The organism is Stenotrophomonas sp. NPDC077659 (assembly GCF_050268705.1).
GTDB lineage: Bacteria > Pseudomonadota > Gammaproteobacteria > Xanthomonadales > Xanthomonadaceae > Stenotrophomonas.
On record NZ_JBNNHG010000015.1, the window covers coordinates 1 to 47,025 of the forward strand.

General features: G+C 66.5%; 41 protein-coding genes. All 41 read right to left on the bottom strand.

The window, feature by feature from the left end:
* Positions 1 to 1,872, bottom strand: a 1,872-nt coding sequence (gene flhA / locus ACQKDV_RS03970; protein WP_427782490.1) for a flagellar biosynthesis protein FlhA, incomplete at its 3' end; no start/stop codon positions are given.
* A complete protein-coding gene (gene flhB / locus ACQKDV_RS03975; RefSeq protein ID WP_427782491.1) occupies positions 1,869 to 2,999 on the bottom strand; it encodes a flagellar biosynthesis protein FlhB in 1,131 nt (376 codons plus the stop codon). The genes flhB and flhA, both read right to left, overlap by 4 nt.
* A gap of 154 nt (positions 3,000 to 3,153) precedes the next feature.
* Positions 3,154 to 4,503 (bottom strand): hypothetical protein, encoded by a 1,350-nt coding sequence (locus tag ACQKDV_RS03980; protein ID WP_427782492.1) that lies wholly within the window; start codon positions 4,501 to 4,503, stop codon positions 3,154 to 3,156.
* Complete coding sequence (locus ACQKDV_RS03985) at positions 4,500 to 10,829, bottom strand: AAA domain-containing protein (RefSeq protein ID WP_427782493.1); 6,330 nt, start codon at positions 10,827 to 10,829, stop codon at positions 4,500 to 4,502. The genes ACQKDV_RS03980 and ACQKDV_RS03985 overlap by 4 nt, the downstream gene beginning before the upstream one ends.
* A 4-nt stretch (positions 10,830 to 10,833) precedes the next feature.
* A complete protein-coding gene (locus ACQKDV_RS03990; RefSeq protein ID WP_427782494.1) occupies positions 10,834 to 11,487 on the bottom strand; it encodes a 4Fe-4S single cluster domain-containing protein in 654 nt (217 codons plus the stop codon).
* A 2-nt stretch (positions 11,488 to 11,489) separates the two neighbouring features.
* Complete coding sequence (locus tag ACQKDV_RS03995; protein ID WP_427782495.1) at positions 11,490 to 13,322, bottom strand: AAA family ATPase; 1,833 nt, start codon at positions 13,320 to 13,322, stop codon at positions 11,490 to 11,492.
* 107 nt (positions 13,323 to 13,429) lie between these two features.
* The gene (locus ACQKDV_RS04000) at positions 13,430 to 15,559 is read right to left on the bottom strand and encodes a putative bifunctional diguanylate cyclase/phosphodiesterase (RefSeq protein WP_427782496.1); all 2,130 of its coding nucleotides are present in this window, start codon (positions 15,557 to 15,559) and stop codon (positions 13,430 to 13,432) included.
* 216 nt (positions 15,560 to 15,775) lie between these two features.
* Positions 15,776 to 16,567 (bottom strand): flagellar biosynthetic protein FliR, encoded by a 792-nt coding sequence (gene fliR, locus ACQKDV_RS04005; RefSeq protein WP_427782497.1) that lies wholly within the window; start codon positions 16,565 to 16,567, stop codon positions 15,776 to 15,778.
* A 13-nt stretch (positions 16,568 to 16,580) separates the two neighbouring features.
* A complete protein-coding gene (locus ACQKDV_RS04010) occupies positions 16,581 to 16,850 on the bottom strand; it encodes a flagellar biosynthetic protein FliQ (protein ID WP_005413254.1) in 270 nt (89 codons plus the stop codon).
* An 80-nt stretch (positions 16,851 to 16,930) separates the two neighbouring features.
* Positions 16,931 to 17,707, bottom strand: a complete 777-nt coding sequence (gene fliP, locus ACQKDV_RS04015) for a flagellar type III secretion system pore protein FliP (RefSeq protein ID WP_427782498.1) — start codon at positions 17,705 to 17,707, stop codon at positions 16,931 to 16,933.
* A 1-nt stretch (position 17,708) separates the two neighbouring features.
* Entirely contained in the window at positions 17,709 to 18,116 is a 408-nt protein-coding gene (gene fliO, locus ACQKDV_RS04020; RefSeq protein WP_427782499.1) for a flagellar biosynthetic protein FliO, read from the bottom strand.
* Positions 18,113 to 18,448: a flagellar motor switch protein FliN gene (gene fliN, locus ACQKDV_RS04025; protein WP_427782500.1), complete on the bottom strand. Its 336-nt coding sequence runs from the start codon at positions 18,446 to 18,448 to the stop codon at positions 18,113 to 18,115. Before fliN ends, fliO begins: the two co-directional genes overlap by 4 nt.
* Positions 18,445 to 19,449 carry a flagellar motor switch protein FliM gene (gene fliM, locus ACQKDV_RS04030; protein WP_427782501.1) on the bottom strand — a complete coding sequence of 335 codons (1,005 nt, stop codon included), beginning with the start codon at positions 19,447 to 19,449 and terminating at the stop codon, positions 18,445 to 18,447. The genes fliN and fliM overlap by 4 nt, the downstream gene beginning before the upstream one ends.
* 12 nt (positions 19,450 to 19,461) lie before the next feature.
* Positions 19,462 to 19,977 (bottom strand): flagellar basal body-associated FliL family protein, encoded by a 516-nt coding sequence (locus tag ACQKDV_RS04035; RefSeq protein ID WP_427782502.1) that lies wholly within the window; start codon positions 19,975 to 19,977, stop codon positions 19,462 to 19,464.
* 123 nt (positions 19,978 to 20,100) lie between these two features.
* Positions 20,101 to 21,261, bottom strand: coding sequence for a flagellar hook-length control protein FliK (locus ACQKDV_RS04040; RefSeq protein ID WP_427782503.1), 1,161 nt, complete (start codon positions 21,259 to 21,261; stop codon positions 20,101 to 20,103).
* The gene (fliJ, locus tag ACQKDV_RS04045) at positions 21,261 to 21,740 is read right to left on the bottom strand and encodes a flagellar export protein FliJ (protein WP_427782504.1); all 480 of its coding nucleotides are present in this window, start codon (positions 21,738 to 21,740) and stop codon (positions 21,261 to 21,263) included. The genes ACQKDV_RS04040 and fliJ overlap by 1 nt, the downstream gene beginning before the upstream one ends.
* A gap of 12 nt (positions 21,741 to 21,752) precedes the next feature.
* On the bottom strand, positions 21,753 to 23,129 hold the full coding sequence (locus ACQKDV_RS04050) for a FliI/YscN family ATPase (protein ID WP_427782505.1): 1,377 nt from the start codon (positions 23,127 to 23,129) through the stop codon (positions 21,753 to 21,755).
* Positions 23,126 to 23,767 carry a FliH/SctL family protein gene (locus ACQKDV_RS04055; protein ID WP_427782506.1) on the bottom strand — a complete coding sequence of 214 codons (642 nt, stop codon included), beginning with the start codon at positions 23,765 to 23,767 and terminating at the stop codon, positions 23,126 to 23,128. The genes ACQKDV_RS04050 and ACQKDV_RS04055 overlap by 4 nt, the downstream gene beginning before the upstream one ends.
* Entirely contained in the window at positions 23,764 to 24,750 is a 987-nt protein-coding gene (gene fliG / locus ACQKDV_RS04060; RefSeq protein ID WP_079225218.1) for a flagellar motor switch protein FliG, read from the bottom strand. The genes ACQKDV_RS04055 and fliG overlap by 4 nt, the downstream gene beginning before the upstream one ends.
* Before the next feature lie 7 nt (positions 24,751 to 24,757).
* On the bottom strand, positions 24,758 to 26,404 hold the full coding sequence (gene fliF / locus ACQKDV_RS04065) for a flagellar basal-body MS-ring/collar protein FliF (protein WP_427782507.1): 1,647 nt from the start codon (positions 26,402 to 26,404) through the stop codon (positions 24,758 to 24,760).
* Positions 26,405 to 26,417: 13 nt separating this feature from the next.
* Complete coding sequence (gene fliE / locus ACQKDV_RS04070) at positions 26,418 to 26,786, bottom strand: flagellar hook-basal body complex protein FliE (RefSeq protein ID WP_427782508.1); 369 nt, start codon at positions 26,784 to 26,786, stop codon at positions 26,418 to 26,420.
* 77 nt (positions 26,787 to 26,863) lie between these two features.
* Positions 26,864 to 27,493 carry a hypothetical protein gene (locus ACQKDV_RS04075; RefSeq protein ID WP_427782509.1) on the bottom strand — a complete coding sequence of 210 codons (630 nt, stop codon included), beginning with the start codon at positions 27,491 to 27,493 and terminating at the stop codon, positions 26,864 to 26,866.
* A gap of 137 nt (positions 27,494 to 27,630) precedes the next feature.
* Positions 27,631 to 29,136, bottom strand: coding sequence for a sigma-54 dependent transcriptional regulator (locus ACQKDV_RS04080; RefSeq protein ID WP_427782510.1), 1,506 nt, complete (start codon positions 29,134 to 29,136; stop codon positions 27,631 to 27,633).
* 2 nt (positions 29,137 to 29,138) lie between these two features.
* Positions 29,139 to 29,510 carry a response regulator gene (locus ACQKDV_RS04085; RefSeq protein ID WP_427782511.1) on the bottom strand — a complete coding sequence of 124 codons (372 nt, stop codon included), beginning with the start codon at positions 29,508 to 29,510 and terminating at the stop codon, positions 29,139 to 29,141.
* A 13-nt stretch (positions 29,511 to 29,523) separates the two neighbouring features.
* On the bottom strand, positions 29,524 to 30,933 hold the full coding sequence (gene rpoN / locus ACQKDV_RS04090) for an RNA polymerase factor sigma-54 (RefSeq protein WP_427782512.1): 1,410 nt from the start codon (positions 30,931 to 30,933) through the stop codon (positions 29,524 to 29,526).
* A gap of 403 nt (positions 30,934 to 31,336) precedes the next feature.
* On the bottom strand, positions 31,337 to 31,969 hold the full coding sequence (locus ACQKDV_RS04095) for a response regulator (RefSeq protein ID WP_025879002.1): 633 nt from the start codon (positions 31,967 to 31,969) through the stop codon (positions 31,337 to 31,339).
* Positions 31,970 to 32,062: 93 nt separating this feature from the next.
* Positions 32,063 to 32,638: a PilZ domain-containing protein gene (locus ACQKDV_RS04100; protein ID WP_427782513.1), complete on the bottom strand. Its 576-nt coding sequence runs from the start codon at positions 32,636 to 32,638 to the stop codon at positions 32,063 to 32,065.
* Positions 32,635 to 32,928, bottom strand: a complete 294-nt coding sequence (locus ACQKDV_RS04105) for a hypothetical protein (RefSeq protein ID WP_427782515.1) — start codon at positions 32,926 to 32,928, stop codon at positions 32,635 to 32,637. Before ACQKDV_RS04105 ends, ACQKDV_RS04100 begins: the two co-directional genes overlap by 4 nt.
* Positions 32,925 to 33,341, bottom strand: a complete 417-nt coding sequence (gene fliS / locus ACQKDV_RS04110) for a flagellar export chaperone FliS (protein WP_427782516.1) — start codon at positions 33,339 to 33,341, stop codon at positions 32,925 to 32,927. Before fliS ends, ACQKDV_RS04105 begins: the two co-directional genes overlap by 4 nt.
* A 129-nt stretch (positions 33,342 to 33,470) precedes the next feature.
* A complete protein-coding gene (gene fliD, locus ACQKDV_RS04115; protein ID WP_427782517.1) occupies positions 33,471 to 34,886 on the bottom strand; it encodes a flagellar filament capping protein FliD in 1,416 nt (471 codons plus the stop codon).
* Positions 34,887 to 35,326: 440 nt separating this feature from the next.
* The gene (locus ACQKDV_RS04120) at positions 35,327 to 36,559 is read right to left on the bottom strand and encodes a flagellin (RefSeq protein ID WP_427782518.1); all 1,233 of its coding nucleotides are present in this window, start codon (positions 36,557 to 36,559) and stop codon (positions 35,327 to 35,329) included.
* A 414-nt stretch (positions 36,560 to 36,973) separates the two neighbouring features.
* Entirely contained in the window at positions 36,974 to 38,176 is a 1,203-nt protein-coding gene (gene flgL, locus ACQKDV_RS04125) for a flagellar hook-associated protein FlgL (RefSeq protein ID WP_427782519.1), read from the bottom strand.
* Positions 38,173 to 40,053 (bottom strand): flagellar hook-associated protein FlgK, encoded by a 1,881-nt coding sequence (flgK, locus tag ACQKDV_RS04130; RefSeq protein WP_427782520.1) that lies wholly within the window; start codon positions 40,051 to 40,053, stop codon positions 38,173 to 38,175. The genes flgL and flgK overlap by 4 nt, the downstream gene beginning before the upstream one ends.
* 8 nt (positions 40,054 to 40,061) lie before the next feature.
* Positions 40,062 to 41,273: a flagellar assembly peptidoglycan hydrolase FlgJ gene (flgJ, locus tag ACQKDV_RS04135; protein WP_427782521.1), complete on the bottom strand. Its 1,212-nt coding sequence runs from the start codon at positions 41,271 to 41,273 to the stop codon at positions 40,062 to 40,064.
* Between the two features lies 1 nt (position 41,274).
* A complete protein-coding gene (locus ACQKDV_RS04140; RefSeq protein ID WP_427782522.1) occupies positions 41,275 to 42,426 on the bottom strand; it encodes a flagellar basal body P-ring protein FlgI in 1,152 nt (383 codons plus the stop codon).
* A gap of 77 nt (positions 42,427 to 42,503) precedes the next feature.
* Positions 42,504 to 43,196 carry a flagellar basal body L-ring protein FlgH gene (flgH, locus tag ACQKDV_RS04145; RefSeq protein WP_427782523.1) on the bottom strand — a complete coding sequence of 231 codons (693 nt, stop codon included), beginning with the start codon at positions 43,194 to 43,196 and terminating at the stop codon, positions 42,504 to 42,506.
* Between the two features lie 22 nt (positions 43,197 to 43,218).
* Positions 43,219 to 44,004, bottom strand: a complete 786-nt coding sequence (gene flgG / locus ACQKDV_RS04150; protein ID WP_427782524.1) for a flagellar basal-body rod protein FlgG — start codon at positions 44,002 to 44,004, stop codon at positions 43,219 to 43,221.
* A gap of 103 nt (positions 44,005 to 44,107) precedes the next feature.
* Positions 44,108 to 44,857 carry a flagellar basal body rod protein FlgF gene (locus tag ACQKDV_RS04155; protein ID WP_427782525.1) on the bottom strand — a complete coding sequence of 250 codons (750 nt, stop codon included), beginning with the start codon at positions 44,855 to 44,857 and terminating at the stop codon, positions 44,108 to 44,110.
* A 32-nt stretch (positions 44,858 to 44,889) separates the two neighbouring features.
* A complete protein-coding gene (gene flgE / locus ACQKDV_RS04160; protein WP_427782526.1) occupies positions 44,890 to 46,113 on the bottom strand; it encodes a flagellar hook protein FlgE in 1,224 nt (407 codons plus the stop codon).
* Positions 46,114 to 46,145: 32 nt separating this feature from the next.
* Entirely contained in the window at positions 46,146 to 46,826 is a 681-nt protein-coding gene (locus ACQKDV_RS04165) for a flagellar hook capping FlgD N-terminal domain-containing protein (protein WP_427782527.1), read from the bottom strand.
* A gap of 23 nt (positions 46,827 to 46,849) precedes the next feature.
* The coding region (locus tag ACQKDV_RS04170) for a flagellar basal body rod C-terminal domain-containing protein (RefSeq protein WP_427782528.1) at positions 46,850 to 47,025 on the bottom strand (176 nt) is incomplete at its 5' end.

Here is a 47,025-nt window from a genome sequence, read left to right on the forward strand (position 1 = left end):
CCAGGCCGGGGCGGCCGGCTGCGTCGTGCACCAGGCGCACCACCAGTTCCACTGCTCCGCCGACATTCCGGCGATCTCCTGCACGATGAAGCGGCCCAGCGCGGTACGCACGGCAGCGGTCAGCGTCGCCGGGTCCTGGCTGATGGGGGCGTGCTCGACCAGTGCTTCGGCGATCTTGCGCAGTTGGCGGATCGGGATGCGCTCGACCAGCAGGTTCTGCAGCACGCGCACCACCGCCGACAGCGGCAGCGCCTTGGGCGTCAGGTCTTCGACGAGCTTGGGCGCGCTCTTGCCGAGGTTGGCCAGCAGATGCTGCACCTCCTCATGGCCCAGCAGTTCCGGCGCGTGTTCGCGGATCAGGTGGGAGAGATGGGTGGCGACCACGGTGGCCGGGTCGACCACGGTGTAGCCCATGGTCTCGGCCTGTGCACGCTGGTGCGGCTGGATCCAGGTGGCGTCCAGGCCGAACGCGGGATCCTTGCCGGCGATGCCTTCCAGCGGGCCCAGCGCACTGCCCGGGTCCAGGGCCAGCTCGCGGTCGGGATGGATGTCGGCGGTGGCCACCGGCACCCCATGCACCAGCACCCGGTAGCCGTTGGCCGGCAGTTCAAGGTTGTCGCGGATGTGCACCGAGGGAATCAGGAAGCCCACGTCCTGGGTCAGCTTGCGGCGAACGCCCTTGATGCGCGCCATCAGCTCGCCGCCCTGGCTGCTGTCCACCAGCGGGATCAGCCGGTAGCCTACTTCCAGGCCGAGCGGATCGACCGGGCGTAGTTCGTCCCAGCTCAGTTCCGCGGTGGGGGCCGGTGCGGCCGGGCGGCCCAGTGCGTTCACCGGCCCGTTCTCGCCGGCCTTGGCGGCTTCGTCGGCGGCCGGCGCCTGGGACTTGCGGTACAGCTTCCAGGCGATGAAGCCGAGGATCGCGGCCAGCGTCAGGAAAGCGACGTTCGGCATGCCCGGCACCAGGCCGACCAGGCCGATGATGCCGGCGGTGATGGCCAGGGCGCGGTACTGGCCGAACACCTGGCCGGTCATGGCCTGGGCCATGTCCTGCGAGCGCGAGGCGCGGGTGACCAGCATGGCCACGGCACTGGAGATCAGCAGGGCCGGCAGCTGCGCCACCAGGCCGTCACCGATGGACAGCAGGGTATAGGTCGCGGCCGCATCGCCGAACGGCATGCCATGCTGCAGCACGCCCACGGCCAGGCCGCCGAGCATGTTGATGAACAGGATCAGGATGCCGGCGATGGCATCACCGCGGATGAACTTGCTGGCACCGTCCATCGCACCGTAGAAGTCGGCTTCCTCGCGGACCTCCTCACGGCGGGCCTTGGCTTCCTCACGCGTCAGCAAACCGGCGTTCAGATCGGCGTCGATGGCCATCTGCTTGCCGGGCATGGCATCGAGGATGAAGCGGGCGGTCACTTCCGAGACGCGGCCGGCGCCCTTGGTGATGACCACGAAGTTGATGATGGTGAGGATGGCGAAGACCACGATGCCGACGGCGTAGTTGCCGCCGATGACGAACTCGCCGAACGCGGCGATGACCTTGCCGGCCGCGTCGTGGCCGTTCTGGCCGTTGAGCAGGATCACCCGGGTCGAGGCCACGTTCAGCGCCAGCCGCAACATGGTGGTGACCAGCAGCACGATCGGGAAGATGGTGAAATCCAGCGGGCGCTTCACGTAGACCACCGCCAGCAGCACCATCAGCGAGATGGCGATGTTGAACGTGAACAGCGCATCGAGCACCGGCGCGGCCAGTGGCACCACGACCATGGCCAGCAGGGCCAGGACGATCAGCGGCGCGCCAAGGCCCTGGCGGATCATTTCCAGGGCGCGACGGGTGTTGAAGCCGGATGCCTGGGCGCTCATGTGCGGTCTCCCTTGCCGAATTCATCCACGTCCACGTTCGGGGCGGGCGGCATCGGGCCGGTCCGCCAGTTGCGCAGCTGGTAGACGTAGGACAGCACCTGGGCGACGGCGGAATACAGTCTCACGGGAATTTCCTTTCCGAGTTGTCCTTCCCGATACAAGGCGCGTGCCAAAGGCGGGGCGGAGACGATCGCGACCTTGTTGCCGTCGGCCACCTCGCGGATGCGCAGGGCGGTTTCGTCCACGCCCAGGGCGACCACCGTGGGGGCGCCCATGCTGCTGCCCTCGTACTTCAGGGCCACGGCGTAGTGGGTGGGGTTGACCACCACCACGTCGGCGGTGGGCACCGCTTCCATCATCCGGCGGTTGGCCAGCTGCTGCTGCATATGCCGGATACGGCCCTTTACTTCAGGGCTGCCTTCGCTTTCCTTCATTTCCCGGCGCAGCTCTTCACGGGTCATCTTCAGCTTGCGCATCCAGTTCCAGCGCTGGTACGGGGCGTCGATGGCAGCCAGCACCAGCATCGCCCCGGCCGCGGCCAGCAGCAGCTTGAGGGTAAAGCCCAGGCCGTGGCCGATGGCCGATTCCAGCGGCTGGCTGAGCAGGCCGCGCAGGCTGTCGAAGCTGTTGGCGAACACCAGCGCCGCCGCCGCGCCGACAAAGCCCATGCGCAGCATCGACTTGGTGAGTTCAGCCAGGGCCTCCGGGCCCCACATGCGTTTCAGCCCGGACATGGGGCTGAGCCGCTTTGGATCGGGGACCAGCGACTTGTTCGACCAGCGCAGCCCGCCCATCACCACCGGGGCCAGGAAACTGGCCAGGACGCAGACCAGCAGCAGCGGCCAGCACGCCAGCAGCAGGCGCAGGAACAGCATGCCGAAGTGGCCGAACAACAGCTGCGGGTTCTGCCACAGGGCGGGATCGGGACTGAGTGCGGCGCGCATCCAGGCCCGGCCGTTGGCGCCCAGCGAGGCGCTGCTGGCCATGATGGCGATCACCCCCGCGCCGAACACCGCCACGGTGGCCAGTTCGCGCGAGCGGGGGATGTTGACCTGCTCGCGGGCTTCACGCAGTCGCTTTTCGGTTGGCTGTTCGGTCTTTTCGCCTGCGTCTTCGTTCTCGGACATCACGGGCACTGCGGCTGGGGTTGCCGGGGTGCGTGCAAGAAGTGTTCCGTGACGGCGGGGCGGATGCAGGTGCTTGGTAGCGCCGCGCCGGGCCCGGCGGGGGCGCTGGCGGGGAAGGGGGTGCCAACCAAGGTTGGCACCTACCAAGGCAGATTCAGGTGTCCCGGGAGCGCTCGGTGGCAGCGGAGACTGACCGGGCGGGCTCGGCAAGGCCCTCCACTTCCTTCAGCGGCACTTCCCCCACGCCGAGCGCGCGTTCGATCTGCAGGTCGCTGCCTTGCGCGCTCAGCTGTGCCTGCAGGCGTGAGAAGTCACCGCACCAGAGTGTCTCCACGTCGCGGTCGCGGCTGCGGTCACGCTGGGCGTCCATCGCCACCGCACGCACCTGCAGCCGACCGTTTCCGGCATTTCCGCCGAGTTCCACGCCATAGCCGGGGCTGGCGGGTCGACGCAGCACCACGCGCCCATGGTCGGACCAGGCCGTGGCCATGCCTTCGCGCACTTCGTAGCCCAGCTCGGCAAGCCCGGCCAACAGGGCGGCGCGACGCGAAGCGGCCGCCCGAACCTGATGGTGATCATCGATGGCGCGCTGGCAAGCATCGGCCAGGGCACGCAGGCGAGCAGCCGGTACGTCCGTATCGGCGGCGGCGACCTCGCGCAGCAGCTCGCCCTGGGTGACCGCATCAAGCGTACTGAGGATATGGGCCAGGTCCTGCAGGTGCGTCAGGTGCTCGCGCTGCTGGCGGAAGGCCGTGGCGGCGCTGGCAAGATCCAGCACCAGGCTGTCCAGGAGGAGGTTGCGCCGCTGCGCGTCGGTTTCTGCCTCGGCCGCACGCAGCGCTTCCTGGAATGCCGTGGCGAAGCCTTCTCCCTGCAGCAGCTGCAGTTCGGCGATGTGCCGATCAATACGCAGCAGCCGCGGGTCACGTTTGATGGGCGCCGCGTGCCAGGCAGTGGACAGTCCGGAGGCATCCTCACGCAGGGCGTTGGCAATATCGCGCTGTGCCTGGCTGAGTGCCTCGCCCTGTTCGCGCGGGGAAAGCGACAGCGTGGCCCGTGCCAGCAGCGTTTCGGCATCGGGTTCGGCACCGCCTTCAGCCAGCCGGGTCAGAGCCTGGGATAGTTCTACATCCACGGTTACGCCACCGTCATGCAACGCCTTGAGGACCGTAGCGGCATTCTGTTGCTGGCGCCGGACGCGCTGTCGCTGGGCGATGCGCTGTTCTATAGCGTGTTCCTCACGCTCAGCGAGGTCAGCGCGCAGCCAGGCCATCTCGGCCTTCACCTGGGAAGCGTAAAACGCATTGTCACTTTCGGCGGCTGCCGCGCGCAGGATATTACGGCGTGCCAGTACGGCAGTGAGCTGGGCCTGTTCCAGGCTCTGCAACTGCTGAGCACGTTGCTGCCAACGCTGCACCTCGCGTTCCAGCAGGCTCAGCATATGCTCGCGGAGGGCGCGGAGTTCGGCTTCGGACCGGATACGGACAACTTTCGGGCCGCTCATGCGGAGGCCTCCGGGACAGGAGCCTGCTTCCTGTCAGAGCCTGGCGCGGCGCGCTCCAATGCCTGCTCCACCGCCTGGCGCAGGCGTGCGCGTTCGCCATCACCGTCGTGGTACCAGCCCTGCGACGACACGCGATGCAGCCGTGGAATGGCGCGCCCCAGTACGGTCGGGCGCCAGATCTCGCGGGCGCGCGCCCGCTGCAGCAGGCCATGGCTCGGCGCATCGCATTCGATGCCGATGGCGTACAGGCCTGTGCGCGGGTCTTCGATGGCAAAATCCAGGCCGAAGGCATCACCTTCGCTGGCCGGATTGGCAACCCAGCCCAGTGAGCGCAGGTACTCCCCGACGATGGCGACGAAGCCGTCCTGTGCGCTACGTGCCGTGCTGCGCACCGTGCTGCGGTCGGTCTGCAGGCGGTTCAGCAGGCTCGTGCTGGCCTCGAACTCGCCCGCACACAGGGCACGTGCATATTCCAGGTAGCCTTGCAGATAGTCACGCGGGGTAGTGGGGGCGCGCTGGGTATTGAACATGTCCGACACATCGTTGATCGGCATCGAGGTGATCATCACCACCTTCTGCCGAGCGCGGGTGACGGCTACGTTCAGCCTCCGCTCGCCACCTGTCTGGCCGAGCACACCGAAGTTGCGCCGGAACGTGCCCTGGCCGTTGCGGCCGAAGGTGGTGGAGAAAACGATCACGTCGCGCTCGTCGCCCTGCACGTTTTCCACGTTCTTGATGAACACCGACATGTCTTCACCCTCCACGATGCGCTCACGTTCCTGCTGCAGGGCCACGCGGAACGACTCGTCCTCGCTGGCCCGCAGTTCCAGCTGGTCCTCGATCAGCTCGGCCTGCTTGCGGTTGAAGGTCACCACGCCCACCGAGGGGCGCTGTGCACGGGGTGCCTGCCAGAGAGCCTCGAGGTAGGCCACCACGCGTTCGGCCTCCAGCGCGTTGCTCTGGTTCTGGTACAGGCCATCCACCTGGATCAGCTGCAGCGGCTTGACCTGCTGGATGCGTGCCTGCGGGTGACGGACGGGTACGTTGAGACGGTTGCCATAGAAGGACGCGTTCGAGAAGCCGATGAGCTCGCGGTACGCCGAGCGGTAGTGAATCTGCAGGGTGGTGCTGGGCAGCACGGTGCGCGCCAACTGCAGCAGATCCGGGCAATCCTTGATCTCACGCCGGTTCCAATCGTCCTCGAATGCCTCGCGCTGCGCCTCGTCGGTTTCTGCGTCCGGTTCTTCGCCATCGAACACTTCGGCTTCATCACTTTCCACGCGGCTGGAAAAGAACGCAGTGGGCGGCATCTGCTTTTCGTCACCGCTGACGACCGTGACCTTGCCACGGAACAGGGTGGGGAGGGCGTACTCCACCGGCATCTGCGAAGCCTCGTCGTAGATCACGGTATCGAACAGGCCGGCCTGCAGTGGCAGCACCCGACTGGCCACATCCGGGTTCATCAGCCAGACCGGGCGTAGGTGCATGAGGCCCAGTGCGCTGCCCAGCTCGATGAACTCGCGCAGGCGCCGCGAGCGGCGTCCGGTCAGCCGGGTAACGTCTTCCCATTGCTTGCGGTTGCCCAGTGCGGCCATGTCCAGCTGGCTGCCAAGCAGGTCGCGGTTCAGGCGGCGCATCTGCCTGTCAGCCTCGGCCAGGGCGCTGATTTTCGCCTGTGCTTCGTCCTGGCTGAACTGCAGTTCGGGAAGCTCGTGCTCGAGACGATGTTTCCAGCCAAGCCGAGCTTCGCGGTTCAACAGCCGCCGTATGGCGCTTTCCAACTGGTCGGGCGGCACTGCATCCAACTGTGCCTCACGCTGGCGCAGCTGCCCCAGCAGCTGGAGAGCGGCGTCATCCAGCTGGCCTGCGCGGCCACGGAACCGCTGATAGGCCGGCAGGCTTGGCAGCGCGCCCTGCAGACGGTCCAGTGCAAGCTGGTTGTCCAGGTTGTGCAGGACGTTCCGCCGCAGTTGCTGGGCCAGCCGGTCGTCGAGCCAGTCCTGGAGTGAAGCAAGGTGGCGCAGGCTCGCCTTACGCGCGGCGTGCCTCAGCAGGGAGGCATCCAGGTCATCCAGCAGCATCTTCAGCTGGGCCTTGTCGCCGGTCAACATGGCGGTATCGGTCTGCTGGGCGCGTGGGGATTGGGCAAGTGCACGCGCCAGAGCCTGCACTTCCAGCAGCCCAGCAAGATCCTGTTGCAGCTGAGGCAGCAGGTCGGCACCGCCGTCTTCAGCAACGGCGGGCAGCCCCAGTGCCAAGCGGCCGCTGTTGTACTGGCTGCGCAATGGCGCCAACTGCAGCTCCAGGCGCACTGCGCCCAGCAGGGCCGGCAAGGCCCCATCGCGGGTGAGGCCGCCATGCTCGCGCAGCAGGCGATCAAGCCGTCCGCGCTGAACGATGTGGCGTGGATTCAGACGGGACCACCAGGTGGTTCGAGCGATCACGGTCGTGCAGTCCTGCTCATGCCGGCGCAATGTGGCTTCATCCAGCCTGGCCAGCGCGCTGGAGAGACCGGGTACCCCACTGCCGTGAGCGACCTGGCCAAGCTGCTGCTCGACCCGCCGCAGCTGGACGACAAGGCTGTCGCCCTTTACTGGATCGCCGCCGCTCGGGCTGCGGAAGAGTGGCAGCCAGCGGGCGAGACGCTGGCGCTGCTCGTCACGCAGGGCCAGCAGCGTGGTCACATGCTCGCTGATCCAGGCCCGATAGGGCGCCGCGTCATCGATCTCGAAGCTGGCAGGATGCTCGGCCAGTGCCTGCTGGCGTTGCCGTTCGGCCTGCACGAAGGCATGCAGGCTTTCGGCGAAGGCGTCCAGCGTGGCGCTGTCCGCGGCAAACGGCCGAAGATCCGCCAGAGGACTACCTTCGTAGCGCGCCGGCAGCCACCAGCGCACCAGCGGTGCACATTGCTCTTCAAGCGCCGTGAGCTGGGCCACGTCCAGTGTGCCCAGGCGTTGCCGCAGCGCGGGAAACTCCAGGGGCGGCAGGCCCGTCTCCAGTTCGATCAGCTCGCCCAGCAACTGCCGATAGCTGAGGTGGCTGAGAGGATCGATGCGATGCAGGCTGTGCTGGAAGCGGTCAAGTTCACCCTCAAGCGATTCGATGCGGGCGGCGGTGCGCTCGCGCGCTGCGCGCCCGTCCGGGTCACCACTACCCTCGGCGAACAAGCGATCCAGCTGCTCGCGTATCGCGCGGATGACGGGCTCGCGATCCTGGTTGACGTCGTTGACCATGACGATGCGCTGGCCCAGCCCTTCGGCAACCAGACGCTTGTGCACCACTTCAAGGGCAGCGTGCTTCTGGCACACGATGAGCAGGCTGCGACCGCGGCCGATGGCGTCGGCCACCATGTTGACGATGGTCTGGCTCTTGCCGGTGCCGGGTGGCCCCTCGATCAACAGGCCTGGGCCTTGCCGGGCCTGCAGCACCGCCGCTTCCTGTGAAGGATCGCTGGCGACAGTGAAGTAGCGATCCAATTCAGCTGGCGCGGCGGTCGCGGCCGCATTGTCCGCTGGCGGTGCCAGGCGCAGGGCGGTCTCCAGGCCGGTGCCATTGGGGGGGAGCACCTTCAATTGGCGAAGGTCCTCGCCAATCGCCTGGCCCATGAAGGTGACATGAAACAGGACAGCGGCACACTCCAGTTCGTCGCCAAGCGGATCCACCGCTACATCCGGGCCTGGCAGGGCAGTCAGGGTGCGCGAGCGGACACGGGCCAGCATGCCGAAGGCATCCATCACGTCGGACGCGCGCAGCGACGATCGACCCAGCAGTTCATCGGCCGATGTCTGCCAGCGGCGGAACATCTCAGGACCGAGGATGCTTTGCAGTGCTGGATTGATCCGTACTTCCTCGCGCTCGCCATCGAAGGCAAGGTTGGCCTGGTAGCGGTGGGCCAGTTCCATGTCCAGCTTTACCGGCCACAACAGCAGCGGAATGATGCGGGCTCGCGCGTTGCTGCGCGGATCGCGGCTGAGCAGGAAGGGAAATCCAAGGTACAGGCCATCGATGCCGGTATCGCGCTTGTAGAGGGTGCTTTGGCGCAGCAACGAGCGCAGCCGCTGCTCAACCGACGGGGTGCGCTGGAGAGCTTCCGGATCGACAGTGACGGCGCGTGCGTTGCGCTGCATCAGGTGGTCGAGCAGCGCGGCGGCGGGGCGTCGCACACAGTTCAGTTCGTGGATATCCACCCGCGCGGTGGTCTTGCCGATGCTCATCCGGACCAGCGGCCCGCGCATGACAGCGGTGACCACCTTCTTCTCGAAGAAGTCCAGGATCTGGGCCACGTACTGCTGCCGTTGCGGCTGCTGCCAGCGGCTGCCCGGAACGGCCAGCACCACGAGCGCGCGCGCCAGTGGCATGCGCCGTTCCAGGCGGAACTGTTCGGCCCAGCTGTCGATGACCGGCATGCCGGATCGGGCGAAACCGAGGATACGCTCGTCCATCGCGCGGTACAGTTCTGTTCGTGGGTGTTGCAGCAGCAGTGTGGCCGCATCGGCATCCCATTCGGCAAGACCTGCCTTGGCTGCCAGTGCAGTGGCGTCGGCGACGATGGCGTCTACCGAGCGGAACTGACCGATGGCGGCACTGAGCAGGACCATCAGGTCTTCTTCGGTGACAAGTCTGCGTTCGGCCAGGGCCGCCAGGCCGGGGTGCTCCGTATCGGGCAGCAACCGCTGACGCTCCTGCCACTGGCTGGCCAGGCGGGCTCGCGAGGTGGACAGCAGGTAGACCCGCAGCACTTCTTCGATGAGGTCGATCTGTTGGTGCAGCGCACGCTGCCGCACGTTCTGCGCACGCAGCTTCAATCTCGACAGCCACGCATCGGTCTGCAGTTGTTCGAGCAGGTCCGGTACCGATCCGCTGATCAGGCGGTAGCCTTCCAGTGGGTGATCAAGCAGCCAACCAGGCGTGACGATGCTGCCGCGGTGGATGAGTGGCATTTCCGGATTGAGGATCTTCAATGCCAGCATCAGCTTGAAGTCTTCTTCCACGCCTTCGTGCTGTACTACCTGGCGCAGCGCGGACACGGTAGAAGGAGCAAGCCCAGCCTGGTCCGCCCAGGTGACGATGACGCCGCGCAACAGGCTGTCACGTGCTTCGTCCCAGTGCTCGGCCTGTGCAGCCTCCAGGGCGAAGAACGCAGGACGATGGAAGCGACGCTCATCCAGGCGAAGGCTTGCCCCGTCGCCCTCATCGCGCTCCTGCGCAGGCGAGGGCGGGGCCGCCACCGTAATGCCGGCCAGCCAATCCGACACCTCCGGCCACTGCCAGCGCTGGTGGCGGTCACGCACCAGCAGGCCGCGCAGCAGCAGATTCAGGTCCGGATCGATATCGGGCGGAATGGGTACGCCATTGGCCAGCACGTGGATCAGGTAAGCGTTGGTATGGGTGCCCTCGAAGCAGCGGCCTTGGGTCAGCTGCTCCAGCAGGATCATGCCCAGGCTCCACCAGTCCGACGCGGCGGCCACGCCGCCGGCGATCGCTTCGGGAGCCATGTAGCGGCTGGTTTCCAGCGGCGAAACGATGTCCAGGTCGAACTCGGACAGACGGGCTGAGCCGAACCCACTGATGACCATGTCCAGAGGGTCGCGCGACCGGACCAGCAGGCTGGCCGGACGCAGGTCACGGTGGCGCAGGCCGGCTTCGTTGAAAGCGTGCAGGGCCTGTCCCAGCTCTCGCACCACATGACGTACCGCCTCACGATCGGCGATGACGCTGCCGAGGTCTGCCAGGCTGCCGCCGGCAAGCATTTCCACGACCTCATAGGCACGTTCATCCCAGCGCCCGGTCGCGATGATGTCCGGCACATGCTCACGTGGCAGCCGTCGGATGACATCGTAGACCGCAGGGTCGGGCTCAGCGCCGGCGCGGTACAGGGTGAGCACCGCCGCCTGTCCCGTCTGCGCATGCTCGGCGTGGTAACGCTCGCGGATGCCATCGGTGCTGCTGATCTGGCGCAACAGCCGCCACTGGTCGATGACCGTTTCGGCACGGCCTGCGTCGCCATCGTGCGGTGCTTCAGGGACGGGCCCGACGGCAGGCGGCATCGCCGGCGCGTCAACGGTTGCGGGCTCGGCGCCGCACTGCAGGCACATCAGGTCACCGGCTTCCAGTGGATGGCCGTTGCTGCAGAGGACATCGACGCGCACGTCGTGCGACGCCTCGGAGACCTGATCCTGGGTCCGCACGATCTGGGGGCGCCAACCATCGGCATGGATGGGCTCGCCAGCCAGGTCCCAACCGCAGGGATGCGCGCCGACCTCGCCTTCGCAGAACAGTTCATGCAGACCGCGTTCGGTATGGCAGTTCGGGCAGAATCGGATCATGCAGTTACTCCACGCCGTCGCCGCTGGGGGCGTGCGCGCTGGTCTGTAGGTGATGACCTTGCGCGCGCAGCATTCCGCGCAGGCGCAGCAGATCGTTGTGTCGGGGGATTCCGGCCATCCACAGGCTGCCATCCTCGTCAAACATGATGTCCAGCGCGTTGTCTGAGGGCGCATGCAGGCGATCAAGCCCTGCAAGCCGGTCGCGGCCAAGGTCGGTAAGCAGGCTCAGCCGCTGGTTGTCGCTTCCGCGCAGTGCCCGGGTCTGCCCGGCAGCGGCCAGGAAGGGATCGCTCATCAGTCCGTCGATCAGACCCGCCGCGTGGCGCAACGGCGTCTGCAGCGTCTCCAGCGAATGACCGCTGTACACGAGGATGTCGCCAGGGCCACGCGAACGCAGGCCTCCCAACAGGGCCCGCAGTGCATCGAACTGGTCGAACGGCTCGCCGCCGGAGATCGTCACCCCGTCGGCCTGCTGCCACCAAGGGGCAAGCTGTTCAAGCAGAGCCTCTACCTCGATGCGGCGATGGCCCGGTCCCCATGTATCGGCGGAGATGCAGCCGGGGCAGCGGATGCTGCAGCCCTGGAACCAGATGCCGAGCCGTTGGCCCGGCCCCAGCGTGGTGACGGGAAAGTGCACCCGCGACAGACTGACCTGCATGCTCAGGACCGTTCTACGGCCAGTCCGCCGGGCTGTACGGCGGTGATGATGAAGTGCTCGCCGGGTTGCGCGTCCTGGTCGAACAGGACGCGTGCCAGCGGGTTGAGCAGGCGCGCCTCAAGCTGGTTGCGGATGCCACGGCCGCCGTTGGAAAGCTCCTGCAGGCACTGCGCCTGCAGCGTATCGCGGGCATCAGCCGCCAGGGTCACGGTCAATTGCTGGGCTTGCAGATCCTGCAGGGTGGCGTCAACCATCTGCTCGAAGATCTGCACAGCGACCTCATCGCGAATGAAGTCGAACACGATGATGTTCTCACCGATCCGGTTCAGGATCTCCGGCCGGTTCAACACCAGCTTGAAGTGGCGGTCTATTTCGGCGTGGACTTTTTCCTGAACCTGCTCGAATGCTTCGCCGGGCAGCACGTTGGGGACCCGTTCGCCGTGTTCGCCCTGGCGGTAGATGCCCAGATTGGAGGTGAAGACGATCAGCGCCTCGGAGAAGTACACACGCTCGCCGCGCCCGGAGGTAAGCACGCCGTCGTCGAGGATCTGCAGGAATTTGTCGAGGATGCGCGGGTGCGCCTTTTCGATCTCGTCAAAGAGCACGACGCTGAAGGGCTTTTCACGGATCGCATTGGTCAGCTCGCCGCCGACGTCATAGCCAACATAGCCGGGAGGTGCACCAGTCAAGCGCTGGTCGGCATGCTCGGCACTGAATTCGGACATGTCAAAGCGGACGTAAGCCCCTTCATCTCCGAACAGCAGACTGGTAATGGTTTTTGCCAATTCGGTCTTGCCGACACCGGTCGGGCCTGCGAGAAAGGCTACGCCGCGCGGCCGGTTGCCCTTGCGGCGAACTCCGACGCCAGTCATCGCGCGCTTGACGATGTCCAGCATGTGGGTCACCGCATGGTCCTGGCCCTTCACCCGTTGCTGCACATAGCTCTGCGCCTCGCGGATACGGGAACGGTCGATGCGAAGCCAGGGGTCTTCGGTGACGCCGATCTTGTAGCGACGCACTGCATCGCTGATCTGCTCCACGCCAACGCCTTCTACACGGGCCAGCTGCGCGATCGCTGTCAGGTCCAGCAGCAGCAGGCCTTCGGTCTCGGTGACAAATGAATCGACGGATTTCGCAAGCACATCCGGCTGCGCTGTTGCTGCGCCAGGCAGGCCTTTCAGCAAGGCAGGCGCCAACGCGCGTCGGATCCGCTGGTCGGGCTTGCTGACCGTAACCGGGTGCAGCCGTGGGTTCCCGACCACCAGCCAGTCGGGAAGGTCGCCTTCCTTTTCAACCACCCACAGCACGCTGTTGAAGAACGGCCTGCGTGCCGCGGTGGCGGGGCGGCTGCGCGCCTGGTGGGCAAGCACCAGGGCGTAGGTAAACAACTGATGCTCGGCTGCACTCAGGTTGTCACTGCGAATACTGAGGCGCGAGGCGAAGTCTAAGATCAGTGCGATCGGTTCGCCGCTGCGATTGATCAGACGTTGCAGGGTGGCCGAGAGCAGGTCGACACCCGCTGCTGCGGCACCATTGGCAGGGGTCAGGCCCAGCTCCCGCAGCAGTGCATCATTTTCGCCCGGCTCGGACCCGGGCCGGCCCAACACCCGGAAGCCGGCGAGTGGATCCCAGCTGAGGACCTGGCTGAAGCCCTCGTCAAGCAGGGTCGTGCAGAGGTGCTGGTTGAAGCCCTGAGCGGTCACCAAGCCCGGCTGCAGCTCGCCAGCCTGAAGGTCGCGCACGTTCCCGGAGAGCACGAACTGGCTCTTGAGGGGCAGGAAACGGACGACGTCCCGCACCCATCGCGGCTTCTCGAACTGGTTCTTCCCTGACATCTTCCTTCCCGGCTCGCCCTTGTACCAGTGAAGCGTATTGCGCACTTCCCGCAATTGCCAGCAGGAAAAGGCCGGACCCTGCCCTCAGCATTCATTCCGGCCCGGTGCTACGTCGGATTCGGCGGCGGCGGGCTCTGCGCCAGCTCAACCCGCGGCCGCGGCAGATCGTGCAGCTGCATGAAGCGGGCGGCGTCGACCGGGCGGCCGAGCAGGAAGCCCTGCAGGTAGTCGCAGCCCAGCCGTTCCAGGTAGGCGCGCTGGGCTGCGGTCTCCACGCCCTCGGCCACGATGTCCATGTCCAGGGCGTGGCCCAGGGCGACGATGGCCGACACGATCACTACGTCTTCGGAGCTGTGTTCCAGATCGCGGACGAAGGCGTGGTCGATCTTGATCTCGGTAGCTGGCAGCCGTTTCAGATACAGCAGGCTGGAATAGCCGGTGCCGAAATCGTCAATGGAGATACCCACGCCCAGCGCCGACAGCGCCTGCAGCAGGCGCAGGCTGGTGTCGGTATCGCGCATCACCGTGTTTTCGGTAATTTCCAGCACCAGCTGGCGCGGAGTAATGCGGTGGCGCTTGAGCACCTCGGTCACGTCCCGCAGCAGGTGAGGCGATCCGAACTGCACAGGCGACAGGTTGACCGACATCGACCAGCCCTCATGCCCGGCATCGTGCCAGCGGCGCAGCTGCGCACACGCCTGGTCCAGCGCCCAGCGGCCGATTTCGTTGATGACACCGCTGCGCTCGGCCAGGCGGATGAAGCGGTCCGGCGGGATCAACCCATGCTCGGGATGGCGCCAGCGGATCAGCGCCTCGGCGCCGATCACCTTCTGCGTGGTCACCTGGATCTTCGGCTGGAAGTGCAGGAACAGCTGGTCGCTGCTGATGGCCCGGCGCAGGTCGGCCAGCAGACGGAACTGCTGCTCGGCGCTGTCGTTCATCCACTCGGCGAACATCACGAAGGCATTCCGGCCCGATTCCTTGGCCTGGTACATGGCCGCATCGGCGAAGGCCATCAGTTGCCGTTCGCTGGCCGCGTGGTCCGGGCAGATCGCCACGCCGATGCTGGCGGTGACCTGCAGCGCGTCGTCCGGCAGCAGTGGCCCGCTCCCCACCGCCTGCAGGATGCGCCGGGCCAGTGTCGGCAAGTCCTCATCGTGGTCGATACGGACCACCAGCACGAACTCGTCACCGCCCAGCCGGGCCAGCATGTCGTGCGGCCGCAGCAGTTGCCGGATGCGCTCGGCCACGGCCACCAGCAGCGCATCGCCCGCCTGGTGTCCATAGGCATCGTTGACCTGCTTGAAGCCATCCAGGTCCATGAACATCACCGCGAAGCGGCTGCCGCCCTGTTCGGCGTCGGCCAGTGCCTGCAGGATGTGCCGCTGCAGCAGCAGGCGGTTGGGCAAGCGGGTGAGCGGATCGTGCAGCGCGGCCTGGGTCAGTTCCTGCTGGGCATCGGTCAGCGAAGTGCTCAGCATCGCGTTGCGCAGGCGCAGCAGCTGCGCCTCCAGCCGCTGGTCCATCCAGGACACCACCAGCACCACCGCCAGGATCGCCACGGTCAGCACCACCACCAGCATCGCCAGCCAGGTGTTCTGCGGGCCATCGCCCACGGCCGCGCCGCACACGCTGCCCTCGGGGAAGCGCGCGGCGGCCATGCCGGTGTAGTGCATGCCGACGATGGCCACGCCCAGCAGGCCGGCGCCGGCCAGACGGTCAACGCTGCGGGTGTGCTGCGCGCGCAGACGGAAGGCCACATACAACGCCACCCAGGAAGCGGCCACCGCGACCGCCAATGACAGGGCCAGCCATACCGGGTCGTAGTCGATGCCCGGGCGCATGCGCAGGGCGGCCATGCCCACGTAATGCATGCCGGCAATGCCGATGCCCATCAGTACCGCGCCGCCGGCCAACCGTGGATGCGGCAGGGTACGCAGGGAGACCAGCCACAGCGCGAACACCGACGCGGCGATGGCCATGGCCAGCGACAACAGGGTAATGGGCAGATCGTAGCCGAGCGGGACGGGCAGATTGAAGGCCAGCATGCCGATGAAATGCATCGACCAGATACCCAGGCCCATCGCGAAGCCGCCGCCCCATCGCCACCACCAGGTGGCCCCCTTGCCGGGCGCGGTGACCGTACGGCTGGCCATGGCCAGTGCGGTGTAGGAAGCCATCACGGCAACCAGCAGCGAAAGCGCCACCAGCCAAGGGTCATACGTGCCTACCAGCATTCGTCATTCTCCCGGACCTGCCTGTCGACGGAAAAACTTCGTTGGGGCATGGGTGAGGCAGGCGGCCCGGACTGCGACTGCCAGGCGCGGCATCCCCTGGTCACCGCGTATTCACTCTAGCGCGAACCGGTGGGGGAGGGGTAGAGCCGAGCCTGTGCTCGGCTTTCTGGTTCGGCCAGAAGCAGCCGAGCATGGGCTCGGCTTTACAGATGCGCGTCACCGGGTGACGGCGCGTGCGGCCTCGAAAGCGGAATCGAACAGGCGTTGCACCGGCGGCCCCATTTCGCCCACCAGCAGGGCAAGCAGGAACAAGCCCAGCAGCAGCGAGACCGGCAGGCCCAGCTGGATCGGGTTCAGCGCAGGCGCGGCACGGGCCAGCACGCCGAACGCCAGGTTCACTGCCAGCATCGCCACCGTCAATGGGATGGCCAGGGTGAGTGCGCCGCGCAGCACGGTCAGCAGCAGGGTGGGGGCGATGCTGAAGAACGCATTCGGATCGGGCAGTGGCGCACCGATGGGCAGGGCGCGGTAACTGTCCACCACCAGCGAGATCAACGCCAGATGGCCGTTGGCCGTAAAGAACAACAAGCCAAAGAGCAGGTAGAACCACTGGCCGATGACGCCGGAGGTGCCACCTCGCAGCGGGTCGCTCATCTGTGCGAAGGCCAGGCCGGTGCCCTGGGCCACCATCTCGCCGGCCATGGCACCGGCTTCGAAGATCAGCCGCAGCATGAAGCCGATGGACACGCCGATGGCCAGTTCACGGGCGATGGTCAGCACGGTGGCGGCATCAAAGCCGGTCCATGCCGGTACCGGCGGCAGCAGCGGGGCCAGGGCGATGGACAGGGTGCCGGCCAGGACCACGCGGATCCGCTGCGGCACCGCGCGGGTGCCTACCATGGGCATGGCCATGGCCACCGCGCCGATGCGCAGCATGGTCCACAGCACCGTGCCGATCATGCCGAAGGCCTGCAGGCCGTCGGCAGCCATCTGGGTGGCGGCATCCATCAGCGCGCGTGTCCTAGCCGATCAAGTGGGGAATGCGCTGGAACAGCAGCGTGGTGAATTCGACCAGGTGGCCGATCAGCAGGCTGCCCAGCGCGAACAGGACGGCAGTCAGTGCGGCGGCCTTGGCCACGAAGGCAATGGTCGGCTCGTTCAACTGGGTCGCGGCCTGGACCACGCCCACCACCACGCCCACCACCAGCACGGTCAGCAGCAGCGGACCGGCCACCCACAATACGGTGATCAGGCCGCCACGCAGTTCGGTCAGGGCAAGTTCGGGAGACATCTCTCTTCCATCGGTAGCGCCGGGCCATGCCCGGCGGCGCTTGTGTAGGTAGAGTCGAGCGTTGCTCGACTGCTCTGCAATTACGCAGGATTGAAGCTGGCCGCCAACGTACCCACCGTCAGCACCCAGCCATCGACCAGCACGAACAGCAGGATCTTGAACGGGGCCGAGACCAGCATCGGCGACAGCATCATCATGCCCATCGACATCAGCACGCTGGCCACCACCAGATCGATGATCACGAACGGGATGAAGATCAGGAAGCCGATCTCGAACGCGGTCTTCAGTTCACTGGTAACAAACGAAGCGACCAGCACCGGGAACGGGATCGCATCGGGGCTGGCGTAGGTGCCGTGCCCGGCGATGCCGGCGAAGGTCATCAGGTCGGTCTCGCGGATCTGCGCCAGCATGAAGCCGCGCAGCGGCTGCGTGGTCAGGGTCCAGGCGGTCTGGAAATCGATGTCGCCGTTGAGATAGGGCGCCATGCCGGTGCTCCACGCCTTGTCCCAGGTCGGCATCATGATCATCGCGGTGAGGAACAGCGCCAGGCCCAGCAGCACCTGGTTGGAGGGCGTCTGCCCGGTGCCCAGCGCCTGCCGCAGCAGGCCCAGCACGATGATGATGCGGGTGAAGGAGGTCAGCACCAGCAGCATTGACGGGATGAGGGTGATCGCCGTCATCAGCAGCAGGGTCTGCAGCGGCAGGCTCACCGGCGCGCCGCCGATCTTTCCCACGTTCACATCAGGCAGCGAGGGCGCTGCACCCGGCGCGGCGAGGGCCAGCGCGGGCAGCAGGCACAGGGCAATCAGCAGCAGCCACGACAGGGCAGTGGCAGGACGGGTAGGGGCGACACGCATCTCAGGGATCCTTGCGCAGCCGCTGGTGCAGCAGCTGGGCGAAATTCGGCAGGTTCTTCAGGTCCGGCACGCGCACGGGCGCCGGCGGCGGCAACGGTTCGGACAGGGTGTGCAGGGCATTGATGCTGGCCGCGGTCACGCCCAGCAGCAGCTGCTGGCCATTGACCTCCACCACCACCACGCGTTCCTTGGCGCCCACGCTCAGGCTGGCCACCAGCTTCATGCCCTCGGGCGGGCGGAAGCCGCTGCCCGGCATGCGCTTGAGCAGCCAGCCCAGGCCCACCACCAGTGCCAGCACCGCCAGCAGCGCCAGCACCGCGCCGAACAGGCTGGGTGCGGCGGCGGCATGCTGGCCGATCTGCGGGGTGGCCTTGGCAGTGGCCTGGGCCGTGGCGAGCAGCAGGTTCAACGCAGTCTCCGGATCCGCTCGCTCGGGCTGACCACGTCGGTCAGGCGCACGCCGAAGCGATCGTTGATGACCACCACTTCGCCGTGGGCGATCAGGGTGCCGTTGACGAACACATCCAGCGATTCGCCGGCGCCGCGTTCCAGTTCCACCACCGAACCCTGGTTGAGCTGCAGCAGGTTGCGGATCGGCAGGCGGGCGCGGCCGACTTCCAGCGACAGGGTCACCGGCACATCGAGGATCACGTCCAGGTTCAGGTCCGGGCTGTGTGATTCATCGGCCTGCAGCGTGCCGAACTGGGCCGGGGTCGGTTCGAGGGCGTCGGTATCGTTCATTGCGGGTCTTCCTGGATGACGGGTACGCGCGGGCGGGTGCCCGGCGGATGGGTAGCGGTGATCTTCACGGCGTTCATGCCGTTGGCGATGCCGAACTCGCCGGTGAACACGGGAATGTTTTCCACGCACAGCGGCACCTGCGGGTTCAGTTCGATCGGCAGGATGTCGCCGACCTTCAGCTGGGTCAGGTCGCGCAGGGTCATGCGCTTGCTGGCCAGCACGCTGGACAGGGTCACTTCGGCGATGTTGAGCTGGTCGCGCAGCATCACGCCCCAGCTGGCGTCGCGGTCATTGCGGTCGCTCTGGATGCCGGCATCGAGCAGTTCGCGGATCGGTTCGAGCATCGAGTAGGGCAGGGTGACGTGGATGTCACCGCCACCGCCGTCGAGTTCGACGTGCAGGCGGCACACCACCACGTACTCGCGCGGCGTCACGATGTTGGCGAAGTGCGGGTTGATCTCTGAATTGATGTATTCGAAATCCACTTCCATCACCGGTGCCCAGGCCTCGCGCAGGTCGGCGAAGGTCTGCTTCAGCAGCAACTGGATCACGCGCATTTCGGTGGCGGTGAACTCGCGGCCCTCGATGCGGGTGGGGTAGCGCCCGTCACCGCCGAAGAAGTTGTCGACGATGGCGAACACCAGGGTCGGCTCGAACACGATCAGGCCCGTGCCCCGCAGCGGCTTGAAGCGGATCAGGTTCAGGTTGGTCGGCACATACAGCGAATGCATGTAATCGTTGAACTTGATCAGTTCGATGCCGCGTACCGACAGTTCGGCCGAGCGCCGGATCAGGTTGAACAGACCGATCCGCCACAGGCGTGCGAAGCGCTCGTGGACCATCTCCAGGGTCGGCATGCGGCCGCGGATGATCCGGTCCTGGCTGGCGAAATCGTATGAACGGGCCTCGCCACTGGGCGTCTCCGGTTCGGTTTCGACCGCGCCACTGTCCACGCCATGGAGCAGGGCATCGATCTCATCCTGGGACAGCAGGTCATTCATCGTGGGCCGCCCTTACTGGGTCACGAAGCTGGTGAACAACAGATCATCGGCACCCTTGTTGCCGGTCTCGGCCTTGAGCACCTTCTGCACTTCGGCCAGCGCGTTGGCCTGCAGCTTCTGCTTGCCGGCGATGTCGGCGATCTGGTCGGCGGTGACCTGCGAGAACAGCATCAGCAGGCGCGCGCGGATGGCCGGGGCGTGGGTCTTGATCGCTTCCAGCGCGGCCGGGTCACGGGTCATCAGCTGCACTTCCACCTGCAGGTAGCGCGGGCCGTCCATCGAGCCGTTGAGGTTGACCACGAAGGCCGGGTCGAGGGCGAAGTACTGGGCCGGGGCCGGCACGGCGCCCTTCTTCGGCGCTTCGGTGGTCTTCTCTTCGTGCTTGGACTGGGTGAAGAACCAGACGGCACCACCGGCGGCACCGGCGGCCAGCACGGCCACCAGGGCGGTGATCAACAGCGGACTGCGCGACTTCGCGGTCTTGTCCTTGTCGGCGGTTTTCTTGGTTTTGTCAGCGGCTGCGGCCACGAGGTGAAGCTCCTGAGGGTTGCTTCACCGGGATATGCAAGGGGCGTGCCGCTGGGCGGGGAGGCGGCGGCGACGGAATTCCGTCGGTGCGGGAAACCGCCGGGCATGGCCCGGCGCTACCGCTTACGCGTAGGCGTCCAGCAGCCCGCGCTGGCGCATCAACTGTGCGGCCGACACCGTGGTGTCGCCCCGCGACGGTTCTCCGTCACCGCCGGCCAGGTCGCCCGTGCCGCCCGGCTGCGCCGACGTACCGCCGTCACCACTTCCGGAATGGCCGACGTCGGCATGGGCCAGCTGGAAGCCCTGCTCGCCCAGCAGTTCGCGCAGGCGCGGCAGACTGCTTTCCAGCGCCTGGCGCACCTCCACGTGCGGGCTGCTGAAGCTGGCATGCACCTTGTCGCCGTTCATCTGCAGGCGCACATCCACCGGGCCCAGGTCTTCGGGGTTGAGACGGATGTGCGCGTGGCCGATCTTCTGGTCGGCCAACCAGCCCAGGCGCGCGCCGACAGCCTGGTCGAAGCCGTCGTCACCCAGGGTCGGGGTCGGCGTCGGTTCGCCATTGAAGGCCGCAGTGCTGCCCAGCGCTGCCTTCAGGTCCTGCAGGGCTGCAGGCAGCGGGGCCTGCAGCGGGGCTGGCGGCGTTCGATCGCCGATCAGCAGGCTGTCGGCGTCGTCAGCACCATCCAGCGCCTGCTGGCCCAAGATCATGTCCGGCAGTTGCTGGGTCGTGATCTGGCCGTCGCTGCCCGCCGTTGCAGCAGTCACTGCGGAGGATGCGGGTGCGCCGGCCGCCAAGGGTGCGGCAGCCGGCAGCGTCGGGGCGGCCGCGGGCAGGCCGGCGTCGACGCCATTGGCGCTGGCCGCGGGCGTAGAGCCGACCCCGTCGGTGGGCACCGGTACCGCCAGCACCAGGCCGGCCAGACCGAGCGGCGGCCACGGCGCATCGTCGCCCTCGCTCGCCGTGTCGTTGTCGTCCGCAGCGGGTGACGTGGAGGGCGAGGAGGCCGTCGCCGCTTCAGTCGGCGCAGCGTCGCTGTCGGTGGCGGCGCTGGACGGTTTGTCTGCGCTGCCGTCCGGGTTGGCGGGCGCGCCATGGGACGACGCGCCCGCCTTGCCTGGCTGGGCCTTGCTGGCCGGTGGTGCCTTCGCGGCGGTTTCGGGCGAGCCCTGCAGCATCTGCCGGAAGTCCTTGCCACCGCCGGTGCCGCGCGCGCCGCTGGAGGCGGTGCTGCCGGTGCTGCCGGTGCTGCCGGTGCCGGTACTGCTGGAAAGCGCGGAGGGCATCACGTGCGGCCTCCCGGTTCGCCACCATCCTGCTCGCCGGCCTGCACGCCGGCCTGGGCAAGGCGTGCACGACGGGCGCCGATGTCATCCATTTCGCGCTGGTCGCGGCGGTCGGTCACCACCTTTTCCTGGGCGCGGTAGCTGGCGGCCAGTTGTTCCAGCACGGCCTTGTCGCGGCTGGCCAGGATCAGGCGCGCTCGCTCGGCTTCCACCTTATCGCGGTTGCCCTGCACCGTGGCCTGCTGCTGCTCCACGGCGCTGTCGAGGCGGTCGAGGAAGGCACGCCGGTTCAGCAGCTGCGCGGGACTGGTCGCGGCCATCTGCGCGTTGGCGTACTCCTCGGCGTAGCGGCGCAGCTCGTCCAGGCGCGACAGGTGGGTGTCGAGCACGCGCTGGCGCTCGGCCAGGTCGCGGGCGACGGCGTCTTCGTGTTCCTGGGCCCGCTTCAGCAGGGGATCGATGCGCTTGGACTGTGTCATGGTGTGGCTCTCTTAATCCACCAGGCGCTGCAGCGCGGCCTGGCTGTGCGGAAGATCGGCGGCCTTGGCGACGTCCTGGCCGAGGAACTCCATGATTTCCGGCCAACGTTCCAGGGCTTCGTCGGTGGCGGCGTCGTTGCCGCGCTGGTAGGCACCGATCGCAATCAGGTCGCGGTTGGACGAGTACGCCGAAACCAGGCGCTTCAACTTGCGGATGCGCAGGCGCCACGGTTCGTCGGCGATTTCCGTGACCACGCGGCTGACCGACGATTCGACGTCGATGGCCGGGTACAGGCCGCTGTCGGCCACCCGGCGCGAGAGCAGGATGTGACCGTCGAGGATGGCGCGCGCCGCGTCGGCAATCGGATCCTGCGGGTCATCGCCTTCGGTCAGCACGGTGTAGAAGGCGGTGATCGAGCCGCGCCCCTTGGCGCCGTTGCCGGCCCGTTCCACCAGTGCCGGCAGCTTGGCGAACACCGACGGCGGGTAGCCGCGGGTGGTCGGCGGCTCGCCCACCGACAGGCCGATCTCGCGCTGGGCCTGGGCGAAGCGGGTCAACGAATCCATCAGCAGCAGCACGTTCAGGCCCTGGTCGCGGAACCACTCGGCAATCGCCGTGGCCCGGTAGGCGCCGTGCAGGCGCGCCAGCGGCGGCCGGTCGGCCGGGCTGGCCACCACCACCGCGCGGCGCAGGCCTTCCTCGCCCAGCGTGGTTTCGACGAAATCACGCACTTCGCGGCCACGTTCACCGATCAGACCGACCACGATGACATCGGCGGCGGTGTAGCGGGTCATCATGCCCAACAGTGTCGATTTACCGACACCGGAGCCAGCGAACAGGCCCACGCGCTGGCCGCGGCCGATCGGCAGCAGGGCATTGATCGCGCGCACGCCCACATCCAGCGGCTGGGTGATGGGCTCGCGCGCAAGCGGGTTGATCGAGACGCCGGCCATGCCGACATGGCCTTCGGCGCGGATCGGGCCTTTGCCATCCAATGGCACGCCATCACTGTCGATGACGCGGCCAAGCAGGCCTTCGCCCACCTCCACCCCGCCACGGCGTGCCGAAGGCACCACGCGTGCGTTGGGCAGCAGGCCATGCAGCTCGGCACTGGGCATCAGGTAGGTGCGTTCACCGGCAAAGCCCACTACTTCGGCATCGACCCAGCCGCCATCGACCACTTCCACTTTGCAGCTGGCGCCCAGCGGGGCCTCGCAGCCCACCGCTTCCAGGGTCAGGCCGACCGCGCGGCGCAGCACGCCTTCGCGGATCAGGCCGCGGCCATGCGCGGTACCCACGCGCAGGTCCTCCAGGCGCCGGGCCAGGCGCAGGTTGCGGGCCGTGGCCCAGTCGGCGGCCGGCGGCGGCAGGTTGGGTCCAGCGGTCATGGAGTGGCTCCTGTCTGGCGGATCACCGCGTCCAGCGCGCCCCGCAGGCGTGCTTCCAGGGTGCCGTCGATGCGCACGGCTTCGGCGTGCACGCGCAGGTCGCCGCGGCTGAGGCTGGCGTCGGGCACCAGGCGCTGGGTGGGTGCCAGGGTCATCAAGGGGGCGAGGGCGGCGATATCGTCCGGATGCAGGCGCACTTCCACTTCACGTGTGCTGCCACCCACCGCGTCCACGGCCTCACCCACCAGCTGTGCCAGCAGTGCCGGATCGGCTTCGTAGGCGCGGCCGACCAGTGCGCCGGCGATGCGTACGGCCAGTTCACCCAGCGCGCCCACTACTTCATTTTCCAGCCGCACCAGCGGTCGGCTGAAGTTGTCCAGGATGCCTTCCATCTGCGCGATCAGACGGCGCACCTCGGCCTGGCCTTGGCCGTACCCATCGGCGTGACCCTGCTGGAAACCTTCCTTCTCCGCGCTGTCCTGGATCGCCTGGATTTCCTCCAGGGTCGGCAGCTGCAGTACCGGTTCCGGCTCATGCTCTGGGTCCGGCTCGGTGAGCGCGAAGACATCCTCATGCGCCAGCTCCGATTGCGGCTGGGCCAAGAGGTCCGGGGCGAGCCAGCGTACGACGTTGCTCACAGCATGGCCTCCGCGCTGCCACCGATGGTGACGGTGCCCTCATCGGCCATGCGCTTGACGATGGCCAGGATCTCGCGCTGTGCGCCTTCCACGTCGGACAGGCGCACCGGACCACGGGCTTCCATGTCTTCCAGCAGGATCTCGGCTGCACGCTGGGACATGTTGCGGGTGATCTTGTCGCGCACCTTGATGTCGGCGCCACGCAGCGCCAGGCCCAGGCGTTCGCCGCTGACTTCGCGCAGCACCAGCTGCATTTCGCGGTCGTCCAGATCCACCAGGTCGTCGAAGACGAACATCAGGTCCTGGATGCGGCCGCTGAGCGGCGCATCGATGCGCGCGATCTCGCCCAGGATCGCCTGGTCCTGGCCGCTTTCCATGAAATTGAGGATGTTGGCCGCACACTGCACGCCGCCGATGTTGGACGACTTCAGGTTCTGGTTGCCGGCGAACTGGCGTTCCATGATTTCGTTGAGCTCGTTCAGTGCATTCGGCGGGATGCCGTCCAGGGTGGCGATGCGCAGCAGCACGTCCACGCGGGTGCGGTCGGGCAGCAGCTTCAGCGCGTCGGCAGCCTGGTCGGTTTCCAGATGGGCCATCACGATGGCGATGATCTGCGGGTGCTCGTTGCGCACCAGGTCGGCCACCGCACGCGGGTCCATCCACTTCAGCGCATCCAGGCCGGTGGTGTTGCGGCCCAGCAGGATGCGGTCGATCAGGCCACTGGCCTTCTCGCTGCCCAGCGCCTGGATGAGCATGTTGCGGATGTAATCGTCCGAACCCACGCCGAGCGAGGTCTTCGAGCCCAGTTCCTGGTTGAACTGGTCCATCACCCGGCCGACCTGGTCGCGGGTGATATCGGTCATGGTGGCCATGGCGATGCCGATCTTCTGCACCTCCTTGGGTTCCATGTGGCGCAGCACTTCGGCCGCGTCCAGTTCACCCAGGGACAGCAGCAGCACAGCAGCGCGCTGCACGCCCGTCAGTTGTACGTCAGTCATTGGCCACCCAGCCCTTGACCACCTGGGCCACGCGCTTGGAATCGGTCTTCACCGCTTCACGGGCCATCCGCAGTCGTTCCTCATAGGAATCCACCGGCAGGGCCAGGGGATCCGGCCCGCCCAGGCTCGCCCGCTCGGCGCCCAGCGCCGGCAGCGGGGTGCCATCGTCATCCACCAGCTGCACATCTGCGGTATGCGGTTCCAGCGCGGTGGCGTCGTCCTTCCTGTTCTGCCCGGTAATGCCGCGCAGGGCAGGGCGCAGCACACCGAACAGCAGGGCCAGCACCACCACCGCGCCCAGCAGCATGCGGCCGGCGTCGAACACCCACGGCAGTTCCCACCAGGCCGGGCCTTCCACCGGGGTGGTGTCGCGCACAAACGGCGCGTTCATCACCGACACGGTATCGCCACGTTCCGCGTTGAAGCCCACCGCCTGTTTGACCAATGCCTCCACGCGGGTCAGTTCGGCAGCCGACAGGGGCTGCGGCGCGACCTTGCCGTTGGCGCCGGCGCGCGGCACGTTGTCCACCAGCACCGCCACCGAGACCCGCTTGATGCGGCCGGCTGGCTGGCGGGTGTGCTGCAGGGTGCGGTCCAGCTCGTAGTTGCGGGTGGCGTTCTTGCTGCTTTCGGTCGGGGCCTGCGCGGTGGGCGGGGCCGCCTGCTGGCCCGGTGGGCTGTTGCTGGTCGCGCCCGGTACGCCCTGCGGGCCCGGGGTGGTGGTGGTGTTCTCGCTCATCTGCTCGCTGCGCAGCTTCTGCGGTTCACCGTTATAGAGTTCGCGGGCTTCCTCGGTCACCGAGAAGTCCATGTCCACGCTTACTTCCGGGTTGACCCGGCCGGGGCCGGTCATCGGCTCCAGCAGCTCGCGGATACGCTGGTTGAACGAGGTTTCCTGGCGGCGAACCTGTTCGAACTGGGCGGCATTGATGGCCGCTTCGCTGTTGGGGTCGCTGACGCTGAGCATGCGGCCGCTCTGGTCGACCACGGTCACCCGTTCCGGTGCCAGGTCGGGAATGCTGGCGGCCACCATGTGCACGATGGCATCGACCTGGCTGCGTTCCAGCTGCTGGCCGCCACGCAGTTCCAGGGTGACCGAGGCACTGGCCACGTCACGCTGTCGGGTGAAGGCGCTGGGCTTGGGAATGGCCAGATGCACGCGCGAATCGCGCACCGGGCGCAGCGTGTTGATGGTGCGCGACAGTTCGGTTTCCAGCGCATGCTGGTAGCGGGCGCTTTCGACGAACTGGCTGACGCCGAAGCCGGGGTCGCGTTCCATCAGCTCGAAGCCGAGCTTGCCGCTGTCGGTCAGGCCGGAGCCGGCCAGCTTCAGTCGGGCATCGTGCAGGTTCTTTTCCGGCACGGTGATGCCACCGGTGGCCGGGTCCAGCTCGAACGGAATCTGCGCCGCACGCAGCAGGTCGGTGGCCTCGGCAGTGGCCTTCTGGTCCAGGCCGGTGTAGAGCGGAACCATGCCCGGCTTCTGCGACCAGAAGAACACGAACAGGCCTGCCGCCACCGCCACCGCGATCATCGCCATCAGGCCCAGGCGGCGGGTGATCTGCAGACTCTGCAGGCGGTCAAACCACTGCCCGGCCTTTTCGGCGTTCAGGGTGTCCTTGGAGAGCGTCAGTGCCATGCGTCAATGTTCCTTACAGCGGCATGTTCATCACGTCCTGGTAAGCCTGGACGAGACGGTTGCGGACTTCCACGGTGGCGCGGAAGGCGATCTGGGACTGCTGCGAGGCGACCATCACCTTGGCCAGGTCGGCGCCGGGTTCGCCCAGCTCGAAGGCCTTGGCCAGGGCGCCGGACGTCTGCTGGGCATCGTTGACGCCGGCGATGGCGCTGCGCAGGGTTTCGGTGAAGCTGGCGGGCTGGACCTGCGGCGCATCCAGCACCGTGCCCGGCAGGGCATTGCTACGCGGCGCTTCGGCCAGCGGATTGAGCGCCGCGGGCTGTCCCATCTGGGTCTGATAGGAGCGGATCTGGGAAAGGATCGAAGTGACGGAGTGGGACATCTGCAACGGTTCCAGAAACAGGGATGGGGTTTTCGTCTGGATGCAGTGCAAGCGGCGTGCCGAAACCGGTTTTCGATTCAGTGAGGTGAGGGTGTGCTGGCAGGACTGCGCCCTGCACCTGCCGCAGCAACGGCAACGGCGGGCTGTTCCGGTTGCGGGGGACGCAGGGTGTCGACCTTGGTCGACACATTTGATCCTTGCCATGGCTGCCGGCCAGTAGATCCACGCCATGCGTGGATGCTGTTCCCGGGGCGTGTGACGCGCCATTTAACCGGCGTCGGTTTTCTGGCCTGGGGCTGCAGGGTCCAGCGGCCGGAATTCTGGCGCTGGCGTGGTGCGATGGGGCCGTCGTGCTGGGTGTAGATGAACCGGCCCTGGGAGTCGGTCAGGCACGTCAGCAGCAGGCTGTAGCGGGCGGGGCCGGCGGAATGGGCCTCGCTCATCTGGATTTCTGCGACGTGCGGCGCCAGGCGACGATAGCGGTAGTTGCCGCCGATGCGGACGTCGGTGCCCAGAACGTCAAGCGTATAGGCGGTATGGCCGAAGCTGACATGCACCATGCGGCCGGCATTGGGATTGTCTGCCGCGTACAGCGGGTCGCTGAGGTTGATGAACCGGCGCTGGTCCAGTGTGGCGGGAAGCGCGCAGTCGGCGGCACCGGCCATGCCGGGGGAGAGCAGAGCAGCGAGCAGGATGTGTCGGCGCATGGAAGAACCTCCTTGGAGTGTTCCATCGTTCTTCCACAACCGGGTGGTGTTGTCTCTAGGACTACGTGCAAATGCGAAGGGGCAGGTGCCCTTTCCCGTGGAAACGGCGCCTGCCCCTGTGACCCCGGCGGCTGCGCTCAGCCCGGCAGTTCAGCCTGCTCGCGCTCGATGCCGTATTTGCGCAGCTTTTCCACCAGGGTGGTGCGGCGCAGGCCAAGCAGCTGGGCGGCGTGGGCGACCACGCCCTGGGTGCGTTCCAGTGCTTCGTTGATCAGGCCCAGCTCGATCGTGGCCATGTGGTTGCGCAGGTCCAGGCCGTCGTCGGGCAGGGCGGCCGGGGCATTGCCCCGGTTCACGGCAATGCCGTGCTCCAGGGCGGTCTGGTTGCCACTACCCGGGGTGTGGAACGAGAAGCTGCGCAGGTCCAGTCGGTCGTCGCTGGGGGCCACCGGTGCCGCCGCAGGGGGCGCCACCGGCACCAGCGCGGCGTCGCCGCGATAGCGGGCCGGCAGGTCCTGCACACGCACCGAGCCACCCGGGTGCAGCACCGCCAGGCGCTCGACCAGGTTGGTCAGTTCGCGCACGTTGCCCGGCCACTCGTAGCTGGCCAGCGCCTGCAGGGCTTCCGGCGTGAAACGGACTTCGCCGCGGCCGGTGCGGCCCAGCTGCCCGGCGATGGTTTCCACCAGCGCGGGCAGATCTTCGCGACGTTCGCGCAGCGCCGGCACTTCGATCGGGAACACGTTGAGGCGATAGAACAGATCCTCACGGAACTTGCCCTCGGCAATGCGCGTTTCCAGATCGCGGTGGGTGGCGGCCACCACGCGCACGTTGCAGCGGATGGTCTGGTTGCCACCGACGCGCTCGAAGCTGCGTTCCTGCAGCACGCGCAGCAGCTTGACCTGCATCGGCAGGCTCATGTCGCCGATTTCGTCCAGCAGCAGCGTGCCGCCCTCGGCCATTTCGAAACGGCCCTTGCGCGCGGACAGCGCACCGGTGAAGGCACCCTTTTCGTGGCCGAACAGTTCACTTTCCAGCAGTTCGGCGGGAATGGCGCCGCAGTTGATTGCAACGAACGGACCATCACGTCGCGGTGAGCGCTGGTGGATGGCGCGCGAGACCACTTCCTTGCCGGTGCCGGATTCGCCCAGCACCAGTACGGTGGTATCGAAGGCGGCTACCTGTTCGATCATGGTACGCAGCCCGGTCACCGCCGGGCCGTTGCCGGTGGGGCCCTGGTCCTGCGCCGCACCGGCCTGGTGCTCGGCATCCAGCCGCTTGAGGCTGGCCCGGCGCAGCAGGGCTTCCATCTGCGCATGGCGCAGTGGTGCTTCCAGCGGCCAGATGTTGGCTTCGTGCAGGCCGTGCTGCCGGGCGAACGTGGCCGCCTCGCCATCGGCCAGCAGCACTGGCGGTGGCAGGCTGCTGCCGCCCAGCCAGGTGTACAGGGCGGCGCTGGCGGCGCTGTCGTCCAGGCTGCCGACGATCACCGCCATCCAGTCGTTCTGGCGCTGGCGGCCCAGGTCGAAGTCGGCCGCGTCGGAGACCCAGCGCGGGTTGAAATCCATGAATTCCAGCAGGGCAACGGTGCGCTCGGCACGCACGGCGTCGTTGTCCAGCACAAGGATGCGCGATTCGCTCACGGTCAATCCTCCCTGAGGCCTTCCAGGATCGGCATGACTTCCTGGATGTACGACAGCTTGCTGACGAAATTGTCGGCGCCGGCGCGCAGCGCATGTTCGCGGTGCTCGACGTCGTCGAAATGGCTGGCAATGACGATGTAGGGTGCGTCGTCCTGCGACTTGATCAGGCGGGTCGCCTGCAGGCCACCCATTTCCGGCATCGCCAGATCCATCAGCACAACCTGGGGCCGCAGCGATTCGGATCGTTCGATGGCCTCCAGGCCATTGCCGGCGCTGCCGACGATCTGCAGCCAGTCGATCTTGCGGAAGTGACGCATCGCCGCGTTGATGAAACCCTCATGGTCATCGACGAGCAGAACGGTGAGCTTGTTCATGTCCAACACCTTTTCAGCCCACGCGGGCCAGCTGTGGTTGCCTGGCGCTGAGCCGGCGCCGTTCACGGGCCGGGGCGATATCCAGTTGTTCGCGGTATTTTGCGACGGTTCGGCGGGCAATGTTCACCCCTTGGCGAGACAGCAGGCCGGCAATGGCCTCGTCGGCCAGCGGGCGACCGGCCGGTTCGGCTTCGATCAGGCGGCGGACCATGGCCTTGACCGCCTGGCCGGACACGCTGGCGCCTTCCAGGCGCACGGCGAAGAAGTGCTTCAGTTCAAAGGTGCCGCGCGGGGTCTGCAGGAACTTGCCGGTGGTGATGCGTGACACCGTGGATTCGTGCATGCCGATTGCCTCGGCCACTTCCTTCAGGGTCAGCGGCGCCATGGCTTCCTCGCCGCGCACCAGGAACGCCGCCTGGCGCTCGACGATCACCCGCGCGGTGCGCAGCAGCGTGTCATAGCGCATCGACAGGCCGCGGCTGAACCAGCGCGCTTCCTGCAGCATCTCGCGCAGGGCCGGCGCGGCCTCGTTGGTGTCAGCCAGCGCCTGTTCGTACTGACTGTTGATCGACACGCGGCGGCTGGTGGCCGGGTTCAGCGCCACTTTCCATTGTCCATCGGCATGCCAGGCGACCACGTCCGGCACCACCACGGTGTTGCGCTCGGGCAGCAGGCTGTCGCCCGGCCGCGGCTGCAGCGACAGGATCAGGCGCACGGCCTCCCGCACATCGTCCACTTCGGCGTCGTGCTGCCGGGCCAGTGCGGGGTAGTCATGTGCGGCCAGGGCGTCCAGCGCGCCTTCCAGGATGCGCGCGGCCAGATGCCGGGCCGGTACCGCGCCGTGCAGGCTGTACAGCTGCGCCAGCAGGCCTTCGCGCAGGTCCTGCGCAGCCATGCCGGCCGGTTCGCCGTGCAGCAGCTGCTGGCGGATGGCTTCGACAGCGGTGCCGTCGATATCGAACTGGGCGCTGGCCAGCAGCTGCAGCTGGTCGAGAGGGGCCTGCAGGTAGCCCGCTTCGTCGCAGTGTTCCAGCCAGAAGGCGGCCACGGCCAGTTCGCGCTCGTCCAGGTCCAGTGCCAGGCGCTGCAGGACGCGCAGCTGCGGGTCACTGGATTCGCCAGCGGCGATGCGCGCCATGCGGTCGTCGTCACCGTCCTGCCAGCTGGTGCCGGCCACGTCCCACATCGATGCCTCGGGCAGCTCATCGAAGGCTGCCGTTTCGAGGGTGGTGGTGCTGGCGTCAGTGGCGTCGGTGGCCGGTGCATCCACCTCCTCGATCTCCAGCAGCGGGTTGGAATCCAGCAGCCGCTGGATTTCCTGTTCCAGATGCAGGCCGTCCAGCTGCAGCAGCCGGATGGACTGCAGCAGCTGAGGGGTGAGGTGAAGTGTCTGGCCCAGCTGGGTCGAAAGTGCAGCCTTCATTTCAGTTCCCCGGCGCCGCTCCCCGACGCCTTGTGGAACACATCTTGCTTTTGATCCCGTGCAGGCGGAATCGGGGGGTTCCTGAGTGCGCTGGTGGCGCTCCCGACAGACTGTAGGGATATTCCCTACAACGCAGCGGGAATTTGACGATCCCTGGAGCCAAGTCGTTGATTTTGGTCGGGCGGGCCACGCTTCAGGAGCGTGGCAGCGTACGCTATCCCGTCAGGGGATGTCGGGGTGACGGCATTCCGGCGCCTCTGCGCTCTGTATGTGGCGCACGGCGGACGGCGGTGTAGAGTCGACTGTCAGTCGACTACCGCGCGAAGCGCGCGTCTTTCAATGGCGGAGACAAAGAGCAGTCGACTGACAGTCGACTCTACCGGGGCTACTGCCCCGCAACCGGTCATTCCAGCTCGTGCTGGTGCCGTGCGGCCAGCAGCAGCAGATCGTTGGCGCGGCGGCAACCCAGCGACTCCATCATGCGGGCGCGGTGGGTCTCCACCGTCTTCACGCTGATGCCCAGGTCGGCGGCGATTTCCTTGTTGCTCTCGCCCTTGCCGATGCGGCGGAGGATCTCGCGCTGGCGCGGCGACAGTGCAGCAATGCCGGTAGGCTTCTCGCGGCCCAGCATGGGCGCCAGCATCTTGGCCGATATCTGCGGGCTCAGGAACACCTGGCCGGCATGCGCGGCGCGAAGGGCCAGTTCCAGCTCCTGCGGCGCGGCGTCCTTGACCACGAAACCGACCGCGCCACGGTCCAGTGCATCACGCACGTGGGCGGCGTCGTCGTGCATGGTCATCATCACGATGCGGGTGCCCGGCGCGCGCAGGCGGATGTCGCTCAGCGCTTCCAGGCCGGTACGGCCAGGCAGGGACAGGTCCATCAGGACCACGTCGGGAGCGTGCTGCAGGGCCATCTGCAGCGCCTGTTCGGCGTTGCTGGCCTCGGCGACGAGCTGGACATCGGCAAACCCCTGCAGCAGCCGCGCCAGGCCGGCGCGGACCAAGGTGTGATCGTCGACGATGAGAACTCGCACAGGCACGCAGCTGGTCCGTGAAGGGGGAGACCACCTTAACTTAGCTGAACGGGTGCGCCAAGGGCCGTCCGTCCCGCTTCCGGATGGCAGGGTTCAGCGCGCTCGCCGCGCTTCGGCAATCTGTCGCCGATGCAAACGGAACAAGTGGCGTTCCATGGCCATTTCCAGGCCATCGCCGAGGCGATGGAAGCGCAGCCACAGGAAGTGGCCGCCACCGCCATCGGCGGCTTCGGCAACCACCTCCACCGGCAGTTCGATATTGTCGGGCAGCCAGTCGCTGGGCTGCAGGCGGACCACGCCGGCCTGGCCGGGCAGGGCGCCACTGCGCGGGCCCAGCTGCAGGCGGATGCCGCGGCGTGACCAGCGCACCGGGCGCAGGGTCAGCTCCTGCCCCTGCTGGCGCACCAGGCGGCCCAGCAGCACCATGGTCAGGTCGAGCTTGGCTTCAAGGCGCTGGATCTGCAGGCTGGCTTCACTGCGTTCCTCATGCTCGTCCCCGCGGCTGTCTTCCACCAGTGCCAGGCTGCGCAGCAGGCCTTCGGCACTGCTGGTGCGGCCGGCAACGCTGCCGGCCTGGAACTCGGCCGGCAGGGCCAGTTCGCAGCTGAGCGTCTCATCGAACAGCTCGCTCTCGGCCGGGTGGTGCAGCGACGTGGTCGGCAGGGTCATGCCAGCGATTCTGCCTTCAGGTACGCATGGGCGGCGCGAAGGGAGCGCTGGCCATCACGCATCTGCACCGCAACCGCATCTCGGCGTTGCCGCAGAAGGCCCAGCAGGCTCTGCTGGCGGTCCAGCAGTGCGGCGAGCGGGGCACGATCAGTACCCGTCAGCGGGGTGCTGAGCAGGTCGTGCAGGACGTGGTCGTGACTGTCCAGCAGGCTGCTTGCCTGATCGAACGCGGCTTCACCCAGCGCCTTCTCGAAGGCGTCAAGCTGGGCGTGAAGCGTATGCAGGCTCACAGTGGCACCGCCGCCGGACGGCGCTGTTCGTGCGGAATGGCATTCCAAGCGCTGTCAATTTCGGTCAGCAGTTGCAGTGATTCGTCCAGCGCAGTGCGGTCGTTGTGCAGGTTGGCCTCGGTCAGCCGCTGCAGCACGTAGTCGTACAGCGCCGACAGGTTGCCTGCGATTTCGCCGCCGGCCTCATGGTCGAGCGATCCGTTGAGGTGGCCGACGATGGCGCAGGCTTCGCCGATGGACTTGCCCTTGCCTGCATGGTCGCTGCGCTCCATGAAGGCCATCGCGCGGCGCACGCGCTCCAGCGCACCCGACAGCAGCAGGGCCACCAGCTTGTGCGGATCGGCGTCGGCGACCGCACTGGTCACACCTACCTGGCGGTACTGCTCGGCGTATTGACGGCTGGAACCGTACATTCGTGATTCTCCCTTGCGCGACGTGCCGCCGCCGGGTCGTCAGGACCCGCGCCGGCGGCACTGCGGTGATTGCGGTTGCAAGTGTTATCGGTGCGTACGCGGCTAAACTTGAGCCTTGTACGCGCATGATCACCTGCTCAGCTGTGCCAACTGCTGGCTCAGCGCGCTGCTGCTCTGCTGCAGCTTGCCCATCAGCGTGTCCAACGCCAGGAACTGTTTCTTGTAGCGCTCCGCCACGCCTTCCATGCGCGTATCCAGATCGGCACGACGCTTGTCGATATCGGTGAGGGTCTTGTTCAGGCCCTTGGTGCGGGCCACGAAGGCGCCTTCCTTGCCGACGGTAGTGCTGACATAGCTGTCGACCATCGTGTACAGCTTGCCGGCGCCGCCGGTATCGCCTGTGATGGCTTGGCGGATTTTCTCCGGCTGGCTGGAAAGTGCAGCAGCGAACTTGGTGGTGTCCAGTACCAGGCTGCCGTCAGCGTTCGGGTAGCCCCGGGTCTGCAGACCCAGAACCTTGGGGTCCAGCCCCTCGGCCGCAAGATCCTTGAGGATGCCGCCCATCTGCGCCCGCAGCTGGCTCATTGCACCACGCATCTGCGCATCGCCGGTCAGCGACGAGGCTTCCTTGTTCTCGGTGTCGTATTTGGTTTCGGTATTGATGGCCGCCAGCGCCGCGTTGTAGGCGGTCACGAAGTCCTGCATCACCTTGGTGGCCGCAGAGGTGTCGGTGCTGATGGTCACCGTGCTTTGGCCGGTCATCTTCAGGTTCAGGGTCAGGCCCGGCACCGCGTCGGCCACGGTGTTGCTGGCGCTGACAACCTCCACACCATCGATGGTGATCTTCGCGTCGGACGCCGGCGTGTTTTCCTTCAGGCTGCCCACCAGCGAGGTCAGGCCTGGATCACTGCCGGCGTACTCCAGCTTGATGGCGTTGGCTGCGCCGGTCTTTTCCTGGGCGATGGACAGGTACTGGTTGTCACCCGAGCTTATCAGGGTGGCCTGTACGCCCTCCTTGCGGCCAGCGGCGTCGATCTTGTTGCGGACCGTGCTCAGCGTGTCACCGGCTTCGACCTGGATGTTCATGGTCTTGGCGGCATCGCCGGTGCCGACGGTCAGCGTCAAGGTTCCGGCGGTAAAAGTCTGCGTCTTGGGAACCGATGTGTCGGCAATCAGCTTGTGCGCGGTCGCCAACTGTTGCACGTCGATCTTGTGGGTGCCATTGGACGCGGCGACCTTGGTGGTGCCCAGGTCGTACAGTGCGACCGATGCCGTCAGGATTTCGTCGGTATTGTTGGTGCCGCCCTTGCTTGCCGTGACCGTGCGCGTATCGAAGGCGGTGGACGCCTTCAGGGCCGTCAGCGAGGTCTTCAGCTTGTCGAACGCGGCAGTGATCGTGCCGACCGACGAAAGCTGCAGCTTTGCCTTGGATTGCTGCAGGTTCAGTGCGTTGTCGGCCGGCTTGCGGTCGGCCGCGACCAGCTGGCTGACCATGCCGGAAATATCCAGGCCCGAGCCAATGCCACCGTATCCAAAGTCTGCCACGTTAATTCTCCTGGTAGCCGGGGTGGCCGGCATGCGGCGGCCCGTGTCAACGGAAATAGCGGCCTGCGCCGCTGGGTCTTGAGGACTACGTTGATGCATGTGCCGTGCCACTGGCTTGGAGCCGATTCTGGCACGCGGGTTGCAGGAGGGTTTGGGCAGGTTGCGGGTAGGTTCACCGCGGGCTGCCAGGGGTCTGCAAAAAAACCTCCCCCAAAAGCAGGGGAGGGATCAGGCTACTGACAATCGGAGGGAGACGAAGCCACCCGGTACGTACAGTCAAAGGTACAGCGCTGAAAGAGAGTTCCGCAGGAGCGGGCGATGCCAATCCGTTTCGGGGTTGAACCCGGGCCGGGCATCGCCCGCGTCTGAGGTGCAGCTTTCATCTCGGTTGCCGCTACCACCGGTCTTGACCGGCGGCAGCGGCGCGTTCCTGCCGTGGATCAGCGCAGCAGGCTGAGCACGTTCTGCGGCACCTGGTTGGCCTGGGCCAGCATGGCCGTACCGGCCTGCTGCAGGATCTGGGTGCGGGTCAGCTCTGCGGTTTCCTTGGCGAAGTCGGTATCGCGGATCCGGCTGCGCGAGGCAGACAAGTTTTCCGAGGAGGTCTGCAGGTTGGCGACCACCGAGGTGAAGCGGTTCTGGATGGCGCCGAGGTCGGCGCGCACGCTGTTGACCGACTCCAGCGCCTTGTCGACGATCGAGAGGGCCTGCTGGGCACCTGCAACCGTGTCGATCTTGATGTCTTCCACATGCACCGGACCTGCCGAAGTGGCAACGGTGTTCATTGGTACCGCCGGGTCGCCAGCCGTGTCTGCAGGCTTGGTGACGGTTATGTCTGCGGCGAGACCATCTGCCTTCACGGCAGTCAATGCGATCTGACCCGTAATCGCAGTGCCATCGGCGTTCGTGGCATTCTGGGCATACAATCCGGTTTCTCCGAGCTTGCTGTTGATTGCTGCAGCGACGGCCTTGGCGGCGCGATCCATGTTCGCGTTGTCCACCGCCGGTTCCGCGGTAGCGGCATCGGCGCGCGGCGTGTAATCGAACTTGATCTCGCCGAGCTCGATGTCGCCAATCTTCATGCCGGTCAGGGTGCCCTGAGCGGTTTGCATATCAGCGGCGGTGAAGGTGATGTTGCCGGCATTCAGGAAGCTTGCAGCGCCCAGCGAGTTGGCCTTGGCATCGACCACGCTGTTGATGGCAATCGCCTGGCCTGCATTGGCGCCCACCTGGAACAGCTGGCTGGTGAAGGAACCGTCCAGCAGCTTGGTGCCATTGAAGTCGCTCTGCTTGGCGACGCGGTCGATTTCGCTGATCAGCTGGGTGACTTCAGCCTGCAGCGCCTTGCGGTCGCTGGTGGAGTTGGTGGCGTTGGAAGCCTGCACGGCCAGCTCACGGATACGCTGCAGGTTGTTGCCGACCTCGCTCAGCGAACCTTCGGCGACCTGCGCCAGCGAAATGCCGTCATTGGCATTGCGGATGGCCACGTCCAGGCCGCGGATCTGGGTGCTGAAGCGCTCCGAGATCGCCAGGCCGGCCGCGTCGTCCTTCGCGCTGTTGATGCGCAGGCCGGACGAGAGGCGCTGGATGGTGGTGGCCAGCGAGCTGCCGCTGGTGCTCAGGTTGCGCTGAGCGTTGAGCGACATCGTATTGGTGTTGATTACCTGTGCCATGGGGTCGTCTCCTCTTATATGGAACCCGTTGGTGAATGAAACGAAGCGCCGCCTGATTTTTTTATTTGGCTGTGTGCTTCGCCGTTGCCAAATGAATAACGGCGCTTTGTCAACAACCTTTAGGCGGGAATTTCGCTGAAGCTGCAATTCTTCGCTGGAGGCTGCCTTTCCGGGATTTTCCGCGCGTGGAATGGGAGCGGGTAGGCTCTGGAAAGGGGGGCCGGGGACTGCCCGGCCGGCGTCAGGAGGGATATCGGCGATTGTTGGCGAAGCTGAACGATGATGACGCTTCGCCGGGCATGGCCCGGCGCTACCTAACTGGATGATCTATGGAACGAGCACGAAAAAGGCCGCGATGCAGGGCATCGCGGCCTTCGGGTGCGGCAGGTTGGAGGGGGGATGGCCCCCGTCGGCTCAGCCGATCTTGTTGAACAGCGACATCTGCTGCATCTGTGCAAACAGGGTCTGTGCGGCCTGCAGGGCCGTATTCTCCAGCTGGTACTGGCTGAGCGCGTCGGCATAGTCAAGGTCGCGCATCGAAGACAGCGTCGTCTTCAGGGTCACGCCGTTCGATTCACGCATGTCGGCGGCATTGTCCAGGGTCTTCAGCTGTGCGCCGCCTGCAGCGCGTGCGTCGATCATCCTCTCTGCCGCACGGGCCACGTCGCGCAGGCTGCTCTGCAGTGCATTCTGCTGCACGGCCAGCTGCTGCGGGGTGCCGGTGTCGCCCTCCAGGGCACCGATCAGCGAGTCCAGCGTGCCGAAGATGTCGCGGCTGCTGGACGGCGTGACCGAGAAGCTGTCACCCCCTGCTGGAGCGCCGTCGATATGAAGGCGCACGCCGTTGACCACCAGATCATCGCCAGTCTTCATTGTGCCGTTGCTGACCACCGTACCACCGGCGTCAAGAACCTCGTAGCTGTCGTGCGCGGTGAAGCGCACGCTGAAGGCTTCGCCGTTCCAGGTGTCGGTTCCGTCGCGGGTGATGTTGGTCAGCACACCGGTGCCGGTGTTCCCAGCGGCCGGAGCGCCGTCCACAAAACCATCGCCGGTGGAGATGCGCAGGAAGATCTCGCTGCCGGGCAGGGCGTCGCGCACGTAGGTGTCCGGGCCCACTTCGACCTGTCGCTGGGTCTGGTCACCGCTGTAGACCACGGCGCCACCCACCTGTGAGAACGGCGGGTTGCTGTCATTGGTGCCGCCAAACAGATAGCGGCCGGTGCCATCGCTGGCATTGGCCAGCGACAGCAGGTTGTCCCGGATCGCCTTGATTTCGGTCACCATGGACTGCTTGTCCGCCGCCGCCAGCGCCGGATTGTTGGCGTAGATGGTCAATTCGTTGATTCGCCCCATCATGTCGCCAACCTGGGCAAGCGTGTTCTCCTGCACGCCCAAACGGTTCTGCACGTTGTTGGCGTTGAGTTTCATGCGTTCCAGAGACGCCAACGTGCGGTCCAGGCCCACGGCGGCACCTGCATTCACCGGGTCGTCCTTGGCGGTGACGATCTTGCTTCCGGTAGCGATCTGCTGCTCCAGGTGGTTCAGCTTGGCCTGCTTGGCCATCATCAGCGACATCGACTGGGAGAACATCATCCCGGTGGAAATGCGGTTGTTCATCGGCTTGCCGCCCGCAAAATGGTCTGGAACATGGTGTCGGCGGTGGAGATCAGCTGCGAAGCGGCCTGGTAGGCCTGCTGCAGGCGCAGCATGTCGGCCGCTTCCTCATCCAGGTTCACGCCGGAAATGGAGTCGCGCGCAGACTGCGCCTGGTCGGTGATGACCTGTTGCGCACTGAGCGAGTACTCGGCCGAACGTGCGGCGGCACCGACCTGCGTGGTCAGGCCGCCGAGGGCGCCGTTAAGGGTGACGGTGCCGTTGTTGAAGGCCTTGGCGTCTTCCACCTTGGACAGCGCGATCGCGTTGCTGTTGTCCGAGGAGCCCGCCGGCGTAGGGGTGATGTTGAAGGTATCGCCGGTCTTGGGGGCACCGTCCAGCACGAAGCTCCAGCCATTGGCGCTGATGGTCTGCCCGGCGGTATAGGTCTGCGGTGCGCCGCCATCGATGGTGTAGGTGGTGGCCGAGGTGAACACGATCGCGGCCGGATTGCGCAGATTGGCATTGCTGGCATCGGTAACCGTTACGCCGCTGAGCTTGCCGGTGCCGGTGTTGGCCAGTGCTGCAGCGCCCTTTATGGCGGCCGCCGCGGCAATCCGCGAGGGATCGGTGATCGCCACGCTCAGGCTGCCAGCAACGCCGGCAGTGGGCTGCAGCAGGAAGCGGTCATTGGTTGCAGGCGCTCCGCCCACCACCAGTTCGACGCCGCTGATCACCAGCGGATCGGTGGCAGTGCCGGTGCCGGTCAGCGTCACGCTGGCACCTGTATCGGCGCGGCTGGCCTGCCATTGGGTGCCGTCGTACTTCAGCATGATGTTCTGCGCGTCCAGCTTGGACAGATCGCCGTAGCTGGCGGTGATCGTGGCGGTGCCGGTGTTGTCCGTGTTGCCGGTGACGCGCGGGTTGCCCAGGTTGAAGAAGTCACCGCCCATCTGGCCGTAAAGGTCCACGCCATCGCGGTGGCTGCTGTTGAACGATTCGGCCAGGCCGACGGCCATCTTGCCAAGCTCGGCCTGTGCCGGGCTCAACACGGTATCGCGGAACTCCATCAGCCCCCCCATCTGGCCACCCACGGCCTTGGAGGTCAGGGTGATGGTGCTGCCCTGGGTCTGCAGGGCCAGCTGCAGGCGCTCAGGCTGGTAAGGATCGGCAACCGTGGTCACCTTGGAGGCGGTGGTGCCCACCACCAGCGCGTTGCCGCCGGCGGTGTAGACATTCATGAAGCCGCCATCCTGGACGGTGGCGGTGCCACCGGTGTAGCCGATCAGCTGCGAGACCAGTTGATCGCGGCGGTCGAGCAGGTCCGGCGCCGTACCGGCGATGTTGGTGCCGATGGCGCCGTTGATCTGGGCAATCTCGGACGCCAGGCGGTTGATCTCGGTCGCGCCGCCGATCAGCCCGTTGTTGACCTCACCGTTGAGGTTGTTCAGATGGGTGTTGAGCTGCTGGAAGCGGTTGGCCAGCGCTCCGGCGCTGTCCAGCATGTTCTGCCGGTCGGCGGTGCCGGCAGCGTTCGAGGACAAACCGCTGACGGAATCGAAGAAATTGGACCACATGCCCGATACGTTCGTGGCGGTGTCGGAGAACAGTGCATCGACCCGGTCAGCCATGGTCGACAGCTGCTTCAGGCGCGCCAGCTCACCGCTGCTGTCGAGCAGGCGCGAGATCGCCAGCTGGTCCGCCGCCCGGCGGATGTCGGTGATCCGGGTACCGCTGCCCACCTCGCCAAACCCGTAGTTCTGCGGATCGGCGGTGGCGAAGTCGACCTTCTGCCGGCTGTAGCCGGGCGTGTTGATGTTGGCGACGTTGTGGCTGGTGGTCGCCAACGCACGCTGGAAGGCGAGCAGGGCACTGGTACCGGTGGAAAGGACGCTGGACATGGGGTTCCTCAACGACGGGTGATACCCAGCGCCGCGGTTGCGGAGCTGGCGAAGGTCTGGCCAAGGCGCGTGCCGGCGTCGGCCACGGCGGCCACGGCGCGCTCGATGGTCTGTCCACCCGCGATGGCGGCGATCTTGGCGGCATAGCGCGGATCGGTTGCGTAACCGGCGCGCTGCAGGCCGCGGGCGAAGCCGTGCACATCGGTACCGGCCTGCAGGGCCTGCTGGTAGCGCGGGCTGGTCTTCAGCAGGCGCACGTAATCGGCAAAGCTCTCTGCGGGCGTGCTGTAGGCACGGAAGCTGGCCGTTTCGTTATGGCGCACGCCATCGACGTACTCGTGAGTGCCGGCCAGTGCGCTCTGGCCCTTCCAACCGGTGGCCTTGATGCCGAACAGGTTGTGCGACACGCTGCCGTCGGCATGCTTGATCTGGCGCTTGCCCCAGCCGGTTTCCAGCGCGGCCTGGGCTACCAGTGCGCGGGCGTCCACGCCCAGTTCCCTGGCAGCACTCTGTGCGTGCTGCCAGATGCTGGCCACGAAGCCTTCGGGGGTGTTCGCGCCCAGCTGGGCCACGGCGGTCCGGGTGGCCAGGGCATCGGCCGGCGTGCCCGTGCTGCCGCGGTTGCTTGCGGTGGCCGCCCACTGGTCGTTGCTGGCGGACCAGTCGTCGCCGTCGATACTGCTGGCATACGGATCGTTGGTGCCCAGCGAACGGTGCATGCTGTTGCTGTCGCGGCCGGCAATCAGGTCCAGTGCCTGCTCCATCGGTGCCAGCGCGGGGCTGATCGCGGCCTGTGCGCCATCCTGTGCGCCTGCCGCCATCTGCTGCAGCATGCGCACGGCCTGGCTGGCGTCGTCCAGCGACAGCGACGGCGCAGGCTTGGCCGGTGCATTGAGCTGGTAGGCGCGGCTGGCCTTGGCCGGGTCCACGCGGGTATCCAGCGCCGGACCGTCGGCCTGCTGGCCGGACAGCTGGCGGCTGATGATGGACGACAGACCCAGGCCTTTGCCGCGGGTCATCGCCTCGGCGATCTTCTGGTCGTACATCTCCCGGAACATCTTGTTTTCACCGGGGAACAGCGAATCACCGAAGCTGGCATCGCGCATGCTCTTGACCAGCATCTGCGCGAACTGGCCTTCCAGCTGGCGGGCGACCTTGTCGACCTTGGCCGGGTCGGTCTGCTGTGCAGGATTCAATTCAAAGGCGGGGGTGATGCGCATGTCAGATCACCTCGAGCTCGGCGCTCAGGGCGCCGGCCTGCTTCAGTGCTTCCAGGATCGCGATCAGATCGCCCGGGGCAGCGCCCACGGCATTCACGGCATGCACGATTTCATCCAGCGTGGTACCGCCGTTGAACTTGAACATGCGGCTGCCATCGTTGGTGGCCGTCACGGTGGACTGGGGCGTGACCACGGTCTGCCCGCCCGCGAAGGCGTTGGGCTGGCTGACATTGGCATTTTCCTGGATGGTCACCGTCAGCGAGCCATGCGAAATCGCGGCCGGGCCCACGCGCACCTGCTGGCCGATGACCACGGTGCCGGTGCGCGAGTTGACCACCACCTTGGCCGGTGCGCTGCCCGGTGTCAGTTCCAGGTTCTCGATGCGGGCCAGCAGGCCGATACGTGCACCCGGATCGGTGGGTGCGGCCACCGCCACGGTCACCCCATCGACGGCACGCGCGGCACCTTCGCCGAATGCGTTGTTGAGCGCGGCGACCATGCGCGCAACGGTGGTGAAGTCGCCGTTGTGCAGGTTCAGGGTGATGTCGCCGCCGTTGGCCAGCGGGTCGGGCAGGGCGCGTTCAACCGTGGCACCGTTGGGGATCCGGCCCACACTGGGTACGTTGACCGACACGCGTGAGCCGTCCTTGCCCTGCGCACCGAAGCCACCGACGATCAGGTTGCCTTGGGCGATGGCATAGATCTGTCCGTCGGCACCGCGCAGCGGCGCCATCAGCAGCGAACCGCCACGCAGTGAGACCGCGTTGCCGATGGACGACACGGTGATGTCGATCGGCTGTCCAGGCTTGGCGAATGCCGGAAGTTCGGCATGGATGGCCACGGCCGCCACGTTCTTCAGCTGCGGGTTGACGTTGGCCGGCACGTTGACGCCCAGCTCGCCCAGCAGGTTCTTCAGGCTCTGCACGGTGAAGGGTGCCTGGCTGGTGCGGTCGCCGCTGCCATCCAGGCCGACCACCAGGCCGTAGCCCACCAAGGCGTTGCCGCGCACACCGCCCACCTGGGCCAGGTCCTTGATGCGCTCGGCGCTGGCCGGGAAGGCAACGGCAAGGGCCAGGAACAACGATCCGTAGAGCGACGCCGCGCCCCATGACCGACGTGCGCTGGTTGGAAGAACGCGTCGCCACGCACCCATGACCGGCCGCGCCGGCTCGGGGCATGATTCATTGCGTCGCTGCAGGAAATATCGGAATGAAATCTGCATGGCCATGCTCAGAACGGCGTCAGGCCGGAGTTGAAGAAACGGCTCAGCCAGCCCATGGCATTGGACTGCGCCACCGGGCCGCGGCCGCCGTAGACGATGCGGGCCTCAGCCACGCGGCTTGACGGAATGCTGTTGTCCGGCGCGATGTCGCCCGGACGCACGATGCCCTGCACCTGAACCAGCTCATCGCCCTGGTTCAGCCGCAGGTTCTTCTGCCCCTGCACGACCAGGTTGCCGTTGGGCAGGCGCTGCACCACGGTCACCGTCACGCTGCCCTGCAGGCGGTTGCTCTGCGCACTGTTGCCTTTGCCGGTGAAATCACGCTTGCCGCTGGCGGTGGCGCTGAGGATGTCCTTGCCGCCCAGGGTGACCGGCGCACCGAAGATCGACGGCGTACCCAGGCTCAGGTTCGATTCCTTGTTGGTGGCGGTGTTCGCGCTGGTCGTCGCCGTGGTGTTTTCCAGCAGGGTGATGGTCAGCAGGTCGCCGACATCGCGGGCGCGACGGTCCGAATACAGCTGCAGCGTCGGGCCGGCGGCGTAGATCGCACCGGCCGTCGGTGCGGCCTGCGGCGGCATGATCGGCTGGATCGGCGCCATGGCGGGGTAGGGACGCACGTCGCCGGCGATCACGCAGCCGCCTAGCAGGGCGGCCACGGCGCAGGGCAGGGCGATGCGGGCAAGTGTGGAGAGGGGCAACATGGCGGTATCCCGTTGGCGGCGATCAGACGTTCTGGTTCAGGTAACCGAGCATCGCGTCGGTGGTCGAAATGGCCTTGGCATTCATTTCATAGGCGCGCTGGGTTTCGATCATCGACACCAGCTCTTCCACCACGTTGACGTTGCTGCCTTCCAGCGCACCCTGGACCACGTTGCCCAGTCCGTTGAGGCCGGGGTTGCCGTTCTGGGCCGGGCCGGAGGCCGTGGTTTCCAGGTACAGGTTTTCGCCGCGGGCCTGCAGGCCCGCCGGATTGACGAAGTCGGTCAGCGTCAGCGCGCCGATTTCCACCGTCGCGGCGGCATCAGCCATCTTCACGCTGATGGTGCCGTCGCTGCCGATGGTCAGCGACTGCGCGCCTTCGGGAACCTGGATCCCAGGCTGCACCGGGTAGCCGCTGTTGGTCACCAGCTCGCCGTCCTGGTTGATCTTGAATGAACCATCCCGGGTGTAGGCCGAGCTGCCGTCGGGCATCTGCACTTCGAAGAAGCCGCGGCCATTGACCATCACGTCCAGGGCGCGGCCGGTCTGCTGCTGGCTGCCCTGTTCGAAGTTCTTGGCGGTGGCCACCACGCGCACGCCGGTACCGATCTGCAGGCCGGTCGGCAGCTGGGTCTGCGCCGAAGACGCACCGCCGGGCTGGCGCACCTGCTGGTACAGCAGGTCCTCGAAGCTGGCGCGGTCCTGCTTGAAGCCGGTGGTGTTGGTGTTGGCGAGGTTGTTGGAAACCACCGACATGCGCATCTGCTGCGCATCCAGTCCGGTTTTCGCGATCCACAGTGCCTGGTTCATCTTCGAAGTCCTGTCTGGGTAAAGCCGGCCGCGCGGTGCGGCCCTTGGGTGAAGCAGTGCAAGCGGTGTGCCAGCAATGGCGCGCGCCGGTGCCGGAATTCCGTCAGCCGCCCAGTCGCAACAGACTGTTGGCGCTGCGCGCGTTCTCATCGCCGTGCTTGATCACCTGCACCTGCATTTCGTACTGGCGCTGCAGCTGGATCATCTGCACCAGCGCACCGGCGGCATCCACGTTGCTGCCTTCCAGCTGGCCGCTGTGCACCGTCGGCCCCTGCGCCTGTGCGAACGGCTGCTTCGGATCGGTGTTGGCGAAAAGGCCGTCCAGTCGCCGCTGCAGACGCTCGTCCGGGGCCTGCACGATCTTGATGCGGCCGATCATCGCCATCGTCTGCGGGCCTTCGCCCTGCGGAATGATCGAGATCGTGCCGTCGTTGCCCACTTCCATCGCCTGGAAGGGCGGAATGGCGATCGGGTTGTTGTTGTCGTCCAGCACCCGACGGCCGCTGGACGTCACCAGCTGGCCGTTCGGGGTGACCGACAGCGCGGCGCCACGCGTGTACGCCTCGCTGCCGTCGGTGGCCTGCACGGCCAGCCAGGTGCCGGTCTGCAGCGCCAGGTCCAGCGGCTTGCCGGTGATGTGCTGCGCACCGGCGGTACGGTTGAAACCGGCGTCGACGTGCAGCGCATCCACCCGCGAGGCAAAGCCCTGGCCACGGATCGGGAAGGCTTCGGTATTGGCCAGCGCTTCCTTGAAGCCGGGGGTGTCCGAGTTGGCGAGGTTGTGGCTGAGCGTTCCCTGCGCCTGCAGGGAGGCGCGGGCGCCGGTCATCGCAACGTAAAGGGCTTTATCCATGGGGGGCGTTCCGTGACAGGGTCAGCAGGTCATCAACGGATGTTGATGACGGTCTGGGTGATCTGGTCCTGCGTGGTGATCATCTGCGCGTTGGCCTGGAAGTTGCGCTGTGCGGTGATCATGTTCACCAGCTGCTCGGTCAGGTCCACAGTGGATGCTTCCAGCGCGCCGGCCTGGATCTTGCCCAGGTTGGAACTGTCCGGCGCAGCGGTGCGCGGGGTACCGGACTCGAAGGTTTCAACCCACAGGTTGTTGCCCTTCTGCGCCAGGCCCTGGGTGTTGTTGAAGCTGGTCAGGGCGACCTGGCCCAGGGCCTTGTCATCACCGTTGGAATAGCGCGCGTAGACCACGCCGGCGTCGGAGACGGTGATCTCGTTGAGCTTGCCGGCCGCGTAGCCATCCTGCTGGGTGTTGCGCAGGGCGAACTTTTCGCCGTACTGGGTCGAGCCGCTGATATCCAGGGTCATGTTCAGTTCGCCCGCGCCCGTGGTCGGGGTGAACGTGCCGAGGCTGACCTTGCCATTGGTCGGCGTGGTGAGCTTGCCGCTGTTGTCAAAGGCGATCTGGGTGGGTGTGCCGGCCGGTTCGCCATCGACATAGTTGTGCACGGTCCAGGCGTTGGCCGCGGCATCCTTGACGAAGTACGACACCTGGATGTGGCTCACGCCCAGCGAGTCATAGACGGTGATGCCGCCGCTGGACTGGTTGTAGCTGTTGGAATCGGTCGGATCGAAATCAGTGACCGTCGGTTCCTTGGCGTTGGCGGGCAAGGTGAAGCCCACTTTCACTTCGCTGGTCTGCTTGGGCGGGCTGTCGGTGGTCAGCAGCTGCAGGTCGACCAGACGGCCGGCGTCGAAGCTGGTGCCATCGGCGTTTGGCGCGAAGACCTGCAGGCGCGCGCCCTGCGGGTTGACCACGTAGCCGGACGAATCGGTCTGGAAGTTGCCGGCACGCGAGTAAACGCGTGCGCCGTTCATGTTCATGGTGAAGAAGCCCTCACCGGAAATGGCCATGTCCAGGCTGCGACCGGTCTGGTCGTTGTTGCCCTGGATGAACTGCTGGGCCACGTTGGTGACGCGCGCGCCGGAGCCGGTCTGGTTCTTGGACAGCCCGTAGCTGGTGGAGGCAAACAGGTCGGCGAATTCCGCACGCGACTGCTTGAAGCCGACCGTGTTGACGTTGGCAACGTTGTTGGCGGTGACGCTCAGGTCGGTATTGGCGGCGTTGATGCCGGACAGCGAGACATTGAAGCCCATGGGATTGCTCCTGGTAGATGCGGGGGTGCGGCTCAGCTGACGCGGAGCACGTAATCGATCGGGGCCGTGCCCAGGCCTTTGAGGTTCAGGTAAAGGCCATCGGAGCCGACGGTCACGCTTTCCACCGGCGCCTGCACGTAGGTGGACAGCTTGGTGCTGGTGCCTGCGGTGTCCACGTGGTTGGCGACGATGGAGTACTTGCCCGGCGCCATGCGCTTGCCGTCGGCATCCTTGCCGTCCCACTTGAACGCCACCTCGCCAGCGGCAGCGGCTTCGACGCTGATCGAGGTGACCTTGCTGCCGTTGGCATCGGTGACATCGACGGTGACGATGCCGGCTGCGGGTGCTGCAACGGTGCCGCCAACATCACCTTCCGCTTCGAGCATCAGCTTTTCCGAGGGCACCAGCACGTCGTGGCCGACCAGCGCCGCGCCACGCAGCACCTGGTCGCTGGCCATCGATTCCTGGAAGCCCTTGACCGAGGTGTTGAGATCGGTGATGCCCTGCACGGTGGACATCTGCGCCATCTGCGCGACCATCTGTGTGTTGTCCATCGGCTTCAATGGATCCTGGTGCTGCAGCTGCTCGGTCATCAGGCGCAGGAAGTCGGCCTGGTCGAGCGTGTTCTTTTTCCTGGTGCTGTTGCTGTTGGGGGCGGTCAGGCCGAGGGCGGCGTAGACGTCCTGGCTGGTCTGGGTGGTGACGGTGGTCATGCGGGTCTCCTCGCGGGCGCGCCTCAGCGGCCCATGGTCAGGGTGGCCAGGGCCAGCTCCTTGGCGGTGGTCAACATCTCCACGCCGGCCTGGTAATTGCGCGAGGTCGAGATCAGGTTGACCATCTGTGCCACCGGATCGACGTCGGGCTGGTAGATGTAGCCATCGGCATCGGCCAGTGGATGGCCCGGCTCGTAGC

What these genes read in the sequence shown, in the direction of transcription:
- flhB (WP_427782491.1), bottom strand. Translation starts at nt 2,999, where the DNA reads ATGTCCGAGAACGAAGACGCAGGCGAAAAGACCGAACAGCCAACCGAA.
- ACQKDV_RS03980 (WP_427782492.1), bottom strand. Translation starts at nt 4,503, where the DNA reads ATGAGCGGCCCGAAAGTTGTCCGTATCCGGTCCGAAGCCGAACTCCGC.
- ACQKDV_RS03985 (WP_427782493.1), bottom strand. Translation starts at nt 10,829, where the DNA reads ATGATCCGATTCTGCCCGAACTGCCATACCGAACGCGGTCTGCATGAA.
- ACQKDV_RS03990 (WP_427782494.1), bottom strand. Translation starts at nt 11,487, where the DNA reads ATGCAGGTCAGTCTGTCGCGGGTGCACTTTCCCGTCACCACGCTGGGG.
- ACQKDV_RS03995 (WP_427782495.1), bottom strand. Translation starts at nt 13,322, where the DNA reads ATGTCAGGGAAGAACCAGTTCGAGAAGCCGCGATGGGTGCGGGACGTC.
- ACQKDV_RS04000 (WP_427782496.1), bottom strand. Translation starts at nt 15,559, where the DNA reads ATGCTGGTAGGCACGTATGACCCTTGGCTGGTGGCGCTTTCGCTGCTG.
- fliR (WP_427782497.1), bottom strand. Translation starts at nt 16,567, where the DNA reads ATGGATGCCGCCACCCAGATGGCTGCCGACGGCCTGCAGGCCTTCGGC.
- ACQKDV_RS04010 (WP_005413254.1), bottom strand. Translation starts at nt 16,850, where the DNA reads ATGTCTCCCGAACTTGCCCTGACCGAACTGCGTGGCGGCCTGATCACC.
- fliP (WP_427782498.1), bottom strand. Translation starts at nt 17,707, where the DNA reads ATGCGTGTCGCCCCTACCCGTCCTGCCACTGCCCTGTCGTGGCTGCTG.
- fliN (WP_427782500.1), bottom strand. Translation starts at nt 18,448, where the DNA reads ATGAACGATACCGACGCCCTCGAACCGACCCCGGCCCAGTTCGGCACG.
- fliM (WP_427782501.1), bottom strand. Translation starts at nt 19,449, where the DNA reads ATGAATGACCTGCTGTCCCAGGATGAGATCGATGCCCTGCTCCATGGC.
- ACQKDV_RS04040 (WP_427782503.1), bottom strand. Translation starts at nt 21,261, where the DNA reads ATGCCCTCCGCGCTTTCCAGCAGTACCGGCACCGGCAGCACCGGCAGC.
- fliJ (WP_427782504.1), bottom strand. Translation starts at nt 21,740, where the DNA reads ATGACACAGTCCAAGCGCATCGATCCCCTGCTGAAGCGGGCCCAGGAA.
- ACQKDV_RS04050 (WP_427782505.1), bottom strand. Translation starts at nt 23,129, where the DNA reads ATGACCGCTGGACCCAACCTGCCGCCGCCGGCCGCCGACTGGGCCACG.
- fliF (WP_427782507.1), bottom strand. Translation starts at nt 26,404, where the DNA reads ATGGCACTGACGCTCTCCAAGGACACCCTGAACGCCGAAAAGGCCGGG.
- fliE (WP_427782508.1), bottom strand. Translation starts at nt 26,786, where the DNA reads ATGTCCCACTCCGTCACTTCGATCCTTTCCCAGATCCGCTCCTATCAG.
- ACQKDV_RS04075 (WP_427782509.1), bottom strand. Translation starts at nt 27,493, where the DNA reads ATGCGCCGACACATCCTGCTCGCTGCTCTGCTCTCCCCCGGCATGGCC.
- ACQKDV_RS04085 (WP_427782511.1), bottom strand. Translation starts at nt 29,510, where the DNA reads ATGAACAAGCTCACCGTTCTGCTCGTCGATGACCATGAGGGTTTCATC.
- rpoN (WP_427782512.1), bottom strand. Translation starts at nt 30,933, where the DNA reads ATGAAGGCTGCACTTTCGACCCAGCTGGGCCAGACACTTCACCTCACC.
- ACQKDV_RS04100 (WP_427782513.1), bottom strand. Translation starts at nt 32,638, where the DNA reads ATGACCCTGCCGACCACGTCGCTGCACCACCCGGCCGAGAGCGAGCTG.
- fliS (WP_427782516.1), bottom strand. Translation starts at nt 33,341, where the DNA reads ATGTACGGTTCCAGCCGTCAATACGCCGAGCAGTACCGCCAGGTAGGT.
- ACQKDV_RS04120 (WP_427782518.1), bottom strand. Translation starts at nt 36,559, where the DNA reads ATGGCACAGGTAATCAACACCAATACGATGTCGCTCAACGCTCAGCGC.
- flgL (WP_427782519.1), bottom strand. Translation starts at nt 38,176, where the DNA reads ATGAACAACCGCATTTCCACCGGGATGATGTTCTCCCAGTCGATGTCG.
- flgK (WP_427782520.1), bottom strand. Translation starts at nt 40,053, where the DNA reads ATGTCCAGCGTCCTTTCCACCGGTACCAGTGCCCTGCTCGCCTTCCAG.
- flgJ (WP_427782521.1), bottom strand. Translation starts at nt 41,273, where the DNA reads ATGCGCATCACCCCCGCCTTTGAATTGAATCCTGCACAGCAGACCGAC.
- ACQKDV_RS04140 (WP_427782522.1), bottom strand. Translation starts at nt 42,426, where the DNA reads ATGGGTGCGTGGCGACGCGTTCTTCCAACCAGCGCACGTCGGTCATGG.
- flgH (WP_427782523.1), bottom strand. Translation starts at nt 43,196, where the DNA reads ATGTTGCCCCTCTCCACACTTGCCCGCATCGCCCTGCCCTGCGCCGTG.
- flgG (WP_427782524.1), bottom strand. Translation starts at nt 44,004, where the DNA reads ATGAACCAGGCACTGTGGATCGCGAAAACCGGACTGGATGCGCAGCAG.
- ACQKDV_RS04155 (WP_427782525.1), bottom strand. Translation starts at nt 44,857, where the DNA reads ATGGATAAAGCCCTTTACGTTGCGATGACCGGCGCCCGCGCCTCCCTG.
- flgE (WP_427782526.1), bottom strand. Translation starts at nt 46,113, where the DNA reads ATGGGCTTCAATGTCTCGCTGTCCGGCATCAACGCCGCCAATACCGAC.
- ACQKDV_RS04165 (WP_427782527.1), bottom strand. Translation starts at nt 46,826, where the DNA reads ATGACCACCGTCACCACCCAGACCAGCCAGGACGTCTACGCCGCCCTC.